The organism is Streptomyces sp. NPDC016459 (assembly GCF_040632845.1).
Classification (GTDB): Bacteria; Actinomycetota; Actinomycetes; order Streptomycetales; family Streptomycetaceae; genus Streptomyces.
Genome location: NZ_JBEYCR010000001.1, coordinates 1,085,346 through 1,141,720, shown reverse-complemented (window position 1 = coordinate 1,141,720; position 56,375 = coordinate 1,085,346). Strand labels below are relative to the sequence as shown.

At 71.7% G+C, this 56,375-nt stretch carries 52 protein-coding genes, 1 tRNA gene and 1 riboswitch (2 of these 54 cut by a window edge); of the genes, 38 read left to right on the top strand and 15 right to left on the bottom strand.

Translation table 11 applies throughout. From position 1 onward, the window contains the following. The 7 genes from ABZ567_RS05225 to mycP form a co-directional block, all read left to right on the top strand. Positions 1 to 1,417, top strand: partial view of a beta-N-acetylhexosaminidase gene (locus tag ABZ567_RS05225; protein WP_360784876.1) — the 3' portion only. 218 nt of this gene lie to the left of the window's left edge; only the last 1,417 of its 1,635 coding nucleotides appear in the window; the start codon falls outside the window, past its left edge; it ends in the stop codon at positions 1,415 to 1,417. Positions 1,418 to 1,643: 226 nt separating this feature from the next. Further along, positions 1,644 to 2,519 carry an FAD binding domain-containing protein gene (locus ABZ567_RS05220; RefSeq protein WP_250766367.1) on the top strand — a complete coding sequence of 292 codons (876 nt, stop codon included), beginning with the start codon at positions 1,644 to 1,646 and terminating at the stop codon, positions 2,517 to 2,519. Continuing rightward, complete coding sequence (locus ABZ567_RS05215; protein WP_360784874.1) at positions 2,516 to 4,366, top strand: 2Fe-2S iron-sulfur cluster-binding protein; 1,851 nt, start codon at positions 2,516 to 2,518, stop codon at positions 4,364 to 4,366. The genes ABZ567_RS05220 and ABZ567_RS05215 overlap by 4 nt, the downstream gene beginning before the upstream one ends. After that, a complete protein-coding gene (locus tag ABZ567_RS05210) occupies positions 4,363 to 6,684 on the top strand; it encodes a molybdopterin cofactor-binding domain-containing protein (RefSeq protein WP_360784872.1) in 2,322 nt (773 codons plus the stop codon). The genes ABZ567_RS05215 and ABZ567_RS05210 overlap by 4 nt, the downstream gene beginning before the upstream one ends. A 122-nt stretch (positions 6,685 to 6,806) precedes the next feature. Next, positions 6,807 to 7,277 (top strand): hypothetical protein, encoded by a 471-nt coding sequence (locus ABZ567_RS05205; RefSeq protein WP_360784870.1) that lies wholly within the window; start codon positions 6,807 to 6,809, stop codon positions 7,275 to 7,277. 107 nt (positions 7,278 to 7,384) lie between these two features. Beyond that, the gene (locus tag ABZ567_RS05200) at positions 7,385 to 8,848 is read left to right on the top strand and encodes a hypothetical protein (RefSeq protein WP_360784869.1); all 1,464 of its coding nucleotides are present in this window, start codon (positions 7,385 to 7,387) and stop codon (positions 8,846 to 8,848) included. 77 nt (positions 8,849 to 8,925) lie between these two features. Continuing rightward, the gene (mycP, locus tag ABZ567_RS05195) at positions 8,926 to 10,107 is read left to right on the top strand and encodes a type VII secretion-associated serine protease mycosin (protein ID WP_360785059.1); all 1,182 of its coding nucleotides are present in this window, start codon (positions 8,926 to 8,928) and stop codon (positions 10,105 to 10,107) included. A 100-nt stretch (positions 10,108 to 10,207) separates the two neighbouring features. Here the strand turns inward: mycP and ABZ567_RS05190 are convergent, their stop codons facing one another. From ABZ567_RS05190 to ABZ567_RS05180, 3 genes are all read right to left on the bottom strand, one after another. Next, positions 10,208 to 12,310, bottom strand: a complete 2,103-nt coding sequence (locus ABZ567_RS05190) for a protein kinase (protein ID WP_360784867.1) — start codon at positions 12,308 to 12,310, stop codon at positions 10,208 to 10,210. A 64-nt stretch (positions 12,311 to 12,374) separates the two neighbouring features. Further along, positions 12,375 to 14,561 (bottom strand): protein kinase, encoded by a 2,187-nt coding sequence (locus ABZ567_RS05185; RefSeq protein ID WP_360784865.1) that lies wholly within the window; start codon positions 14,559 to 14,561, stop codon positions 12,375 to 12,377. 76 nt (positions 14,562 to 14,637) lie between these two features. Beyond that, positions 14,638 to 15,489, bottom strand: coding sequence for a serine/threonine protein kinase (locus tag ABZ567_RS05180; protein ID WP_360785057.1), 852 nt, complete (start codon positions 15,487 to 15,489; stop codon positions 14,638 to 14,640). Positions 15,490 to 16,069: 580 nt separating this feature from the next. Between ABZ567_RS05180 and ABZ567_RS05175 the strand changes: the two genes are divergently transcribed. From ABZ567_RS05175 to ABZ567_RS05165, 3 genes are read left to right on the top strand one after another with little or no spacing between them, the layout of a single operon-like run. Continuing rightward, a complete protein-coding gene (locus ABZ567_RS05175; protein WP_360784863.1) occupies positions 16,070 to 16,510 on the top strand; it encodes a hypothetical protein in 441 nt (146 codons plus the stop codon). Between the two features lie 14 nt (positions 16,511 to 16,524). Further along, entirely contained in the window at positions 16,525 to 18,864 is a 2,340-nt protein-coding gene (locus ABZ567_RS05170) for a hypothetical protein (RefSeq protein WP_360784861.1), read from the top strand. A 25-nt stretch (positions 18,865 to 18,889) separates the two neighbouring features. After that, on the top strand, positions 18,890 to 19,546 hold the full coding sequence (locus tag ABZ567_RS05165; RefSeq protein ID WP_360784859.1) for a hypothetical protein: 657 nt from the start codon (positions 18,890 to 18,892) through the stop codon (positions 19,544 to 19,546). Positions 19,547 to 19,576: 30 nt separating this feature from the next. On the opposite strand, the gene ABZ567_RS05160 is transcribed toward ABZ567_RS05165, so the two are convergent. Both ABZ567_RS05160 and ABZ567_RS05155 read right to left on the bottom strand, forming a co-directional pair. Beyond that, positions 19,577 to 19,963 (bottom strand): hypothetical protein, encoded by a 387-nt coding sequence (locus ABZ567_RS05160; protein WP_360784857.1) that lies wholly within the window; start codon positions 19,961 to 19,963, stop codon positions 19,577 to 19,579. Positions 19,964 to 20,023: 60 nt separating this feature from the next. Continuing rightward, positions 20,024 to 20,095, bottom strand: a tRNA-Cys gene (locus ABZ567_RS05155). Between the two features lie 190 nt (positions 20,096 to 20,285). Here ABZ567_RS05155 and ABZ567_RS05150 point away from each other — a divergent pair. The 6 genes from ABZ567_RS05150 to ABZ567_RS05125 all read left to right on the top strand — a co-directional run bounded on the left by ABZ567_RS05150 (position 20,286) and on the right by ABZ567_RS05125 (position 26,388). Next, the gene (locus tag ABZ567_RS05150) at positions 20,286 to 21,824 is read left to right on the top strand and encodes an MFS transporter (protein WP_360784855.1); all 1,539 of its coding nucleotides are present in this window, start codon (positions 20,286 to 20,288) and stop codon (positions 21,822 to 21,824) included. A gap of 32 nt (positions 21,825 to 21,856) precedes the next feature. Further along, positions 21,857 to 22,054, top strand: a complete 198-nt coding sequence (locus ABZ567_RS05145; RefSeq protein WP_360784853.1) for an Arc family DNA-binding protein — start codon at positions 21,857 to 21,859, stop codon at positions 22,052 to 22,054. After that, positions 22,051 to 22,422, top strand: a complete 372-nt coding sequence (locus ABZ567_RS05140; protein WP_360784851.1) for a Fic family protein — start codon at positions 22,051 to 22,053, stop codon at positions 22,420 to 22,422. Before ABZ567_RS05145 ends, ABZ567_RS05140 begins: the two co-directional genes overlap by 4 nt. A gap of 120 nt (positions 22,423 to 22,542) precedes the next feature. Further along, the gene (locus ABZ567_RS05135; protein WP_360785055.1) at positions 22,543 to 24,336 is read left to right on the top strand and encodes a DEAD/DEAH box helicase; all 1,794 of its coding nucleotides are present in this window, start codon (positions 22,543 to 22,545) and stop codon (positions 24,334 to 24,336) included. 479 nt (positions 24,337 to 24,815) lie between these two features. Continuing rightward, a complete protein-coding gene (locus ABZ567_RS05130; RefSeq protein WP_015033894.1) occupies positions 24,816 to 25,457 on the top strand; it encodes a helix-turn-helix domain-containing protein in 642 nt (213 codons plus the stop codon). A gap of 136 nt (positions 25,458 to 25,593) precedes the next feature. Continuing rightward, the gene (locus ABZ567_RS05125) at positions 25,594 to 26,388 is read left to right on the top strand and encodes a S16 family serine protease (RefSeq protein WP_360784849.1); all 795 of its coding nucleotides are present in this window, start codon (positions 25,594 to 25,596) and stop codon (positions 26,386 to 26,388) included. A 42-nt stretch (positions 26,389 to 26,430) separates the two neighbouring features. On the opposite strand, the gene ABZ567_RS05120 is transcribed toward ABZ567_RS05125, so the two are convergent. Then, entirely contained in the window at positions 26,431 to 26,904 is a 474-nt protein-coding gene (locus ABZ567_RS05120) for an Lrp/AsnC family transcriptional regulator (RefSeq protein ID WP_360784847.1), read from the bottom strand. 121 nt (positions 26,905 to 27,025) lie between these two features. Here ABZ567_RS05120 and hppD point away from each other — a divergent pair, with 121 nt between their 5' ends. Continuing rightward, positions 27,026 to 28,171, top strand: a complete 1,146-nt coding sequence (gene hppD / locus ABZ567_RS05115; protein WP_360784845.1) for a 4-hydroxyphenylpyruvate dioxygenase — start codon at positions 27,026 to 27,028, stop codon at positions 28,169 to 28,171. Between the two features lie 97 nt (positions 28,172 to 28,268). Here hppD and ABZ567_RS05110 read toward each other — a convergent pair whose 3' ends face one another. Next, positions 28,269 to 29,702 (bottom strand): tetratricopeptide repeat protein, encoded by a 1,434-nt coding sequence (locus ABZ567_RS05110; protein WP_360784843.1) that lies wholly within the window; start codon positions 29,700 to 29,702, stop codon positions 28,269 to 28,271. A gap of 98 nt (positions 29,703 to 29,800) precedes the next feature. On the opposite strand from ABZ567_RS05110, the gene ABZ567_RS05105 reads away from it, so the two are divergent. Then, positions 29,801 to 31,168: an FAD-linked oxidase C-terminal domain-containing protein gene (locus tag ABZ567_RS05105; RefSeq protein WP_360784842.1), complete on the top strand. Its 1,368-nt coding sequence runs from the start codon at positions 29,801 to 29,803 to the stop codon at positions 31,166 to 31,168. Positions 31,169 to 31,271: 103 nt separating this feature from the next. Here ABZ567_RS05105 and ABZ567_RS05100 read toward each other — a convergent pair whose 3' ends face one another. Continuing rightward, positions 31,272 to 31,763: an SsgA family sporulation/cell division regulator gene (locus ABZ567_RS05100; RefSeq protein ID WP_360784840.1), complete on the bottom strand. Its 492-nt coding sequence runs from the start codon at positions 31,761 to 31,763 to the stop codon at positions 31,272 to 31,274. A gap of 335 nt (positions 31,764 to 32,098) precedes the next feature. Between ABZ567_RS05100 and ABZ567_RS05095 the strand changes: the two genes are divergently transcribed. Both ABZ567_RS05095 and ABZ567_RS05090 read left to right on the top strand, forming a co-directional pair. Further along, positions 32,099 to 33,559: an RDD family protein gene (locus ABZ567_RS05095; protein WP_360784838.1), complete on the top strand. Its 1,461-nt coding sequence runs from the start codon at positions 32,099 to 32,101 to the stop codon at positions 33,557 to 33,559. Between the two features lie 75 nt (positions 33,560 to 33,634). Further along, entirely contained in the window at positions 33,635 to 34,387 is a 753-nt protein-coding gene (locus tag ABZ567_RS05090; protein WP_360784836.1) for an RDD family protein, read from the top strand. Positions 34,388 to 34,405: 18 nt separating this feature from the next. On the opposite strand, the gene ABZ567_RS05085 is transcribed toward ABZ567_RS05090, so the two are convergent. Further along, on the bottom strand, positions 34,406 to 34,684 hold the full coding sequence (locus ABZ567_RS05085; RefSeq protein WP_360784834.1) for a hypothetical protein: 279 nt from the start codon (positions 34,682 to 34,684) through the stop codon (positions 34,406 to 34,408). A 327-nt stretch (positions 34,685 to 35,011) separates the two neighbouring features. Between ABZ567_RS05085 and ABZ567_RS05080 the strand changes: the two genes are divergently transcribed. Both ABZ567_RS05080 and ABZ567_RS05075 read left to right on the top strand, forming a co-directional pair. Next, positions 35,012 to 37,468, top strand: coding sequence for an immune inhibitor A domain-containing protein (locus ABZ567_RS05080; RefSeq protein ID WP_360784833.1), 2,457 nt, complete (start codon positions 35,012 to 35,014; stop codon positions 37,466 to 37,468). 123 nt (positions 37,469 to 37,591) lie between these two features. Further along, positions 37,592 to 37,903 carry a hypothetical protein gene (locus tag ABZ567_RS05075; protein WP_360784831.1) on the top strand — a complete coding sequence of 104 codons (312 nt, stop codon included), beginning with the start codon at positions 37,592 to 37,594 and terminating at the stop codon, positions 37,901 to 37,903. Here the strand turns inward: ABZ567_RS05075 and ABZ567_RS05070 are convergent. Beyond that, positions 37,900 to 38,499, bottom strand: a complete 600-nt coding sequence (locus tag ABZ567_RS05070) for a nicotinamidase (RefSeq protein WP_360784829.1) — start codon at positions 38,497 to 38,499, stop codon at positions 37,900 to 37,902. The two genes, ABZ567_RS05075 and ABZ567_RS05070, sit on opposite strands and share 4 nt — an antisense overlap. A 118-nt stretch (positions 38,500 to 38,617) precedes the next feature. After that, positions 38,618 to 39,946 (bottom strand): nicotinate phosphoribosyltransferase, encoded by a 1,329-nt coding sequence (locus tag ABZ567_RS05065; RefSeq protein WP_360784827.1) that lies wholly within the window; start codon positions 39,944 to 39,946, stop codon positions 38,618 to 38,620. Positions 39,947 to 40,057: 111 nt separating this feature from the next. On the opposite strand from ABZ567_RS05065, the gene clpS reads away from it, so the two are divergent. The 4 genes from clpS (at position 40,058) to ABZ567_RS05045 (ending at position 43,212) form a co-directional block, all read left to right on the top strand. Beyond that, entirely contained in the window at positions 40,058 to 40,363 is a 306-nt protein-coding gene (gene clpS / locus ABZ567_RS05060) for an ATP-dependent Clp protease adapter ClpS (RefSeq protein ID WP_073807902.1), read from the top strand. After that, positions 40,363 to 40,947, top strand: coding sequence for a DUF2017 domain-containing protein (locus ABZ567_RS05055; protein ID WP_360784825.1), 585 nt, complete (start codon positions 40,363 to 40,365; stop codon positions 40,945 to 40,947). The genes clpS and ABZ567_RS05055 overlap by 1 nt, the downstream gene beginning before the upstream one ends. Positions 40,948 to 41,279: 332 nt before the next feature. Continuing rightward, positions 41,280 to 42,707, top strand: a complete 1,428-nt coding sequence (locus tag ABZ567_RS05050) for an amino acid permease (RefSeq protein ID WP_360784823.1) — start codon at positions 41,280 to 41,282, stop codon at positions 42,705 to 42,707. 76 nt (positions 42,708 to 42,783) lie between these two features. Continuing rightward, complete coding sequence (locus ABZ567_RS05045) at positions 42,784 to 43,212, top strand: M67 family metallopeptidase (RefSeq protein WP_360784821.1); 429 nt, start codon at positions 42,784 to 42,786, stop codon at positions 43,210 to 43,212. On the opposite strand, the gene ABZ567_RS05040 is transcribed toward ABZ567_RS05045, so the two are convergent. Then, positions 43,200 to 44,153 (bottom strand): DJ-1/PfpI family protein, encoded by a 954-nt coding sequence (locus tag ABZ567_RS05040; RefSeq protein ID WP_360784819.1) that lies wholly within the window; start codon positions 44,151 to 44,153, stop codon positions 43,200 to 43,202. The two genes, ABZ567_RS05045 and ABZ567_RS05040, sit on opposite strands and share 13 nt — an antisense overlap. Before the next feature lie 72 nt (positions 44,154 to 44,225). On the opposite strand from ABZ567_RS05040, the gene ABZ567_RS05035 reads away from it, so the two are divergent. From ABZ567_RS05035 to ABZ567_RS05005, 7 genes are all read left to right on the top strand, one after another. Next, positions 44,226 to 44,879: an HD domain-containing protein gene (locus ABZ567_RS05035; RefSeq protein ID WP_360784817.1), complete on the top strand. Its 654-nt coding sequence runs from the start codon at positions 44,226 to 44,228 to the stop codon at positions 44,877 to 44,879. Positions 44,880 to 44,911: 32 nt separating this feature from the next. Then, a riboswitch (cobalamin riboswitch) is annotated at positions 44,912 to 44,985 on the top strand. Between the two features lie 59 nt (positions 44,986 to 45,044). Further along, positions 45,045 to 46,013, top strand: a complete 969-nt coding sequence (locus tag ABZ567_RS05030; RefSeq protein ID WP_360784815.1) for an ABC transporter substrate-binding protein — start codon at positions 45,045 to 45,047, stop codon at positions 46,011 to 46,013. After that, positions 46,010 to 47,221 carry an iron ABC transporter permease gene (locus ABZ567_RS05025; protein WP_360784813.1) on the top strand — a complete coding sequence of 404 codons (1,212 nt, stop codon included), beginning with the start codon at positions 46,010 to 46,012 and terminating at the stop codon, positions 47,219 to 47,221. The genes ABZ567_RS05030 and ABZ567_RS05025 overlap by 4 nt, the downstream gene beginning before the upstream one ends. Beyond that, on the top strand, positions 47,218 to 48,003 hold the full coding sequence (locus ABZ567_RS05020; RefSeq protein WP_360784811.1) for an ABC transporter ATP-binding protein: 786 nt from the start codon (positions 47,218 to 47,220) through the stop codon (positions 48,001 to 48,003). Before ABZ567_RS05025 ends, ABZ567_RS05020 begins: the two co-directional genes overlap by 4 nt. Positions 48,004 to 48,047: 44 nt before the next feature. Next, entirely contained in the window at positions 48,048 to 48,164 is a 117-nt protein-coding gene (locus ABZ567_RS05015; protein WP_360784809.1) for a putative leader peptide, read from the top strand. 92 nt (positions 48,165 to 48,256) lie between these two features. Next, positions 48,257 to 48,535 (top strand): MoaD/ThiS family protein, encoded by a 279-nt coding sequence (locus tag ABZ567_RS05010; protein ID WP_360784807.1) that lies wholly within the window; start codon positions 48,257 to 48,259, stop codon positions 48,533 to 48,535. A 5-nt stretch (positions 48,536 to 48,540) separates the two neighbouring features. Next, positions 48,541 to 49,491: a cysteine synthase gene (locus ABZ567_RS05005; protein WP_360784805.1), complete on the top strand. Its 951-nt coding sequence runs from the start codon at positions 48,541 to 48,543 to the stop codon at positions 49,489 to 49,491. A 132-nt stretch (positions 49,492 to 49,623) separates the two neighbouring features. Here ABZ567_RS05005 and ABZ567_RS05000 read toward each other — a convergent pair whose 3' ends face one another. Next, positions 49,624 to 50,100, bottom strand: coding sequence for a type II toxin-antitoxin system PemK/MazF family toxin (locus ABZ567_RS05000; RefSeq protein ID WP_360784803.1), 477 nt, complete (start codon positions 50,098 to 50,100; stop codon positions 49,624 to 49,626). Between the two features lie 200 nt (positions 50,101 to 50,300). Here ABZ567_RS05000 and ABZ567_RS04995 point away from each other — a divergent pair, with 200 nt between their 5' ends. Continuing rightward, positions 50,301 to 51,053 (top strand): MBL fold metallo-hydrolase, encoded by a 753-nt coding sequence (locus ABZ567_RS04995; RefSeq protein ID WP_360784802.1) that lies wholly within the window; start codon positions 50,301 to 50,303, stop codon positions 51,051 to 51,053. Between the two features lie 62 nt (positions 51,054 to 51,115). On the opposite strand, the gene ABZ567_RS04990 is transcribed toward ABZ567_RS04995, so the two are convergent. Then, positions 51,116 to 52,381 carry a PTS transporter subunit EIIC gene (locus tag ABZ567_RS04990; RefSeq protein WP_360784801.1) on the bottom strand — a complete coding sequence of 422 codons (1,266 nt, stop codon included), beginning with the start codon at positions 52,379 to 52,381 and terminating at the stop codon, positions 51,116 to 51,118. 264 nt (positions 52,382 to 52,645) lie between these two features. Continuing rightward, entirely contained in the window at positions 52,646 to 53,947 is a 1,302-nt protein-coding gene (locus ABZ567_RS04985) for a PTS transporter subunit EIIC (RefSeq protein WP_360784799.1), read from the bottom strand. A 235-nt stretch (positions 53,948 to 54,182) separates the two neighbouring features. Here ABZ567_RS04985 and ABZ567_RS04980 point away from each other — a divergent pair, with 235 nt between their 5' ends. The 4 genes from ABZ567_RS04980 to rdgB all read left to right on the top strand — a co-directional run. Continuing rightward, complete coding sequence (locus ABZ567_RS04980; protein ID WP_345487976.1) at positions 54,183 to 54,416, top strand: PTS glucose/sucrose transporter subunit IIB; 234 nt, start codon at positions 54,183 to 54,185, stop codon at positions 54,414 to 54,416. Positions 54,417 to 54,507: 91 nt separating this feature from the next. After that, entirely contained in the window at positions 54,508 to 55,239 is a 732-nt protein-coding gene (rph, locus tag ABZ567_RS04975; RefSeq protein ID WP_360784796.1) for a ribonuclease PH, read from the top strand. 131 nt (positions 55,240 to 55,370) lie between these two features. Then, on the top strand, positions 55,371 to 55,751 hold the full coding sequence (locus tag ABZ567_RS04970) for a hypothetical protein (protein WP_360784794.1): 381 nt from the start codon (positions 55,371 to 55,373) through the stop codon (positions 55,749 to 55,751). Positions 55,752 to 55,778: 27 nt separating this feature from the next. Beyond that, positions 55,779 to 56,375, top strand: partial view of an RdgB/HAM1 family non-canonical purine NTP pyrophosphatase gene (gene rdgB, locus ABZ567_RS04965; RefSeq protein WP_360784793.1) — the 5' portion only. The gene runs 6 nt beyond the window's last position; only the first 597 of its 603 coding nucleotides appear in the window; it begins with the start codon at positions 55,779 to 55,781; its stop codon lies off the right edge, out of view.

Here is a 56,375-nt window from a genome sequence, read left to right as displayed (position 1 = left end):
CACCCTCGCCCCGGAGGCGTACCGGCTCCACGTGGTGGTGAACCGGGTCGTCGAGATCGTCGGCGGCGGACCGGCGGGCGTCTTCTGGGGCGCCCAGACCCTCCGTCAGCTCCTCGGTCCGGAGGCGTACCGCAAGGCGCCCCCGGGCACCGCGCCCACCGCGGCCCTCACGACGCAGACCATCGAGGACACCCCCCGCTTCGCCTGGCGCGGCCTCCTCCTCGACGTCTCCCGGCACTTCCTGCCCAAGGACGACGTCCTGCGTTACGTGGACCTCCTCGCCGCCCACAAGCTGAACGTCCTCCACCTCCACCTCACCGACGACCAGGGCTGGCGCATCGAGATCAAGCGCCATCCCCGGCTCACCGGGACAGGCTCCTGGCGGGCCCGCAGCAAGTGGGGCCACCGGGCCTCGCCCCTCTGGGACGACACCCCGCACGGCGGGTTCTACACCCAGGACGACATCCGCGAGATCGTCGCGTACGCCGCCGAACGGCACATCACCGTCGTCCCCGAGATCGACCTCCCCGGCCACTCGCAGGCCGCCATCGCCGCGTACCCCGAACTCGGCAACACCGACGTCGTCGACACCACGGCCCTCACCGTCTGGGACACCTGGGGCGTCAACCCGAACGTCCTCGCCCCCACCGAGGACGTCCTGCGCTTCTACGAGGGCGTCTTCGAAGAGGTCCTCGACCTCTTCCCCTCCACCTTCGTCCACGTCGGCGGCGACGAGTGCCCCAAGGACCAGTGGAAGGCGTCCCCGGCCGCCCAGGCCCGCATCCGGGAACTCGGGCTCTCCGGCGAGGACGAGCTCCAGTCCTGGTTCATCCGCCACTTCGACCGCTGGCTCACCGCCCGGGGCCGCCGCCTCATCGGCTGGGACGAGATCCTGGAGGGCGGCCTCGCCGAGGGCGCGGCCGTCTCCTCCTGGCGCGGGTACGGGGGCGGGATCGCCGCCGCCGAGGCCGGCCACGACGTCGTCATGTGCCCGGAACAGCAGGTGTACCTGGACCACCGTCAGGCCCCGGGCGAGGACGAGCCGATGCCGCTGGGATACGTCCGCACCCTGGAGGACGTCTACCGCTTCGAGCCCGTCCCGCCGGGACTCGCCCCCGAGGCCGCAGCCCACATCCTGGGCACCCAGGCCAACGTCTGGACCGAGGTCATGCAGAACCGCGCCCGGATCGACTACCAGGTCTTCCCGCGCCTCGCCGCCTTCGCGGAGGTCGCCTGGTCCGCGCTGCCCGCGCCGCAGGCGCGCGACTACCCGGCCTTCGAGCGCCGGATGAACACCCACTACCGGCGCCTCGACGCCCTCGGCGTCGACTACCGCCCGCCCACCGGACCCCACCCCCGGCAGCGGCGCCCCGGGGTCCTCGGCCGCCCCCTGGAGGGCACGCCCCCGAACGTGTGAGAGACCCGACGCCCCCCTGTCACCCAAGAGCGGCGAAACGGAAGTTACCGTCGCTCCTCGGGGCGTCCCGGACGGAACAGTCCTTCGCGGACCCTCGCGCCGGACCGCTCGGAAGATGTGCCAGAGTTGCCACGTCCGGCGTGTGAGCACGTACGGTACGCCCACACGCAGGCGCGACCGCCGGGCACAGTCGGGGACCACCGGGACACCGGGAAGGGGCAGCGGGTTGACCACGCACGCACCACAGACGGCGCAGTCCGTGACGCTGCCCGCCTCGCTCGACGAGGCCGTGGCGGCGCTCACGGCCATGCCGGCCGCCGTCCCCGTCGCCGGTGGAACCGACCTCATGGCCGCCGTCAACAAGGGCCAGCTCCGCCCCGCCGGACTCGTCGGCCTCAGCCGCATCAACGAGATCCGCGGCTGGCAGTACCAGGACGGACACGCCCTCCTCGGCGCCGGCCTCACCCACGCCCGGATGGGTCGCCCCGACTTCGCCGCCCTCATCCCGGCCCTCGCCGCCGCCTCCCGCGCCGCCGGACCGCCCCAGATCCGCAACGCGGGCACCCTCGGCGGCAACGTCGTCACCGCCGCGCCCACCGGCGACTCGCTGCCCGTCCTCGCCGCCCTCGAAGCCGACCTGGTCGTCCTCGGCCCGCTCGGCAGCCGCGAGATCCCCGTCTCCCACCTGCTCGCGGGCCGCGACCTGCTCGCCCCCGGCGAACTCGTCGCCTTCGTCCGCGTCCCCCTGCTCCACGCCCCCCAGGTCTTCCTCAAGGCCACCGGCCGCACCGGCCCCGCCCGCGCCACCGCCTCCGTCGCCGTCGTCCTCGACCCGGCCCGGCGCGGAGTGCGCTGCGCGGTCGGCGCCGTCGCCCCGATGCCGCTGCGCCCGCTGGAGGCGGAGCGCTGGATCGCCTCGCTCGTGGACTGGGACAACGACCGGGGCCTGGCGCCGGAGGCACTCGCGGCGTTCGGCGAGTACGTCGCCGCCGCCTGCATCCCGGACCCGCAGGGCGACGACGTGTTGCCCCCTGCCGTACTGCACCTGCGGCGCACCGTCGCCGCACTCGCCCGACGGGCACTGGGGAGGGCACTGTCATGAGCAGCGACGAACACGAGAACCAGGGCGGGAGCCCGGGCGGCTGGGAGCCGATCCCGCAGAGCGAGGGGTACGACGGGGACGCGACCGCGTTCGTCCAGCTGCCACCGGACTTCATGCTGGACGGCGTCCCCCTGGAGGCCCCCGGCCACGGCTACGTACCGCCGATGATCACCCCGCTCCAGCCGCTCACCCCGATGCCGACGGCAGACCCGGCGGCGACGGGCACGTGGACGGTGCACCCGCCGGCTCAGGCGGAGCGGACGACGCAGTACTTCGACGGGAACGAGTACGCGGAGCGGCCCGAATCGTACGGGCGGACCGAGTACGCGGAGCAGCCCCAGGAGTACGGGCGGACCGAGTACGCGGAGCAGCCCGAGGAGTTCGGGCGGGCCGAGTACGCGGAGCAGCCCCGCGAGTTCGGGCGGACCGAGTACGTCGAGCAGCCCCAGGAGCTCGGGCAGACGCCGTACTTCGGACAGGCCGTACAGACCGGACAGGGCGGGCACTTCGGTCAGGCTGGGCATGCCGGTCAGGGTGAGCAGGCCGGGCACGTCGAGCACGCCGGTCAGGGTGAGCAGGCCGGGCACGTCGAGCACGCGGGTCAGGGTGAGCAGGCCGGGCACGTCGAGCACGCGGGTCAGGGTGAGCAGGCCGGGCACGTCGAGCACTTCGCGTACGCCGAGCAGGACCCGCACGGGACGGCCGAGTGGCGTTTCACGGAGACAGCGCCGTCGGCCGGCCCCGGTGGTACGGGCCAGTGGGCGATTCCGGACGCGCCGGACACGGCGGGCGGGTCTGGTGCGGCCGAGGCCGTCCCGGACGAGTTCGCCGCGTCGGCCGTCCGGCGGTACGCCGAGGCGCCGGCGACGTTGCCGGGCGGCGCGCCCGCACCGTGGGCTCTGCCGGAGGAGCCGGTCGCGCAGGCCGAAGGCCGACCGGCCGACGCCGACGCCGACGTCGCGGAGCAGGGCGCGGGCCCGGAGGCGGAGACCGCCGAGACGGAGACCGAGGCGGCGGCGGGCGCGCCGGCGGAGGTCCCCGCGGAACCGACCGACGACGAGACGGGCGCGCCCGACGCGAGGGCGACCGCCCCGGTGCCGGCCCCCGCGGCGGAACCCGATTCCACCCCGGCCCCGGGATCCGACCCCGCCCAGGCGTCCCTGCCCACCCCGGGATCCGACCCCGCCCCGGTCTCCATCCCGGCCCAGGTCTCCGCCTCCTCCGCCCCCGCCACCCCCGACGTCACGCTCAGCGCGAGCGTCCACGCGTCCACGGACAGCGACGAGCACCCCCACACCTCGTACACCCTCCGGGTCAACGGCGCCGACCGGCCCGTGACCGGGTCCTGGATCGGGGAGTCGCTGCTGTACGTCCTGCGGGAGCGTCTCGGTCTCGCCGGGGCCAAGGACGGCTGCTCGCAGGGCGAGTGCGGCGCGTGCAACGTGCAGGTCGACGGCCGCCTCGTCGCCTCCTGCCTCGTCCCCGCGGCGACCGCCGCCGGGAGCGAGGTGCGGACCGTCGAGGGCCTCGCGGTCGACGGGGAGCCCTCGGACGTGCAGCGGGCCATGGCCAAGTGCGGCACCGTCCAGTGCGGCTTCTGCATCCCCGGCATGTGCATGACCGTGCACGACCTGCTGGAGGGCAACCACGCCCCCACGGAGCTCGAGACCCGCCAGGCGCTGGCCGGCAACCTGTGCCGCTGTTCCGGCTACCGGGGCGTGCTCGAAGCCGTGCGGGACGTCGTCGACGAGCGCGAGGCGACCGCGGCGGCCACCGCGGCCGAGAGCGCCGACGAGCCCCGTGTCCCGCACCAGATCCCGCACCCGCACGACGGAGGCATGGCGTGAGCAGCGACGCGACCACCGCCGTACCCACGGCACCGGACCTCCCCGGGCCGCTGGGCCAGGAACCGGCCGCGCACGGCCTCGGCACCTCGCTCCCGCAGGCCGAGGCGCGGGCGAAGACCGAGGGCACCTTCCCGTACGCCGCCGATCTGTGGGCCGAGGGGCTGCTGTGGGCCGCGATCCTGCGCTCCCCGCACCCCCACGCCCGCATCGTGTCCGTGGACACCAGCGCCGCGGCCGCCATGCCGGGCGTACGGGCCGTGGTGACGGCCGCCGACGTGCCGGGCGCGGCGACGTACGGCCGCCGGGTCGCGGACCGGCCCGTCTTCGCGTCGGACCTGGTCCGGCACCACGGCGAGGCCCTCGCGGCGGTCGCCGCCGACCACCCGGACACGGCCCGGCTCGCCGCGGCGGCGATCAGCGTCGAGTACGAGGTGCTCGACCCGGTGACCGACCCGGAGAAGGCGTTCGCGGCGGAGGCGCTGCACCCTGACGGCAACCTGATCCGGCACATCCCGCTGCGCTTCGGCGACCCGGACGCGACGGGCGAGGTCGTGGTTGAGGGCCTGTACCGGATCGGGCGCCAGGACCCGGCGCCGATCGGCGCGGAGGCGGGACTCGCCGTACCGCGCCCGGACGGCGGGGTGGAGCTCTACACCGCGTCCACCGACCCGCACACCGACCGGGACCTGGCCGCCGCCTGCTTCGGACTGCCGCCCGAGCAGGTCAAGCTGGTCGTCACCGGTGTCCCCGGTGCCACGGGTGACCGTGAGGACCCGGGCTTCCAGATCCCGCTGGGCCTGCTCGCGCTGCGTACCGGCTGCCCGGTCAAGCTCACCGCCACGCGCGAGGAGTCCTTCCTCGGTCACGCCCACCGTCACCCCACCCTGCTGCGCTACCGGCACCACGCGGACGCGGAGGGACGCCTGGTGAAGGTGGAGGCGCAGATCCTGCTGGACGCGGGCGCGTACGCCGACTCGTCGTCCGAGTCCCTGGCGGCGGCCGTGGCCTTCGCCTGCGGGCCGTACGTCGTCCCGCACGCCTTCGTCGAAGGCTGGGCCGTCCGTACGAACAACCCCCCGTCCGGCCATGTGCGGGGCGAGGGCGCGATGCAGGTGTGCGCGGCGTACGAGGCGCAGATGGACAGACTCGCGGCGAAACTGGGCGTGGACCCGGCCGAGCTGCGCATGCGGAACGTCATGGCGACGGGTGACATCCTGCCCACCGGCCAGACGGTGACCTGCCCGGCGCCGGTGGCCGAACTCCTCGCCGCCGTACGGGACTTCCCTCTCCCACCGCTCCCGAAGGACACCCCGGAGGGCGACTGGCTGCTGCCCGGCGGCCCGGAGGGGGCGGGCGAACCCGGCGCGGTGCGGCGGGGCGTGGGGTACGCGCTCGGCATGGTGCACATGCTGGGCGCGGAGGGCACCGACGAGGTCTCGACGGCGACGGTACGGGTCCAGGACGGGGTGGCGACGGTCATCTGCTCGGCGGTGGACACCGGTTCGGGCTTCTCGACCCTCGCCCGCCAGATCGTGCAGGACACGCTCGGCATCGACGAGGTGCACGTCGCCCCCGTCGACACCGACCAGCCGCCGGCGGGCCCGGCCGCCCACGGCCGCCACACATGGGTCTCCGGCGGAGCGGTGGAACGGGCCGCGAAAATGGTCCGTACGCAGCTTCTGCAGCCGCTGGCCCACCAGTTCGGCATGTCGACGGAGCTCCTCCAGATCACCGACGGCAAGATCACCTCGTACGACGGGGTCCTCTCGACGACGGTCACGGAGGCGATGGACGGCAAGGAACTCTGGGCCACCGCCCAGTGCCGCCCCCACCCCACGGAGCCGCTCGACGACTCGGGCCAGGGCGACGCGTTCGTCGGCCTCGCGTTCTGCGCCATCCGCGCGGTGGTCGACGTGGAGATCGAACTCGGCGCCGTACGCGTCGTGGAGATGGCCGTCGCCCAGGACGTCGGCCGCGTCCTCAACCCCGCCCAGCTCGCCACCCGCATCGAGGCGGGCGTCACCCAGGGCGTCGGCGCGGCCCTCACGGAGAACCTCCGCACCGCCCGCGGCCTGGTCCGGCACCCCGACTTCACGGGCTACGCACTCCCGACATCCCTGGATGCCCCGGACATTCGCATCGTGAAACTGGTCGAGGAACGCGACGTGGTGGCCCCCTTCGGCGCCAAGGCCGCGAGCGCGATCCCCGTCGTGACCTCACCCGCCGCAGTGGCCTCAGCGGTGCGCGCGGCGACCGGACGCCCGGTCAACCGCCTCCCGATCAGGCCCCAGGCGGCCGTCGCCGTGCCCAATTCGTAACCGTGTGATGTCCGTTGCTTGTGCAACCCCGGGGTGCGCACTGTCGTCGTTCCCAACTACAGTGAACTCCTAGACTTGTGTGCGGTACACGGCATGGTGGTTCACGGGGGAGGAGCGCGAGCATGTTGCCTGAGGTGGGTGGTCTGACGTCCGGGATGCGGGCGCAGGCCGTGAAGTACAGCGCCGACTCCATGGAGACGTTCCGGAAGGGCGTCGAGGGCCTCATCGAGCAGCTCCAGGGATCGGAGGCCGGTCCCGGGAAGCTGAAGGACCAGCCGGTGTCCCGACCCCAGTTCGGCGGCGGCGGCGCCGCCTGGGGCGAGGCCCAGGGCGCCTACGCGGCGTACGACGGGACTCTCTCCCGCCTGGTGGAGCTCTCCGGCCTGCTCAAGGACTGCCTGGAGGGCCTCGGGATCGCGGTCGTCGCCTCGAAGAACGGCTTCGAGGAGATGGACGACGACATCAAGCGCAAGATGATCCAGATCCACCAGCGGACCTACGAGGCCAAGCAGAAGGCCGAGAAGGAAGCGGGCAACGGGGCGCAGGCCAGCGAAGGCGGCGAGACCACCGAGGGTGGCGGCGACTACAAGTAGCCCGGAGCGGACGGAATTTCGGGGACACGGGGAAGAGGCGAGGCATGAGGCCTGCAGAGGGCGGCGGAGGCGGCGGAACCAATTTCCGTGCCATGTCGCATCAGCAGATGTTGACATGGCTGGACGAGGCCAGTAGCTACTACGTGGGCGATGCGGCGAGTCGGCTGAAGTCGGTCGCGGCACAGCTGGAGAAGATCGCCGCCGAGCTGAAGTCCAGCATGGAGCGCATGGACTGGGAGGGCGAGGCCGAGAAGGCCTTCGCCGAGTGGGCCACCAACGTGGCCAATTCGACGAAGGCGCTCGCGGACTACAGCGAGGGCGGCGGGAAGTGGATGGAGGAGAACTCCATCGCCATCGCCTCGGCGCAGAGCGCCATGCCCCGGTACACGTCCCACGCCTCCGCCAAGGAGAACCTCGAAGCGGCGCTGAAGTACCGCAACGACCCCGACTCCCGGACGATCGCCGGCAACGCCCGTTCCTCGATGGCCGCGAGCGAGGAGCTCGCGGCCATCGAGGCCAAGGAAGCGGCGAACAAGGAGGCGGCGGCGAAGGAGATGGACCGCCTCTCGGAGGCGTACAAGTGGTCCACCTTCCACATGGACAACAACAAGCCGCCGACGTTCCCGCCGCCGCCGGGGGCGTTCGTGCCGCCGGACACCAGCCGTGGCCGGCAGGGCGAGACCGAGCGCGTCCAGTACCCGACGAGCGACAGCCGGACCACGGGCACGGACACCACCACCGGCACGAACACCACGCGCTCGCAGTCGGACACGCGGTCCACGCCCGACACGATCACACTCCCGTCGACGAGTGACCCGACCGGGCCGACGCACACCATCCGTCCGGAGGTACGTCCCGACGCGCCCGTGGACCTCGGCATCGACAGCGTGGACACCCTGCCGCCGACCACGACAGGTCCGACGACGCAGACGCCCGGCGGTCCGCCCCCGGTCACCAAGCCGGACGGCGGTACGCCTCCGTTCGTGACGACCACCGGTATCCCGCCCTTCACGGGGAAGGGCGGCCCGAAGCCGGTGGGCCCCACCGGCCCCGTCACCGGCGGCACGCGCAACCCGATGACCACCGGCCCGCGTGGACTCCCGGGCATGCCCGGCCCCATGGGCGGCCCCCGTGAGGGCATCAGCGGCGGCCGTCAGGTGCCCCAGACGGGCCGTCCCTCGACGGGCATCCCGCGCAGCACCGTCATCGGCACCGAGACCGGCGGCCGCAACGGAACGGCCATGGGCCGCGGCCCGATGGGCGGCGGCATGTCCGGCGCGATGGGCGGAGGCATGGGCGCCGGACAGAACGGCATCAGCGGCGGACGTCGCCTCGCAGGCGAGACCGGCGGAGTCGTCGGCGGCAAGGCGCAGCGCGCCGGTGCCGCAGGTGCCGTAGGCGGCGGCGCGCGTCCCTTCACGCCCGGTGGCTCCGGCCTCGTGCGCGGAGGCTCCACGCCGGCCGGCCGCGACCGCGAGGAGCAGAACGGAGAGCGTCCCGACTACCTTGTCGAGGACGAGGAGACCTGGCAGCAGGGCAACCGCCGCGCGGCGCCGCCCGTCATCGACTGATCAGCGCGAGGAAGCAGATGTCTACCAGCAGTACGCGACGGAGTCGCGCCCGAGTCACCGCCTCGGCCGCCTTGGGGATGCTGCTGGTGGGCATCGCTTCCGTCCCCGCCCACGCGGCGGGTGTCAGAGACCGGCAGTGGCACCTCGACGCCATGGGAGCCGAGGAGATCTGGCAGCTCAGCACGGGCAAGGGCGTCACGGTCGCGGTGATCGACAGTGGCGTGGAGGACACCCACCCCGACCTCAGAGGCCAGGTCCTGGACGGAAAGGACCTGGCACCCGAGGCGGAAGGGGACGAGCACACCGACGTCGAGGGCCACGGCACGGGCATGGCGGGCGTCATCGCCGGCACGGGCAAGGCCAACGGAGGAGCGGGGGCCTTCGGCCTCGCCCCCGGAGTGAAGATCCTGCCCGTCCGGCTGCCCGCCCCGGACCAGGACCGCAGCTCGGCCGACGCGGACAAGCAGTTCAACAAGCTGGCCCCCGAGGCCATCAGGTTCGCGGTCGACGCCGGCGCGAAGGTCATCAACATCTCGCAGGGCGCCCGGTCGGGTTCCCAGGAGCTCACGGACGCCGTGAAGTACGCCCTCGACAAGGGCGCCCTCGTCTTCGCCTCCGTCGGCAACACCGGCGACAAGGGCAACGTCGTGGAGTATCCGGGGGCGACTCCCGGCGTCGTCGGTGTAGGTGCCTCCGACAACAAGGGGAAGCGCGTCCCGATGTCCCAGCACGGCGACCAGGTCGACATCGTGGCCCCGGGCAAGGACATCGTCGCCGCCTGCGACGACGGCGGAGTCTGCAAGTCCACCGGTACCAGTGACGCCACCGCCCTCGCCTCCGCCGCCGCCGCGCTCCTCTGGTCGAAGCACCCCGACTGGACCAACAACCAGGTCCTCAAGGTCATGCTCAACACCATCGCCAAGCCCTCCGGGGGCGAGAAGCGCAGCGACTTCGTCGGGTACGGCGCCATCCGCCCGCTCCGTACGCTGAAGACGCCCGGTGACCCCGGCCCGGCCGACGTCCGGCCCATCGACGACCTCACCGAGGCGGCGACCGCCACGCCTTCCGGTCCCGCCAACCCGCCCTCGGCCGACCCGGGGCCGGTGGATCCCTCCTCCGCGGCGCCCGCGCCCGCGCCCGGATCCGTCGCGAGCGACGAGGGCGGCGACACCGGGCTGTGGATCGGGCTCGGCATCGGCGCGGCCGTCCTGATCGGCGCCGCCGTCGCCGTATCCGTACTCCGTTCACGTCGGGGCTGAACCCACGCCCTGCCGCTGGACGTCCGTAACTCACGCGTGGCCCGGCTCACCGGTCGTCGACCGGTGAGCCGGTTCACTGGCCGTCGACCGGTGAGCCGGTTCACTGGCCGTATACCGGCACGGCGTAGACCCGGCCGCCGCGGGCGATGAAGACGCGGTTGCCGGCGGCCGCCAGCTGGTAGGCGCCCTCGCGCGGGACCGTCACGGTGAAGAGGCTCTCCTCGGTGGTCTTGTGGAAGACCTCGACCTGGCTGTTGTCGGGCGAGCTGGCCCAGACGGTCGAGCCCGCCACGGCAGGGGGGTTGCGGGGACCCGCGCTCCCGCCCAGACCGTCCATGACCACCATCCAGTCGGAGAGCGGGTGGTGGGTGTCTCGCATCGTGCTGTAGCGGTAGACCTGGTGGTCCCTGACGGCGATGAGGTAGTCGCCGTCCGTGGCCAACGCCTCCCAGGGCTCCTCGCCCGTGGACTCCTCGTCCCACAGATAGTCGCCGCGGTCGAGCCGGCGGGCCATGAGCACACGGCCGCCCAAGTAGGCGATGTTGTCGCCGAGGACGGGGGTCTCGCCGTCGGTGCCCTGGTTCCTGACGTACCAGTCCGTCTCGCCCGTCTCCGTGAAGAGCGCGGTCACGAGGCCGTCCCTGCCGTGGATCACCAGCCGCTTCCTGCCCACCGCGGCCTTCGCGGGACCCGTCGGGAAGCGGGGGGACGGCATCGGGCGCGTCCACGTGGTGGCGAGGGTCCAGGCGTCGAGCGCGCGGAGTTCGTTCTTCCGGGTCACCAGGAAGACGTGGGTGCCGTCGGCGGCCAGGAGGTGGTCGACGTCGTTCTGGCTCTGCCAGACGGGCTTTCCGGTGGAGGCGACGAAGGCGTGCGCGACGCCGTTCTTGTCCACGCCCACGACGAGCCGGTCGGCGACGGAGACGAAACCGGCGGCGGCGTCGATCTCCTTGGCCCGCCAGCGTTCCTTGCCGTCCGTCACGGAGAGCGCGAGCAGCCCGCCCTCGGCCGCCTCCATGATCACCACATCCCTTACGGGAAACGGCACGGGGCCGTTCGGTGCGGCGACCTGCCGGGGCCCCCACAGGGGATCGGGGACCTTGCCGTACGGGGTGTCGATGATCGACACGAAGGCCGCCTCGGGGGTCGGCACGGCGGGCGGCACGTCGGCGGTCGGTGACTTCTCCCCACCCTCCCGGTCCAGCCACCAGGCCCCCGCCCCGCCGCCCGCGCCCAGGACCGCCACGCCCACGGCCGCGCCGGTGAGGAAGCGCCGCCGGGTCGGCGAGGAGGAGGGGACGGCGGTGTCCGCGGGTGCCGCCAGGCGCTTCGTGGCCGTCTCGCGCCGCGTGATGTCCTCGGCGAGTGGCCCCTTGCGCCAGGCGCGGTCGGCGCCCTTCGGCGGGGCGAAGGCCTCGGCCACCTGCGGCGGCGACGGACGGAACGCCGGGTCCTTCGCCAGGCACGGGCCGATGAGGCCCTGGAGTTCCGGCGGCACCAGGCTCAGGTCCGGGGCGCCGTGCACGACCTCGTACTGGACCGCCGCCACGTGCGCGCCGTCGAAGGTGCGCCGGCCGCTCGCCGCGTACGCGAGGACCGCGCCGAGGGAGAAGACGTCCGACGCCGGGCCGACGCGCTGCCCGAGGACCTGCTCCGGCGCCCCGTACCCCGGGGTGACCGGGATCTGGCCGGTCGTCGTGAGGGTGAGCCCGTGCTCGGGGCGGGCGATGCCGAAGTCGATGATCCGCGGGCCCGTCGAGGTGAGCACGATGTTCGCGGGTTTGAGGTCGCGGTGGACGAGCCCGGCGGCATGGATGTCGTGCAGGGTGCGGGCGAGGCGGGCGGCGAGGGCGCGGACCGTCGGCACGTCCATCGGCCCGTGGTCGCGGACGGCGATGTCCAGCGTCGGTCCCGCGAGGAACTCGGCGGCGATCCACGGCCGTCCCCCCTCCGTCTGCGCGTCGAGGACCCGGGCCACGCCACGGCTCGTCACGGCCCGCGCCATGTCGGCCTCGCGGACGAAGCGCTGGGCGAGGTGCTGGTCGTGGGCGAGCTCGGGGCGGAGGACCTTGACGGCGGCGGGTGTTCCGGAGCCGTCACGGCCGACGTACACCTTGCCCATGCCGCCCTCGCCGAGGACGCCGAGCAGGCGGTACGGGCCGAGCCGGAGCGGATCGCCGACGGCGAGGGGCTGCGTGGTCACGAGGAGATGCTTTCCGGTTCGGTGGCTGGGGGTCGAGACAGGAGACGGGGCAGGGGGCGGGGGCTCACTCGAACGGGATCGCTACCACGGACGACGTCCCGGCCCCGATGATGCGGCTCCGCTCCTGGTCGACGACGTAGCGCGTGGCGTCCGTGGGGAAGACCCAGGCCGAGGTGCGGGTCGTCAGGTCGACCGCGCTCAGACCGCCCCGTACAGGGGCGTAGGCGTACTTCGTGCCGATCACCGGCTTGACGAGAGCGCGCGGGGTCAGCGGACGACTCCCGGGTTCCTCCTTCCAGCGCTCGATGCCGAAGGTGGTCTCGACGGCCACGAGACCCTGCCCGCTCACGTTCGTGTAGGCGAGACCGCCCGCGACGACGGGGACCCCGTAGCCCAGCGGGTCGGTGCCGGTGCCGTACTCCCAGGCGATCGCCCCGTCCGTCAGGCGCACCGCCCGGAGACGGTCGCCGCCCGTGTAGACGTGCCGGTCGTCGAAGGTGAGATGGCCGGGGATGAACCCGTCGGACTCCGCCAGTGGGAGCCGTCGCTTCCACAGCTGCCGGCCCGTGCGCGCGTCCCGCGCCTGGAGGAGGAAGGTCTCGAGGTCGCCGCTGTTCTTGCCGAGGAACAGCTGGTCTCCGACGACCTGGGCGAGCCAGGGCCGGACGCCGTCCCACTCGTAGGGCTGCCGCCACGCCTCCTTGCCCGTCCGCAGGTCGACGGCGAGCAGGTGCCAACCGACGTTGTCCGCGTCCGGGTCGGTCTCCCGCTTGCCCAGACGCGAAGCGGTGAAGAGGATTCCGCCGGACGCGGTGATGAGCTCCGTGGTCGTTCCGTCGATCCCCTTCAGCACGATCGTCCGGGCCGCTTCCTTCCCGGTGCGCGGCGCCAGCGTACGGATCTTGAGGGCGCCGGGGCCCTCGTAGTTTCCGTCGGACAGGTAGTAGTTCGTGCCGTCGGTGGTGACCTGGTGCGGTTCCATGACGGTCGACTCCTCCCAGAGCTTGCTGCCGGTCCTCGTGTCGACGGCGCGGAACGAGACGGTCTCGGCGAAGCCCACGACGTCGTCACCGGCGAGCAGCTGCGTGGTCTTCTCCTCGCGGTCGAGGACCGAGCCCTGCCACAGCGGCGCGGGGGAGCCGTCGGCAGAGGTCGGGGTGGGGACGGCGTTGGGGCCCTTCGGGGCCGGGGCACCGCCGGTGGGCCGGCCCGTGTCCCGCGACCCCAGCCACGCCCACACCCCCGCCCCGGTTCCCGCCAGGCCCAGCAGGGAGCCGCCGCCCAGGGTGAGGGCGCGGCGGCGGGAGAGGGGGGTGTTCGGGGTGGTCTCCGCGACCGCCGACTCCGCCGGCGCCGGGAGGCGGTGTGGGGCGTGCAGCCAGACGTCCGTCGCGCGGCGGGCGATGTCGGTGAGCAGCAGGCGCGGGAGGTGGTCCGCGAACTCGCCGTGGCCGTCGTGGAGGTGGTCGGTCAGGGCGCCGGTGCTGGGGCGGGCCGCAGGGTCCTTGGCGAGACAGGCGGTCAGGAGCGGCAGCAGGGCTTCCGGTACGCCGGTGAGGTCGGGGTCGGCGTACCGGACGCGGTAGAGGAGGTCGGCGGCGGAGCCCGTACCGAAGGGCCCGTGGCCCGTGGCGGCGAAGACGAGGACGCCGGCGAGCGCGAACACGTCGCCCGCGGGCGGGTGTTCCTGCCCGCTCGCCTGCTCGGGCGACATGAACGCGGGCGTGCCGGCCGCCGCCCCCGTACGGGTCAGGTGCTCGTCGCCGGCCGCGCGGGCGATGCCGAAGTCGATGATCTTCGGGCCGTACGCGGTGACGAGGACGTTCGACGGCTTCAGGTCGCGGTGCACCACGTCCGAGGAGTGCAGCTGCGCCAGGGCCCCCGCGAGCGCGGCGCCGAGAGCGCGGACGGTGGGCTCGGGGAGCGGGCCGCCGAGGGCGACGGCGTCGTCGAGCGGCGGACCGAGGACGTACTCGGTGGCCAGCCACGGGGTCTCGGCCAGCGGGTCGGCGTCGACGACGGCCGCGCCGTGCCGAGCGCCGATGATCCGCGCCGCGTCCGTCTCCAGACGGAACCGGGCGCGGAAGGCCGGGTCGGACGCGAGCCGCGCGTGCACGGTCTTCAGGGCGACGGTACGGCCGCCGGGGGTGCGCGCCAGGTAGACCGTGCCCATGCCGCCGGAGCCGAGGCGGGCGAGGAGACGGTACGAGGCGACGGCGGTGGGGTCGTCGTGGGTCAGGGGCGACAGCATGAGGTCAGGTCCGTCAGATCCGGGGAGGGGGAGGGAGGCGTGTGCGGGGGGCCGGTCGGCGTGGGGAGGGGGTGTTTCAGGACCCTGCCGGCACCGGCAGTTCGGCGGCGAGGAGTTCGGAGGACTGGCGGGCGAGCGCGGCGACCACCCGGCCCGGCAGCCAGCCGGGGGCCAGGAGGGAACCGGCCGAGTTCAGCACCGTCTCGTGCGCGGTCGGCGGCGCGAGCGACGCCGTCAGGACGGCGGCCGTGGGCCGGTCGGCGGGGTCGCGGGCCAGACACGAGGCGATCGGCGCGCGCAGGGCGGGCGGGATCTCGTCCCGCTCGGGGACGGTGTGCCCGGTGGCGGCGTACGCGAGGACGGCACCGAGCGCGAAGACGTCACCCGGCGGGCGCGGGCGGCCCCCGGAGGCCTGCTCGGGAGCGAGCGCTCCCGGGTCGAGGCCCGGCAGACCGGTGCGCGGTTCGCCGTCGGCCGCGGCGGCCCGTACCGCGCCGTAACAGGTCAGCCGGGGGCCGTCGGCGGTCAGCAGGACGGCGGCCGGGGACACCCCGGCGTGCGTGAGGCCCTGGCCGTGCGCGGCGACCAGCGCCTCGGCGAGGGTGGCGCCGACGGCCCGGACGGTCGCCTCGGGCAGCGGGCCGCCGTGGACGGCGAGGGCCACGGGCAACGGGAGCGCCGGGACGTACGGGCTCGCGTACCAGGGCGCCTCGCCGGGTCCCGCCAGGCTCGTCACCGGGGCGATCCAGGGGCCGAGGAGGTACCGGGCGGCCTCGGCCTCGGCGGCGAACCGGGCGGGGTCGGTACCCGGCAGCGGGGCGCTGAGGAGCACGGTGTGTTCGCCGTCCTCGCTGCGGGCCACGAACCGGCGGCACGGCGGAGCGGCGTGGGCCGGGTCGAGCCGGGTGATCAGCCGGAACGGGCCGATGCGGCGGCTCGCGTCTTGAGGAGCGGGGGCGGCCCGCTGGACAGGTTCTTGTACGGACGGGCCGGTCCGCTGGACGGGTTCCCCGGCCGGCGGGGTGATCGGCCGTGCGGGCTCCTGCGGCGGCCGGCTGACGGGCCGTGCGGGCTCCTGCGGCGGCCGGCTGACGGGCCGTGCGGGCTCCTGCGGCGGCCGGCTGACGGGCCGTGCGGATTCCTTCGGGGACGGTACGGCCCGCCGCGCGAAGTCCTCTCCCCTGCGCGACTGTTCCACCGGTCCTGCCCCCCGTCGTCCGTGCGCCCCGTGGTGACGGGGGCCGGTCGAGCCTATCGAGGCGTGGGTGGGAGGCCGTGCCCGGGAGGGGCGGTGGGGCGGGGTCGCCGCGTGGGCGTCCGGGAAAGTCCGGGCTGTCCGGGTTGCGAAGGTGAAGTGGCCGCGGGTACGCAGTGAAGATCTCGCGGACGGTGCTGATTGCCGATGAGTGACGCTCGAACGGGTGCGCAGGGGACTACGATCGCCATGTTTCCGTGGGCACGGAACTTGCTGAGGCGAAGCCGGAACGATCACCGTCGCGGGGGAGAGCATGTCGTTCGATCAGGAGTGGGCGTCGGCCCGGTCCACGTCCACGTCAGGGTCCACGGACACGGTGGGCATGCGGCTCAACCAGGTCGCCCCCGACCCCGGCGGCGGGGGCGGCGGGAGCGCCGACCTCAGCGTCGACCAGGACAAGCTCGGAGCCATCGGCAGCGCCGCCTACGCGCTGCACGGCCGCCTGGTCAAGGACGGGAACCACGCGCGTACGAACACCACGGAAGCGGCGTCGGGCCTGTCCAGCCACGGCTTCCTGACCGGTTCCGCGATGTCGACCGTGCAGGAGACGTGGAGCTCGCAGCTGAACACGCTGCTCGACGCCTGCGCCAACATCTCCAACCACCTCGACTACAGCGCGGCCTCGCACGCCAAGGAAGAGGCGGACATCAAGGCGGCCTTCTCGGCCTCCAAGATCAACGAGTACCTCAAGTAGGCGGGGGACCTGCTGTGCTGACCTTTGACAACGTGTACCAGGCCCCGCTCGACAAGATGAAGGCCTCGGCCGACGACTGGTCGGCGATGAAGGGCAAGCTGGACCAGCTCGCCGACGACGCGCGTACGACGATGGCGGCGAAGGCCAAGGACGACTACTGGCGCGGGGTGAACGCCGAGGTCACGAAGCCCTTCGTGGACAAGACCGCGAAGGAGTTCGACGACGCGGCGAAGGCGGCCGACGGCATCCACAAGGTCCTGCTGGACGGCTACAACGCCTTCAAGAAGGCGAAGGACGACCTCAAGAAGATCGTCGACACGGAGGCCCCCGCCAAGGGCTTCAAGGTGAACGCCGACGGCAGGGTCGTGGCGGCCGAGCCGCTGTCCGGAACCAAGGACCAGGGGATGCGGCACGACCCCGACTTCCAGGACATGGTCCGCAAGGAGCAGGCGGACATCGAGGCGATGCAGCGGCGGATCGACGTGATCGTGGAGGCCTGTGACGACGCCGACGTGTCCTGCTCGAACGCGCTCAAGGCCAACATCACCGGGGACAAGCACAACTTCAGCGCCCCCAGGTACACCAGCCTCGACGCCGAGGAGGCGCAGCGCGCCGTCGACCTGGCGAAGAAGGGCCGGGACATCTCCCACGAGGAGCTGGAGCGCCTCAACGAGCTGCTGAAGGACAACAGCGGCTCGAAGGAGTTCTCCCGGACCTTCTACGACGGCATGGGGCCGAAGGGCGCGCTCGAGTTCTTCGGCCAGCTGTCGACGGACACCTACGACTACTCGAAGGTCGACAAGCAGCGCCTCGCCGACGTCCAGGACCTCCAGCGGAACCTGGGCATGAACCTGGCGACGGCGACGCAGGGCGGCGACGCGTGGACCGACAAGTGGTCGACGGAGATGCGCAAGCTGGGCACGGAGCGCATCCCGCTCGTCAAGTACGACAACAACCCGGCGTTCGGGTACCAGTTGCTCGGCGGCATCATGCGCTACGGCGACTACGACAAGAAGTTCCTCGTCCCGATCGCCGAGCACGTCACCCAGCTCCACGCGAAGGACCCGTACCTCTTCGCCAACAGCAAGCCGATGGGCGGCGGCTGGCTCCAGAACCAGTACAACCCGTCGGGCGTAAACGGCTCCGGCTTCGACCCGATGGTCTCGATGCTGGAGGCGCTGGGCCACAGCCCGGAGGCGGCGAAGGAGTTCTTCTCGAAGGAGCCGCTGACCTCGTACAACAAGGACGGCAGCGTCGGCGGGGAGCTGAACCTCGGCAACGACAAGGACGGCAAGAAGATCGAGAACTATCTCGACTTCTTCGGCAACGAGAAGTACGAGTTCTTCCCCGACATCGACGGGCACGACCCCGACGAGGCCAAGAAGTCGGCCGCGTACATGCCGGACGCGCTGGGCCATGCCTTGGAGGCGGCGACGCTCGGCCACGCCTGGGACGACACGACGCCGGAACTCAAGCGCGACGAGACCACGGCCGGGATCATGAAGAGCGTCGTAGAGACGTACGGCGGCGACCCCGAGCTGCTCAAGAAGTGGCAGCCCACGCTGGCGGACAGCCTCGGCAACATGGGCGCCGGCTACATCGACGACCTCAACTGGGCGCTGGACAAGAACACTTCGGACAGCGTTTTCAGCCCGACGAAGGACCCGTCGGCCCACCCCCAGTTCGGGCGTGAGGACGCGGTCAAGTTCCTGAGCACCCTCGGCCAGCATCCGGACGCCTACGCCACGGTCTCCACGGCGGAGCGCCTCTACACCACCAGCGTCCTTGAAGCTCAGGTCGGCCCGGACGGCAAGATCGACGAGGGACGCGCGCGGGGCGCCGCGTTCACGGGGGCCACTTTCCAGGGTCTCCTCGACCAGTCCCGCGGCGACCAGGTCGAGGCCGAGGGTGTGAAGAAGCACGAGGAGTACGAGAAGGCGCAGGCCGCCAAGGCCGGCTGGGTGCAGCTCGGCGCCACGGTCGGCATCGCGGCGGGTGTCGCCTTTCTGCCCGCCACCGCGGCGGTCGGTGCCGCCGCCGTCCTCGTACCGCTCGCGGTCGACACCGGCTCGGGCGTCATGGAGCAGTTGGCCGGGCAGGTCGTGGGCGACTGGTCGGACAAGTCGGTCGAGGACCACAAGGACAAGACCGAGGACCAGATCCACGAGGACAACGCGGCCATGTACACGGCCGGCCGGTACAGTGCCGAGTCGCCGATGGAGCGGTTCCTGGCCGAGCACCGCGGCCAGGTGAGCAGCGACTTCCGCCAGGACATGATCGAGTCGGTGAGCAACGGCTACGGAGCGGGTAACGACCACGCGAAGCAGACCGGCAATGCCCCCGAGACAGGCTGATCCGCCGATGCCCACGAGGAACGCCATGGGAAGAACGCTTACATCCGTCACCGCCGGCCTGGCCCTCTGCCTCCTCCTCACCGCTTGCGGTGGTGGCGAGGACGAGGAACCCCGGGTCACCGCCGCGCGGCAGTGTGACGACACGCTCTCGCCGGAAGCCGCCAAGGCGCTCGAATCGGTGCTGCGGACCGAGAAGTTCCAGCCGTTGACGACCAGCGGACTCCAGCAGAGCGTGCGGGATCTGATCGGGGACCAGGAGAAGTCCGACAGCTGGGCGTCGCACCCGGCGATGTGCAAGATCGCGCCCGTCGAGGGGAAGACCGACCTCGCGATCGAGTTCAACCTGTACCACGGCGACGAGGACCTCTACGCCGGGAAGAAGCTTCCCGGCAGGCACTTCTACGGGATGGGGCGGGAGGCGAGCACGGACAACAAGGCGGCGTACCTGTTCCTCGAGTGCTCCAGCCCGCAGCTGAAGGACTCCGGAGAGGTGCCCGCCCGCATCAAGGGCATGCTTCAGGCGCGCGCGAGTCGCGACGACTCCCTCCCGCCGAACAACGCCGCGACCCGGGAGGCGTACATCACGATCCTGCACTCCGTCAGCCTGGCGGTGGTGAAGCAGCTGGGCTGCGAGAACAACGCGGGACTTCCCGAGAAGCCGGTCCTCACTGAGAAGAAGTGACGCAGGCAGCAGGAGCCGCAGCCCACCCCCTCAGCCCTCCTTGGCGATCTCCACCGTCGAGGTCAGCTGCGACATGAGCAGGACCGTCGTGCGGGTGATCAGGGCCGCCAGGAGGATCGTCGCGAGACCCTCGACCCGTAGGTCCGACGTCTTCGGGCCCAGCCAGGACAGCAGCCACCAGATGAGGGCGTCCTGGACGAAGCCGGCGAGGCCGAAGGCGGCGAGGGCGGGGAGCGGGACGCGGCCTGAGGGGCCGATGTGGATCAGTTGGGTGAGAACCACGATCACCAGCGTGGCGATGAGGACGGAGAGGACGGCGTCGACCGTCTCCGTGCCCAGGGTGATGCCGGGCAGCAGTACTCCGGCCAGGCCCACCCCGACGAGGACGGCCACTTTGCGAGTGCCTTGATCGCTCATGGGCGGACTGTGGCACACCCGACGGGCAGCTGTGAAGATCCTGTAAGGGCGATCGTTCGGAGACCGTGGCGGGGATCGAACCCGCGTAACTCGCTTTGCAGGCGAGCCCCTCAACCACTCGGGCACACGGTCGTGTGGTGCGACAAGTACGACGGTAGGGCGGGGTCGGGAGGGGCTCAAGGGTTCCGGGGGCCGTGCCATGCGACTGCCATGCCGCTGCCACACGGCGTTCACAGTCGCCGAAGGTCCCCCGTCCATGGGCTGAGCGGGACCGGGACTTCTGACAGGGGTCATTCAACGCTTCACCTCTTACTCTGGGGGGATGAGCGCCCTCGAACCCCGCGACGCCGACACCGGCGCCGAACCCGACGCCGACGCCGAACCCGACGCCGGCGTCGATGTCGTCGCCGACACCTCCGGACCCCGTGCCGCCGACGACGACACCAAGGGGTCCGTTCTCGACCCCGGCCATCGGGCGCTCAGCATCGGCATCGTCTCCGTCGTCCTGCTCATCGCCTTCGAGGCGACCGCCGTCGGTACCGCCATGCCCGTCGCCGCCCGCGAGCTGAACGGCGTGTCCCTCTACGCCTTCGCCTTCTCCGCGTACTTCACCACCAGCCTCTTCGGCATGGTCCTCGCCGGCCAGTGGTCCGACCGGCTCGGGCCACTCGCCCCCCTGACCGCCGGCATCAGCGCCTTCGCCGCCGGGCTGCTGCTCTCCGGGACCGCCGGCGTCATGTGGCTGTTCATCCTCGGCCGGGCCGTCCAGGGCCTCGGCGGCGGGCTCGTCATCGTCGCCCTGTACGTGGTCGTCGGCCGCGCCTACGCGGAGCACCTCAGGCCCGCGATCATGGCCGCGTTCGCCGCGAGCTGGGTCGTCCCCTCCGTTGTCGGACCCCTCGCCTCCGGCACGGTCACCGAGCACCTCGGCTGGCGCTGGGTCTTCCTCGGCATCCCCGCCCTCGTCGTCTTCCCGCTGGCCCTCGCCCTCCCCGCGATACGCCGCACCGCCTCCGGCCCCGCCGACCCGGACGCGCCCGTCGCCCCCTGGGACCGGCGCCGGATCCGGCTGGCGCTCGGCATTTCGGCGGGCGCGGCGCTCCTCCAGTACGGGGGGCAGGAGCTGCGCTGGTTCTCCCTCCTCCCGGCCGTCGTGGGCGTCGCCCTCCTCGTGCCCACCGTCCGTGGCCTGCTGCCGCACGGCACCTGGCGGGCGGCCCGGGGCCTGCCGTCCGTCGTCCTGCTGCGCGGCATCGCCGCCGGCGCGTTCATCGCGGCCGAGTCCTTCGTGCCGCTGATGCTGGTCACCCAGCGGGGCCTCAGCCCCACCCTGGCCGGTCTGTCCCTGGCCCTGGGCGGCCTCACCTGGGCACTCGGCTCGTACGTCCAGGCCCGGCCGTGGACGGAGCCGTACCGGGAGCGGCTCGTCGTCCTCGGCATGGTCCTGGTGGCGCTCGCGATCGCGGTGGCGCCGAGCGTGCTGATCACGGCGGTGCCGGTATGGGTGCTCGCGGCCGCCTGGGGCGTCGGCTGCCTCGGTATGGGAGCGGTGATCTCCTCGACGAGCGTGCTGCTCATGAAGCTCTCCGCGCCCGACGAGGTGGGCGCGAACTCGGCCGCCCTGCAGATCTCCGACGGTCTCTCCAACGTACTCCTCCTCGCCGCGGGCGGCGCTGCCTTCGCGGCCCTGGGCGGCGGCGCGGTCGGCCACGCGGTCACCTCCCACGCGGCCACCGGCTCCCATCCGGCGGCCTTCGCGGCGGTCTTCCTGCCGATGGCGGGGGTGGCGGCGGTGGGGGCGTGGGTGGCTACGCGGCTGGGGGCGGGGGCGGGACGGGCCGGCGCCCCGGAAAGCCCCTGACACCAGGTGGTACCACGCGGTACCGTGTCGTCATGGCTGCTCTGAACGTCAGGTTCACCGAAGAAGAGCTGGACGCGCTGCGCGAGCGTGCCGAGGCGGAGGGGCGCAGTATGCAGTCCTTCGCGCACGCCGCCGTGATGAGGGCGATCGACGAGCACTCCCGCCTGTTCGAGGAGGCGGCCGAGCACGTGCTGAAGGCCAGCGCGGAGCTCAACCGGAGGCTTGCGTGACGCATTTCCTCACGCTCCCCCAGCTCCTGAACCTCGCGGAGCGTCTCGGGGCGAGTGAGGTCCGTGACTACGGCCTGCTCGACTCCGCCCTGCTGCGCCCGCAGTCGAGCGTCTTCGGCCAGGACGCCTATCCCACTGTCTGGGAGAAGGCGGCGGCACTGATGGAGTCACTGGCCCGCAACTACGGCCTCGTCGACGGCAACAAGCGCATCGCCTGGCACGCGACCTGGGTCTTCCTGCATCTGAACGGACACCCGCTCGACCCCGCGTTCGACGTCGACGAAGCCGAGGCGTTCGTCCTGGACGTCTGCCAGGGGGCCCTCGACGTCCCCAAGATCGCAGCGTCGCTGCCGAGGTTCGCACGCTGATCCGGCATGTGTGAGACGCGCCGCACCGGCCGAGGTCACGGCCTCGTCCCGCCCGCGCCGAGGCGACCGCACCGGTAAGGTGGCCCGGTTGTCATATCTGGACGAGCGTCGAACCCGGAGATCGTGACTACTACCACCACCTCCTCCCATCACCTCTCTCCCGCCTTCCCAGGACGGGCCCCTTGGGGTACCGCCGGCAAGCTGCGCGCCTGGCAGCAGGGCGCCATGGAGAAGTACATCCAGGAGCAGCCCCGTGACTTCCTCGCCGTCGCCACCCCCGGCGCCGGCAAGACCACCTTCGCGCTGACCCTCGCCTCGTGGCTGCTGCACCACCACGTCGTGCAGCAGATCACCGTCATCGCGCCGACCGAGCACCTCAAGAAGCAGTGGGCCGCCGCCGCCGCGCGGATAGGCATCAAGCTGGACCCGGAGTACAGCGCGGGGCCGCTGAGCAAGGAGTACGACGGGGTCGCCATCACCTACGCGGGTGTCGGCGTCCGGCCCATGCTCCACCGCAACCGCTGCGAACAGCGCAAGACCCTCGTCATCCTGGACGAGATCCACCACGCCGGAGACTCCAAGTCCTGGGGCGAGGCGTGCCTGGAGGCCTTCGAGCCCGCCACGCGGCGGCTCGCGCTCACCGGCACCCCGTTCCGTTCCGACACCAACCCGATCCCGTTCGTCACGTATGAGGAGGGCAACGACGGGATCCGGCGGTCCGCCGCCGACTACACCTACGGGTACGGCAACGCCCTCGGCGACGGCGTCGTGCGGCCCGTCATCTTCCTCTCCTACAGCGGCAACATGCGCTGGCGCACCAAGGCCGGTGACGAGATCGCCGCCCGCCTCGGCGAGCCGATGACCAAGGACGCGATCTCGCAGGCCTGGCGCACGGCTCTCGACCCGCGCGGCAACTGGATGCCGAACGTCCTGCGGGCCGCCGACCAGCGGCTGACCGAGGTCCGCAAGTCCATCCCGGACGCGGGCGGCCTCGTCATCGCGTCCGACCAGGACTCGGCCCGCTCGTACGCCAAGCTGATCCGCGAGATCACCGGCACCAGGCCCACGGTCGTCCTCTCCGACGACACCGGCGCCTCGAACCGCATCGACGAGTTCAGCGAGAGCACCGACCGCTGGATGGTCGCCGTCCGCATGGTGTCCGAGGGCGTCGACGTGCCCCGCCTGTCCGTCGGCGTGTACGCGACGACGATTTCGACGCCGCTGTTCTTCGCGCAGGCCGTGGGACGTTTCGTACGTTCCCGCAGGCGCGGCGAGACCGCCTCCGTGTTCCTTCCCACGATCCCCAGCCTCCTCGGTTTCGCCAACGAGATGGAGGTCGAGCGCGACCACGTCCTCGACAAGCCCAAGAAGCAGGGCGAGGAGGACCCGTACGCCGAGTCCGAGAAGGAGATGGCGGAGGCGGAGAGACAGCAGGACGAGGACACCGGTGAGCAGGACATGCTGCCCTTCGAGGCCCTGGAGTCCGACGCCGTCTTCGACCGCGTGCTGTACAACAGCGCCGAGTTCGGCATGCAGGCCCACCCCGGCAGCGCCGAGGAACAGGACTACCTCGGCATCCCGGGCCTCCTCGAACCCGACCAGGTCCAGCTCCTGTTGCAGAAGCGGCAGGCCCGGCAGATCGCGCACAGCCGCAAGAAGCCGGACACCGAGGCGGACCTGCTGGAGCTTCCCGCCGAGCGGCGTCCCGTCGTTTCCCACAAGGAACTGCTCGAACTGCGCAAGCAGCTCAACACGATGGTCGGCGCGTACGTCCACCAGACCGGCAAGCCCCACGGCGTGATCCACACCGAGCTGCGGAGGGTGTGCGGCGGGCCGCCGAGCGCGGAGGCGACCGCCGGCCAGATCCGGGAACGGATCAAGAAGGTGCAGGAGTGGGCGACCCGGATGCGGTGACGCCCGCCCTGTCCCGATGAGCGGCCGAGGCCCGTACGACGACGTTCGTACGGGCCTCGGCCGTGTCCCGCCGCACCGGCACCGGCCGAAGCGGCACCCCGGCGGGTCAGGACCGGCCGAAGCGGCACCCCGCCGGGCCGGCCCAGGCACCGGCGAACGGGCCCCACGGCCCCCCCGCGCGGTCCCCACCAGGGCACGACAAAGCCGATCTTGTCCGTCGAAGTCCCTCAGGTGACCGACGAAGGTCCCGAACCGTCTCGATCCGGCCGCCGACGCCCGGATTCTGGACGAGGTCTTCCGCTGAGCGGAGCGGGTCGCTACTGTCCCGGCTCAAAAGCAAACGCCCCGTGGCAGCGCCGCCGCGGAGCGCAGCCGGTGTACCCCTTCCTGCCGGCGGCCTCTGACGTGCGTCGCCGACGGGACCGGCGTCGTAACCCCGTGGGAGCCCGCCACCACTCACTTTCGAAGGAGAGGGCGTCGTGACCGCGGAGACCTCCCAGACGCTCGACCGGGGACTCAGAGTCCTCAAACTGCTCGCCGACACCGACCACGGCCTGACGGTCACCGAGTTGTCCAACAAACTCGGTGTCAACCGGACCGTGGTCTACCGGTTGCTCGCCACCCTCGAACAGCACGCCCTCGTCCGCCGCGACCTCGGCGGACGCGCCCGCGTCGGCCTCGGCGTGCTGCGGCTCGGCCGCCAGGTCCACCCCCTGGTGCGGGAGGCCGCGCTGCCCGCGCTGCGCTCGCTCGCCGAGGACATAGGGGCGACGGCCCACCTCACGCTGGTCGACGGGGCGGAGGCGCTCGCGGTCGCGGTCGTCGAACCGACCTGGACCGACTACCACGTGGCCTACCGGGCCGGCTTCCGCCACCCGCTGGACCGGGGCGCGGCCGGCCGGGCGATCCTCGCCGCCCGGCAGGGCGGCCTGATCGAACCCGGCTTCACCCTCACCCACGGCGAACTGGAGGCCGGCGCGAGCGGCGCCGCCGCACCCCTCGTCGGCGTCACCGGCGTCGAGGGCAGCGTCGGCGTCGTGATGCTGGCGGACGCCGTGCCGGAACGCGTGGGACCGAGGGTGGTGGACGCGGCGAGAGAGGTCGCGGACGCGCTGCGCTAGGGCGCGGCCGCCAGGTGTGTGCGGGGTCGGGCTCCCGTTGTGGGCGCCCCGCGTCCCTGGGGACGATGGCCCGGACAGGAGCGCGGCTCCGTCGCCCCCGGGGCGGCCACCCCTCGCGTCCCAGTAGATTGGGGCCGTGCTCTCCAGTCTCTCCCGGCCCCGCGCGCTCGCTCTCTGCGCCCTGCCCGTCGCCGCGCTCTTCGCCGTCGTCGGGTTCGCGCCGCTGCCGTACGCGATCGCGCAGCCCGGCTCCACCGCCGACGTGCTCGGCAAGGACAAGGGGCGTGAGGTCATCACGATCGCCGGCGCGCCCGTCCGCGCCACCGACGGCCAGCTGCGGATGACGACGATCGTGGCGACCGGGCCGTCCACGGACGTCGGCCTCGGGGACGTGGCCGACGCCTGGTTCCGTACCGACCGGGCCGTGTTGCCGCACGACTCCGTCTACCCGTCGGGGAAGTCCGACGCCGAGATCGAGAAGCACAACCTCGGGCAGATGAAGGAGTCGCAGGACGCGGCCGCCCTCGCCGCCCTGGGGTACCTGAAGAAGGACCCCGACGAGGTGAAGGTGACCCTGCACCTCGCCGACATCGGCGGGCCGAGCGCCGGGCTGCTCTTCTCCCTCGGCATCGTCGACAAGCTCGCCGGCGACGGTGACGGCGGCGACCTCACGGCCGGCCGGATCGTCGCCGGTACGGGCACGATCGAGGCGGACGGCACCGTCGGCGCGGTCGGCGGGGTGTCCCTCAAGACCCAGGCCGCGGCGCGGGACGGGGCGACCGTGTTCCTCGTACCGAAGGCCGAGTGCTCGGAGGCCGAGTCCGAACTGCCGAAGGGGCTGCGGCTCGTCCCCGTCACCGCGCTCGACGACGCGGTGGAGTCCCTCCGGTCCCTGGGCCAGGGCCAGGAGTCGAAGGTCCCGACCTGCTGACGGTGCCGTCGCGGTGCTGAAGGAGCCTGGCTCCACCGGACCTCAGTCCGCGTCCCCCGCCGCCTGCTCCACCAGCGGGATCACGCGCAGGGGGACCGGGTTCTCCATCACGATCGCCGTCGACGCCCGGACGATCCCCTCGAAGGCCACCACCTTGTCGATCACCCGCTGGAGGTCGGCGTTCGAGCGGGCGACGAGCCGGCAGAGCATGTCGCCGTGGCCCGTCGTCGTGTGGAGCTCCAGCACCTCCGGCACCGTCGCCAGATGGCCCCGTACGTCCGCGCCCTGGCCCTGTTTGATCTCCAGCGTCGCGAAGGCCGTCACCGGGTAGCCCAGCGCCGCCGGATCCACCTGCGGTCCGAACCCCCGGATCACCCCGCTCGCCTGGAGCCGGTCCAGCCGTGCCTGCACCGTGCCCCGCGCCACCCCGAGGCGCCGGGACGCCTCCAGGACGCCGATGCGCGGTTCCCGTGCCAGCAGCACGATCAGCCGGCCGTCCAGATGATCGATCGCCACGACCGCCTCCTGATGGTCACCATGTACAAGTAGCCCGCCGACGCTGCCCGATCGCTGTACATGTTGACCAGCCTCTCAGCGAACTATTGCGCATCTTGCCGGACGGCGCGACGCTGCTCCCATGACTGAGACCATCGATCACACCCCTTCCACGGCGCGGCAGGCCGATCCCTTCCCCGTGAAGGGCATGGACGCGGTCGTCTTCGCCGTCGGCAACGCCAAGCAGGCCGCCCACTACTACTCCACGGCCTTCGGCATGAAGCTCGTCGCCTACTCCGGACCGGAGAACGGCAGCCGCGAGACCGCCAGTTACGTGCTCACCAACGGCGCCGCCCGTTTCGTGTTCACCTCCGTCATCAAGGTCTCCACCGACCGGGGCCGCTTCCTCGCCGACCACGTCGCCGAGCACGGCGACGGCGTCGTCGACCTGGCGATCGAGGTGCCGGACGCCCGAGCCGCGTACGCGTACGCCGTCGAGCACGGCGCCACCGGTCTCACCGAGCCGTACGAGGTCAAGGACGAGCACGGGGTCGTCGTCCTCGCCGCCATCGCGACGTACGGCAAGACCCGCCACACCCTCGTCGAGCGCTCCGGCTACACCGGCCCCTACCTGCCGGGCTTCGTCTCCGCGAACCCGATCGTCGAGCCGCCGGCCAAGCGCACCTTCCAGGCCATCGACCACTGCGTCGGCAACGTCGAGCTCGGCCGGATGAACGACTGGGTCGGCTTCTACAACAAGGTCATGGGCTTCACGAACATGAAGGAGTTCGTGGGCGACGACATCGCGACCGAGTACTCGGCGCTGATGTCCAAGGTCGTCGCGGACGGCACCCTCAAGGTGAAGTTCCCGATCAACGAGCCGGCGATCGCGAAGAAGAAGTCGCAGATCGACGAGTACCTGGAGTTCTACGGCGGCGCGGGCGTCCAGCACATCGCCCTCGCCACCAACGACATCGTGGCGACGGTGCGGTCCATGCGCGCCGCCGGTGTCCAGTTCCTCGACACCCCCGACTCGTACTACGACACCCTCGGCGAGTGGGCCGGCGAGACCCGGGTGCCCGTCGAGACCCTGCGCGAGCTGAAGATCCTCGTCGACCGCGACGAGGACGGCTACCTGCTGCAGATCTTCACGAAGCCGGTCCAGGACCGTCCGACCGTGTTCTTCGAGATGATCGAGCGCCACGGCTCGATGGGCTTCGGCAAGGGCAACTTCAAGGCCCTGTTCGAGGCGATCGAGCGCGAGCAGGAGAAGCGCGGCAACCTGTAACCCCCGCCGCCGCAACCGCCGAGGGCCCGGAGCACACGCTCCGGGCCCTCGGGCGTTCACCGCGCCGCTCGGGCGCCCGCCCCACAGCCCGCCTTCCTCAGGCCTGTCCCGCCTTCGGCGCATCCGTCGCCTTCGCCGGTTTCGGACCGATCTCCTTCGGGAGCCCGTCCGGACGCAGCTCCCCCGGGAGTTCGTTCGGTGGTTCGCCCACCGCCGCCAGCGACTCCGTCGCCTCCCGCCCGAGCAGCGGTGAGAAGTACGGGTTGATCCGCAGCGCCTCCGCCAGGTGGCGCCGCGCCGGCCCGTGCTGCTCCAGCGCCCGTTCGATCTCGCCCCGGTGGTACGTGAACAGCGCGCTCCGCAGTCCCTCGTCCGTGGCCCGTTTCGCGTACTCCAGCGCCTCCTTCGGCTCCCCCGCCCGGTACAGCGCCCAGCCCAGCGCGTCCGCGTCCCGCACCGAGCGGTGCCCGCGCGCCCATTCCGCCCGCATCCGGGTCACCGCGGCCGCCGGGTCGCCGTGGTCCGCGTCGAGCAGCGCAAGCGGCACCTCGCCCCGGGCCCAGGTGCCGGTCCGCAGCCGCTCGTAGAGGGCCTGCGCGTCACCGTCCAGGTCCAGCGACTCGTACAGCTCGCCGGCCTCCAGGACGTACTCCGGCAGCGGCAGCCTCGCCAGGGCGGCCCGCCAGTCCCGCAGCGCCTCGTCGGTGCGGCCCAGCGCCGCCAGCGCCCTCGCCCGGCCCGCGAGCGAGGGCCCGTGGTCCCGTACGAGCCGCAGCGCCGCCCCGTACCGCGCCAGCGCCTCGTCCGCCTCGCCCCGCTCCCACGCCAGGTCCCCGAGGCGCGTGAGGGCCGCCGCCTTGTCCGCGTCCGTCTCGGCGAGCGCCGCCGCGTCGAGGGCCGCCGCGTCCGCGTCCTCCCGCCAGCCCCGGTCGCGGTAGGTCCCGGACGCCCGGGTGCGCACCACCGCGCCCGCGTGGAGCCCCTCCAGGGTCTCCATCGCCTTCCGGGCCGCGGGATAGTCCCCGAGGCCGTTGTAGGCATCCATCAGGACCGGGTACACGGGCCAGCGCCGCGGGTCCGCCTTGCGTACCCGCTCGCCCCACTCCTTGGCCGTCTTCCAGTCGCCGCGCGCCCCCGCGAGCGCCCCCAGGCCCAGCTGCGCGGTCAGGTTGCCGCGCGCCGCGGGCCGTTCGGCGAGGGAGCGGCGCAGGGCCTGCTCGGCCCGCGGATAGTCCCGTACGTCGCCGAGCCGGCTGCCCCGTTCGGTGTACGCCGCTCCGAGCTCCGCCCACGACGCGTCGTCGTCCGGGTGGCCGCGCAGCCACTTCTCCCGGTCCGTGATCAGCGCCGCCAGGTCCGGCAGCGCGGCCTGCGCGCCCGCGTGGGCCGCGATCGTGGCCCGCTCCGCCGGACCGGGCGGGGGCGGCGGGCCCTGGCCGACGAGCTCGGGGACGTAAAGGAGTGCCGTCGCCGCGAGCACCGCGCCCGCTCCGGCCGCGAGGACCGTCCTCGACACGTTCTGCGTCTTCATGGCGCTCACTGTGCGCCCGCACGTGCCTGTACGAAGAGCACACGAAGCGCCTGCCCCGGCGGGTTCACACCGATGGCCCCGGGTGCCACGCTGGACGCATGGACGATCTTCTGACGCGGCTGCGCGCCGGGCTCCCCGCCGAGGCGCTGCTCACCGACCCGGACGTGACCGCCTCCTACGCGAACGACATGGCGAGCTTCTGCACGGCCGGCACCCCCGCGGTCGTCGTGCTGCCGCGCACCGTCGAACAGGTCCAGCACGTCATGCGGACCGCGACGGAACTCCGCGTGCCCGTCGTCCCCCAGGGGGCCCGTACCGGCCTCTCCGGGGGCGCCAACGCCTCCGAGGGCTGCATCGTGCTCTCCCTGGTCAGGATGGACCGGATCCTGGAGATCAACCCGGTCGACCGGATCGCCGTCGTCGAACCGGGCGTGGTCAACGCCGTGCTGTCACGGGCCGTCGCCGAACACGGCCTGTACTACCCGCCGGACCCGTCCAGCTGGGAGACGTGCACCATCGGCGGGAACATCGGCACGGCCTCCGGCGGCCTGTGCTGCGTGAAGTACGGGGTGACCGCCGAGTACGTCCTCGGTCTCGACGTCGTCCTCGCCGACGGCCGGCTCCTGACCACCGGCCGCCGCACCGCCAAGGGCGTCGCCGGTTATGACCTGACCAGGCTCTTCGTCGGTTCCGAGGGCAGCCTCGGCATCGTCGTGCGGGCCGTGCTCGCCCTCAGGCCGCAGCCCCCGGTCCAGCTCGCGCTCGCCGCCGAGTTCCCCTCCGCGGCCGCCGCCTGCGCGGCCGTCTGCACGATCATGGAGGCGGGCCACACCCCGTCGCTCCTCGAACTCATGGACCGCACCACGGTCCAGGCCGTCAACAAGCTGGCGCGCATGGGTCTGCCCGACACCACGGAGGCGCTGCTCCTGTGCGCGTTCGACACCCCGGACCCGGCAGCCGATCTGGCCGCCGTCGGGGAGCTGTGCGCGGCGGCGGGCGCCACCGAGGTCGTCCCGGCCGCGGACGCCGCCGAGTCCGCACTCCTCCTCCAGGCGCGCCGGCTCTCCCTCACCGCCCTGGAGACCATCAAGTCCGCGACGATGATCGACGACGTGTGCGTGCCGAGGACACGGCTCGCGGAGATGCTCGCGGGCACGGCGGCCGTCGCCGAGAAGTACGGGCTCACCATCGGCGTCTGCGCGCACGCCGGGGACGGCAACACCCATCCCGTCGTCTGCTTCGACCACACCGACGAGGACGAGTCGCGGCGCGCGCGGGAGTCCTTCGACGAGATCATGGCCCTCGGGCTCGCGCTCGGCGGCACGATCACCGGCGAGCACGGCGTGGGCGTCCTCAAGAAGGAGTGGCTGGCACGGGAGCTGGGACCGGTCGGCCTCGAACTCCAGCGTGGCATCAAGGCCACGTTCGACCCGCTGGGCCTGCTCAACCCCGGAAAGCTGTTCTGACGACCCCGGTACGGGCGTCAGGGCCACGGGCATCGCGGCTGCGGACAGCACCACGGGCATCAGCACCACGGGCATCAGGGCCACGGGCAGCACGGCTTCGGCGTCACAGCTCGCCGTCCTGGGACTCGTCCGACGGCCAGGGGTCGCACAGCCACAGCTCGTCGGTCAGCACGGTGGTCGCCAGGAGCTCGGCGAGGCCGTCGTCGATGCCGAGCCGCGCGGACTCGGTGCCCGGCGGCACCGCGTGCAGGGTCCGCTCCAGCCAGGCGGACACCTGCCCGGACGGGGCTTCGAGCAGGGCGTCGCCGTCGGGGGAGGAGAGCGCCATCAGGACGACGCCACGGCCGTCGACCTTGGTGGGCCAGATGCGCACGTCCCCGTGGCCGCACGCCCGGAAGACGCCCTCGACGAGCAGTTCGCGCGCGAACGTCCACGTGACGGGGTGGTCCGTGCCGACGTGGAAGGTGATGTGGACGGCGTACGGGTCGTCGGTGCGGTAGGCGAGCCGGGCGGGGACGGGGACCGCGCGCTCGGGCGAGAGCACCAGCTTCAGCTCCAGCTCGCGCTCGACCGTGGTGTTGTCGGTGTTCTGCATGGCCGTACTTCCCTTCGCGGACCGGCCCCGGGCGGGCCTTCACCAGGAGAGAGCGCGGTGCCCACGGCTCATTACGCGACTTCGGGAAGTTTTTTCCGGGGAAGTTCGTCCTGGCGTTCCTTCCCGGGTCTTCCGGGGATCCCCCCGGGGCGGAGGCACCGGCCCGAACATCACCATGAGTGACTGATTCCGGTACGTGTCGCCCGAAGGCGGGGCTTTCTCGCGGGCTCCTCGTCCCCTCGGGGACGTTCTTCGTTACTGTCCTCCTTGGGCGCGGCACGCCCGGCACGCGGCCGCGAGGATCAAAGGCGTTGTGACTGAACGGAGTCGGGGCAGTGGCTACTCCTCCTGGAGGCGGCGAAGAGGTACCGCAGGCGGGGTACTACCCGGACCCGTCCATTCCCGGGTACATCCGGTACTGGAACGGGGGCGCCTGGGTTCCCGGTACGAGTCGGCCCGCGCCCTCGGAGGGCGAGGTCCCGGCGCAGCCGCCCGCCTCGGCGGTCCCGGCCGGCCCCCTCCTGGCCTCGGGCCCGGCACCCGCGCCGGGCCGGCCCCGGCCCGCCCCCGCCCACCCGGAGCCCGAGCCCGTACGGGAGGCCCGCCCCGAGCGGTCGTTCCCGGCGGCCGCGCACGTCCCCGCCCGGGCCTCCGCGCCCGCGCCCGTTCCGGTGGTGGAGGAGACCGGGCCCGTCTTCTTCGACGAGGAGCCGGCCCCCCAGGAGCCCGCCTCCGCGTGGCAGGCGGACACCTCGCGCCAGACCGGCTTCGGCGGCGACCGTGACCAGAAGGTCTCGTGGGGCGCGCCCAGGTCCCCCGATCCGCGGACTCCGGCGGACTGGCCGGTCGCCGGTACGAGTGAACCCGCCGAGGCGCCGGCCGAAGCCGCCGAGCGGGCGGGCGACCCGCGGGCGACCGGGGGAGCCGCGCGACTCGGCGGGATGCCGGTCACACGGATCCCCGCACCGGCCCCGACGCCCGCACCGGCCCCGGCCCCCGATCCCCGCCCCCGTCAGCAGCCGACGCCCCGACCGCAGCCGCAGCCGCAGCCGCAGGCGCAGCCCGCTCCCGAGCCCGTGGCGACGGCCCCGGCCCCCGCGCCCGCCCCGGCCCCCGCGCCCGCCCCGGCCCCCGCACCCGTACAGCAGCAGCCGCCCACCCCCGTACAGCACGCGCAGGCCGCCGCCCCCGCCACGCCCTCCTGGGCACAGCAGGCACAGCAGCCGGTCCAGCCTCAGGAGCAGCAGCAGCCCGTCGTCCCCTGGAAGCCACCCGTCGACGACCTGTTCGTGCGGGCGGCCCGCGAGCAGGCCTCGGCGCGTCCCGCCGGGCTGGGCAGGCGGCTGCTCGCCCGGCTGATCGACACGGTGGTCCTGGGCGCGCTGGTCGGCGGCGCGTCCTTCCCGTTCGTGACCGCCGCCCTCGACCACATCGAGGGCAAGATCGAGGCGGCCAGGCAGTCCGGCGTCACCGTCCAGGTGTGGCTGCTCGACGGGACCACCTCCGTCCAGTTCGGCATCGCGCTGGCCTCCCTGTTCGTCATCGGTGTCCTGTACGAGGCGCTGCCCACCGCCAAGTGGGGCCGCACCCTCGGCAAGAAGCTGTGCGGGATCGAGGTGCGGGACATCGAGGCGCACCAGCCGCCGCGGTTCGGGGCGTCCCTGCGCCGCTGGCTCGTCTACAGCGTCCTGGGCCTGTTGGTCATCGGGGTCCTCAACGTCCTGTGGTGCCTGTTCGACCGTCCCTGGCGCCAGTGCTGGCACGACAAGGCGGCCCGTACCTTCGTGGCGCGCTGAGCCCCGGGACGCCCGGGTCCCCCGAACGGGCGGCGATTCCTTGCGGGGGCGCCGTGCCCGGGATGCACTGCCCCCATGAGCAACGATCAGCCGCCGCCCGGCCAGCCGCCCGAGGAGGACCCGTTCCTCAAGAGGCCCCAGGAGCCCCCGCCGCCCCCGTCCGGTGGCCAGCCGCCCCCGGGAGGCCCCCCGCCGGGGAGCCCCTACGGCCCCTCGGACGGGAGTCCCTACGGCCCCTCGGGTGGTGACCCCTACGGCTCGTCGGGCGGCTCCCCGTACGACAAGGGCCCGCCGCCGCCCCCGTACGGAGGCGGGTACGGCGCCGGTTACGGCGGGACGGATCCGCTCTCCGGGATGCCGCCGCTCGCCGAGTCCGGCAAGCGCATCGTCGCCAGGATCATCGACTGGCTGATCATCGCGATCCCGCTGGCGATCATCGGCATCCCGTTCGACATCTACAGTCGGGCGACCGAGAACGGCAACGACTTCGGCGACACCGTCAACAGCCTGAACGGCGGCAGTCAGCTGGTCTTCCAGCTCATCACGATCGTGGCGTACGTCGCCTACGACACGGTGATGACGGCGAGGAACGGGCAGACCATCGGCAAGAAGCTGATGAAGCTGCGGGTCGCGATGCTCAACGACGGCTCGACGCCCCCGATGAGCCAGTCGCTGCTGCGCGCGGTCGTCCTGTGGCTGCCCGCGCTGATCTGCTGCGCGTGTCTGTGGCCGCTGCTGATCCTCATCCTGATCCTGGTCGACAAGCCCTACAAGCAGGGTCTGCACGACAAGGCGGCGAAGACGGTGGTGGTCTCCGTACCGCGCTGAGCCCTGACGGACGAGGGATCACGAACCGGTCCGGGTATCGGCCCCCGCGCCCACGGGTGCGGTCGGTATCCGGGCCTCTTCGTTCCCCGGGGGCGCCGTAACCCTTCCCGTGACCTTGACGCCCGTCGTCCGCACCGGCATCGTCACCGTCACGAGCAGTCCGAGCAGCAGGCCGGCGAGGCTGATCACCGTGATGCCCGGCGTGGTCGTCGTACGGGTCAGCAGCAGGAGGGTGACGGTCGCGAGCACGACGGTGGCCGAACCGTAGGCGAGCTGCGCGGCGTTCGGACGCTGCATGACGGATACCGTCCCTCCGGACATCGGATCGACTCTACGAGGCTCGATGCCCGGGGCGGATGCCGGGTAAGCGTGAGCTTACCCACGGTGCTGTCGCACGGGGGGCGCACGGGGGCACGAATGTCCCAACTGTCGCCGCGTGTGCGCCGTTCTTTCGTCCGATAATCGGAATTCCGCTCCCACATAGTGCAGTTGGTATGTGCAAGTCAAGATCTGTCTTTTCTTGTCTCCCTCCGGTCGAATGTCGTCACTTGTGACGCGCGACCCCGCCGGACGGACACCCCACCTTCGGTCCGAGAGCGCGGGCGCCGGGGAGGACTACATCAAGTGACCAACAGACGACGGGCGATCAGAACGTCCGCAGTCGTCGTGGCGCTCGCGGCTACCGCCGCCACCGCCTCGACCTTCACCACCGCCTGGGCCGACAATCACGGCAGCGTGACGCCGGCCGACGTCCGTCACGACCCGGCGCCCGGCGCCGGTGACGGACACGGGCACGGAGCCGACAAGACGGCGGTCGACCACGACCTCGACGGTCCGTTCAGCAAGCAGCAGGAGCAGCAGCGCAAGGCTGCCCTGGAGCAGGTGCTGAGCGGCGAGGCCAAGGTCGAGCGCCGTGGCGGCTCGCAGGTCGTGAAGCTCGACAGCAAGAAGTACGTCGAGCTCGGCCGCGAGAAGACCGACAAGATCTTCACGATCCTCGTCGAGTTCGGCGACAAGGTGGACAACACCACCCTGGTGAACCGCGCCGACGACGACACGGACGAGCTGAAGCCGAAGTTCGGCGGCACGCCCGGCCCGCTGCACAACCAGATAGCCAAGCCGGACCGCACCAAGGACAACTCCACGGCCTGGCAGGCGGACTACGACCAGCAGCACTTCCAGGACCTGTACTTCGGCACCGGCAAGGACGCCAAGGGACAGCCCAAGGAGTCGCTGAAGACCTACTACGAGAAGACCTCGTCCGGCCGTTACTCGGTCGAGGGCGGCGTCTCCGACTGGGTCAAGGTCGAGTACAACGAGGCCCGTTACGGCTCGAACTACTGCGGCAGCAGCAACTGCGCCAACGTCTGGGACGCGGTCCGCGACGGCGTCACCGCCTTCGTCGCCGACCAGAAGGCCAAGGGCCGCACCGACGCCCAGATCAAGGCCGACATGGCCCAGTACGACCTCTGGGACCGGTACGACTTCGACGCCGACGGCAACTTCAACGAGTCCGACGGCTACATCGACCACTTCCAGATCGTCCACGCGGGTGAGGACGAGTCGGCGGGCGGCGGCGCCCAGGGCGGCGACGCCCTGTGGGCCCACCGCTGGTACGCGTACGGCACCAACGCCGGCAAGACCGGCCCGGCGCACAACAAGGCCGGCGGTACGCAGATCGGCGACTCGGGCATCTGGGTCGGCGACTACACGATGCAGCCCGAGAACGGCGGCCTCGGCGTCTTCGCGCACGAGTACGGCCACGACCTCGGCCTGCCGGACCTGTACGACACCTCGGGCCTTCCCGGTGCCGAGAACTCGACCGGCTTCTGGTCGCTGATGTCGTCCGGTTCCTGGCTCGGCCGCGGCAAGGACGCCATCGGCGACCTGCCCGGCGACATGAACGCCTGGGACAAGCTCCAGCTGGGCTGGCTCAACTACACCAAGGTGGCCGACGAGGCCCGTGCGTGGAACTCCACGCACAAGCTGGGTGTGGCGGAGTACAACACCAAGAACCCGCAGGCGCTCATCGTCGAGCTGCCGAAGAAGGCCGTCACCACCGATGTCGTCGCGCCCGCAGAGGGCGCGTCGCAGTGGTGGAGCAACATGGGTGACGACCTCAAGAACACCCTGACCCGCTCCGTCGACCTGACGGGCAGGACGTCGGCCTCCCTGGAGCTCCAGGGCTGGTACGACATCGAGCTCGACTACGACTACCTCTACACCGAGGTGTCGACCGACGGTGGCGCCAGCTGGACGGCCCTCGACGGCACCGCCGACGGCAAGCCGCTCCCGCGCGACGCCAGCGGCGCCCCGGCGCTGACCGACGTCTCCGGCACCCACAAGAAGCTCGTCTACGGCCTCGACGCCTACGCGGGCAAGAAGTTCGACCTCCGCTTCCGCTACCAGACGGACGGCGGTGCGGGCGGCAAGGGCTTCACGGCCGACGCCATCACCCTGACCGCGGACGGTGCCACCGTCTTCGCGGACAACGCCGAGAACGGTGACAACGGCTGGACCGCGAAGGGCTTCTCGCGGGTCGGCAAGGGCTTCACCAAGGAGTACGAGCAGTACTACATCGCGGAGAACCGCCAGTACGTCTCGTACGACGCGACCCTCAAGGTCGGCCCGTACAACTTCGGGTTCGCCGGTGACAAGTCCAGCTGGGTCGAGCACTACCCGTACCAGAACGGTCTGCTCATCTGGAAGTGGGACCTCTCCCAGAAGGACAACAACACCGCGGTCCACCCGGGCCAGGGTCTGATCCTTCCGGTCGACGCCCACCCGACCCCGCTGAAGTGGTCCGACGGCAAGCTGATGCGCAACCGCGTCCAGGCGTACGACTCCACCTTCGGCACCTACCGCACGGACTCCCTCCTGCTCCACAAGGCGGACGTCCCGACGTGGGTGAACTCGCAGCGCGGCAACCCGGTCTTCGATGACCGCAAGGGCACCTACTGGTTCCCGGAGACGGCGCGCGCCGGTGTCCAGGTAACTGACACCAACACCAAGATCCAGGTCGTCAAGGAGCCGTCGAACGGCCAGACGATCACGGTCCGCGTGGGTCCCTCCACCAAGTAACCGATAAAACCGCAGGTCAAAGCATGATCGGCCGTCGCCCCACTAGCGGGCGACGGCCGATCGTGTTTAGGTGCGTCTGACGCTTTTCTTATTGACAGTCGATCCACGGGGGAGTGGTTCCGCATGCCCAACGGAGGGTTCTGCAAGTTGCCCGGAGGCAGCGTGGTCGTCGCGATAGGGCTGCCGAGCCCCGCCCGCGACGGCGTCACCGTCCGCTTCCTGGTACACGCCGCGAACCGCGCCCGCGCCCTGACCCGGCTGCGGAACCTGGGGCTGCGGGCGGTCTACCTCCGCGGCAACAGCGAGCCCCCCACCCCGGACGAGGTCACCGCCGTCCTGCACCACCCGGACGGCCTGCTGTGGAGATCCACCCCGGGCACCGCCCAGGAGCTCTGGCACCCCGTACGGTCCCTCCCGAGGGAACCCGTGGCCTAGGGCACCACGGGCTTGCCGGTCAGCTCCACGCCCGCCGTCCGCAGCTCCTCCAGGGCCCGGTCCGTCGTCTCCTTCGCGACGCCCGCCGTCAGGTCGAGCAGCACATGGGTCCGGAAGCCCTCACGGGCCGCGTCCAGAGCCGTCGCCCGGACGCAGTGGTCCGTCGCGATGCCCACCACGTCGACCTCGGTGACGTCCCGCTCGCGCAGCCACTCCGCGAGCGTCCGCCCGTTCTCGTCGCGCCCCTCGAAGCCGCTGTACGCCGCGTCGTACGCGCCCTTGTCGAAGACCGCGTCGATCGCCCCGCTGGCGACGGCCGGCGCGAAGTTCGGGTGGAAGCCGACCCCCTCCGTACCGGCCACGCAGTGCACCGGCCAGGACGTGACGTAGTCCGGCTCCTCGCCCGCGGCGGCGAAGTGCGCGCCCGGGTCGACGTGGTGGTCGCGGGTGGCGACCACGTGCCGGTAGGAGGTGCCCGCCGTCTGGCCGACCAGGTCGGTGATGGCGGCGGCGACGTCCGCGCCGCCGGTCACCGCGAGGCTGCCGCCCTCGCAGAAGTCGTTCTGAACGTCCACAACGATCAATGCGCGGTGCATGGCGGGTGTCCTTAGCGGGTCGGGGAGGGGTGGCTTCGAGCCTAGAGACTTCCCCCTCCCACCGGGAGGGGGCGTCCCGATCCTCCGTTCGGGGCTTCCTACACGCACTCCGTCGGCGTCACACGTACTCCGTCGGGAGCACCGGCTCGCCCCGGGAGAGCTGCATCGCCGACATCGGCAGCCCCGCGCGAGCCGCGATGTGCCGGGACCTGGCGGCCTCCAGCGGCTCCCTGGCCACCACGTCGCCGCCCTTGACCAACTCGACCAGGAGCTGGTGGTCCGCGAGCTCCGGCGGCACAGGACCCGTGCCGACGACCTCCGCCTCGGCGACCCCGTACGCGTCGGGCCGCCGCGCCGCCCACTTGCGGCCGCCGACCGAGGCCTTGCCGCCCAGGGACTTCTTGGCGACCGGCACGAGGGGCGCCTTCAGGTCGGCCGACGCCGCCCGCGCCACCAGCTTGTAGACCATGGAGCAGGTCGGGTGACCGCTGCCGGTGACCAGCTGTGTGCCCACCCCGTACGCGTCGACCGGGGCCGCCGCCAGCGAGGCGATGGCGTACTCGTCGAGGTCCGAGGTGACGACGATCCTCGTGTCCCGCGCGCCCAGCTCGTCGAGCTGCGCCCGCACCCGGTGCGCGACGAGCAGCAGGTCGCCCGAGTCGATCCGGACGGCCCCGAGCCCGGGGCCCGCCACCTCCACGGCGGTCCGGACGGCCTCGGTCACGTCGTAGGTGTCGACGAGCAGGCTCGTACCGTGCCCGAGGCTGTCGACCTGTGCCTGGAAGGCGTCCCGCTCGCTGTCGTGGAGGAGGGTGAAGGCGTGGGCGGAGGTGCCGACGGTGGGGATGCCGTAGCGGAAGCCCGCCGCGAGGTCCGAGGTCGAGTCGAAGCCGCCGACGTACGCGGCGCGGGAGGCGGCGACGGCCGCCAGCTCGTGGGTGCGCCGGGCGCCCATCTCGATCAGGCGGCGCCCGCCGGCGGCGGCCGACATGCGGGAGGCGGCGGCGGCGATGGCGGAGTCGTGGTTGAGGATCGAGAGGATCACGGTCTCCAGGAGCACGCACTCGGCGAAGGAGCCCTCGACGCGCAGCAGGGGCGAGCCGGGGAAGTACACCTCGCCCTCGGGGTAGCCCCAGATGTCGCCGGAGAAGCGGTAGCGGGCCAGCCATTCCAGGGTCGGCTCGTCGACGATGCCGTGTTCGCGCAGGAAGCCCAGGACGGCGGGGTCGAAGCGGAAGTTCTCGACGGCGTCCAGGACCCGGCCGACGCCCGCGAGGACGCCGTAGCGCCGTCCCTCGGGCAGTCGCCGGGTGAAGACCTCGAAGACGGAGCGCCGGTCGGCGGTGCCGGCGGCGAGGGCCGCCTGGAGCATGGTCAGCTCGTACTGATCGGTGAAGAGCGCGGTCGACGGCACGTCCACCGGCAGCCCAAGGTCCGCAGCGTTCATGTCAGCGATGCTAGCGCAGAAATCGTCAGAGTGACGATTTCTAGGCCGTCCGTGTGCGGGCGGCCCGACCCGTTTGTGCGACGGGCCCCCCGGGGTGGCAGCATGGGGTGAGTGAGCGTCGCGCCTATTGAGATCGAACGTACGGAATCGGCCGAGGAGGTCTCCGCCGTCGTCGAGCCGGATGTGCCCTGGGTGACCCTCGTGCACAACGATCCGGTCAACCTGATGAGCTACGTGACCTACGTCTTCCAGTCGTACTTCGGTTACTCCAAGGACAAGGCGCACAAGCTGATGCTCGACGTGCACCACAAGGGCCGCGCGGTGGTCTCCAGCGGCACCCGCGAGGAGATGGAGCGCGACGTGCAGGCGATGCACGGCTACGGCCTGTGGGCGACGCTCTCCCAGGACCGCTTCTGATGTCCGGCCACTTCGAGCCCCTGCCCGGCGGTGGCGCCGCCGTCGCCCTCGACGACGTCGAGATCTCCATCCTCCGCTCCCTCGCCGTCCAGCTCATGGAGCTGATCGGACCGGGCGACGAGCCCGCCAAGAACGAGGACCCGCTGGCCGCGCTCTTCGCCGAGGGCCCCAGCAAGCCGCCGTCCGACCCGGCGCTCAAGCGCCTCTTCCCCGACGCGTACGGGAACGACAGCGAGGAGCTGCGGGCGGCGGCGTCCGACTTCCGCCGCTACACGGAGAACGACCTGCGCGCCCGCAAGCGCGAGGACGCCCTCGTCGTGGTGCGCGCCCTCGACGCGCTCTCCGCCGACGCGGCCGGTGAGGGCGGCGCGGTCCTGAAGCTGAGCGCGGACGAGGCGCGGGCCTGGCTCGGGGCGCTCAACGACCTCCGGCTGACCATCGGGACGCGGCTCGAGGTGACCGACGACGACGAGAGCGAGCAGCTGTACCGGCTGCCGGACTCCGACCCGCGCAAGCCGATGGTGATGGCGTACCTCTGGCTGGGGGCGCTCCAGGAGTCCCTCATCGAGACGCTGATGTCGTAACGCGTCTGGCGGCGACGCCGGAAGTCACCTCCTGTTCGCTCAGCGGACGCTCAAATCCGGATAACGAATGCGTTATCAGAGCGTCCACTTTGCCGTATTGAGTGCCTTTCGCCCGCCGTTTTCCGTGGCCTGCGCCACGTGCGACTCCCTCGATCACGTCCCCACCCGTGATAGATCTTCACGACCGCTCGGGGACGCCACCCCTGTCCCCGAGGGCGCTCCGACCGGCTGACCGCCGGTGGCACTCCATTCACATCCGGGGGGATCAGGATCTGATCCGCGGCAGACGCACTCGCAGTCGCGCGGATCGGCATGGAGAAAGGCGCATCACCATGACCTCTGTGCAGGTCGACAAGCAGCACGACGGCACCGACGGGGCCGTGGAGGGCGGCGAGGGCTACCAGCGAGGCCTCGGCGCCCGGCAGATCCAGATGATCGCGATCGGCGGTGCCATCGGCACCGGCCTCTTCCTCGGCGCCGGCAAGGCCATCGCCAAGGCGGGCCCCAGCCTCATCCTCGCGTACGCCATCGCGGGCCTGGTCATCTTCTTCATCATGCGGGCCCTGGGCGAGCTGCTCATGTACCGCCCCGTGTCCGGCTCCTTCGCGGAGTACGCACGCGAGTTCGTCGGCCCGTTCTGGGGCTTCGTGACCGGCTGGACGTACTGGCTCTTCTGGGTCGTCACCGGCATCACCGAGGTCACCGCCGCGGCCACCTACATGACGTACTGGTGGAACATCCCGCAGTGGATCTCCGCACTGGTCTTCACGGTCATCCTCTACGGCGCCAACCTGATCTCCGTGAAGCTCTTCGGTGAGCTGGAGTTCTGGTTCTCCATGGTCAAGGTCACCGCCATCATCGGCATGATCCTGATCTGCGCCGGCATCCTCACCGTCGGCTTCTCCGACGCCGGCGACACCGCCACCGTCGCGCACCTGTGGAACCAGGGCGGCTTCTTCCCCAACGGCGTCGGCAGCACGCTGATGACCCTGCAGATCGTGATGTTCGCCTTCCTCGCCGTCGAGCTCGTCGGCGTCACCGCGGGCGAGTCCAAGGACCCGAAGACCGTCCTGCCCAAGGCCATCAACACCGTGCCGTGGCGCATCGCCGTCTTCTACGTCGGCGCGCTCATCATGATCCTGTCGGTCGTCCCGTGGACCGAGTTCCAGCCGGGCGTCTCCCCGTTCGTCGCCGCCTTCGAGAAGATGGGCCTCGGCGTCGGCGCCGCCATCGTCAACTTCGTGGTGCTGACGGCGGCCCTCTCCTCCTGCAACTCGGGCATGTACTCCACCGGCCGCATGCTGCGCGACCTCGCGCTCAACGGCCAGGGCCCGAAGGTCTTCACCCGCCTCACCAAGAGCGGCACCCCGCTGCTCGGCCTGACCTTCTCGGCCTCGCTCATGCTCGTCGGCGTCTGGATCAACTACGTCGCCCCCGGCAAGGCCTTCGAGTACGTCGTCTCCTTCGCCACCATCTCCGGCATGTGGGCCTGGATCATGATCCTGGTCTCCCAGCTCCGCTACCGCGCCAAGGCGAACCGCGGCGAGCTCCCCGAGTCCACCTTCAAGGCCCCGGGAGCCCCGTACACCAGCTGGTTCGCGCTCCTGTTCATCGGCATGGTCATCGTGATGATGGGCATCGACGAGGGCGCACGTACCGCCCTGTACGCCGCGCCGGTCTGGGGCCTCATCCTGGGTGTGTCCTACCTGGTCCTGAAGTCCCGCAACCCCGAGGGTGCGGCGTTCGTCAAGCGCTCCTGAACCACCACGTCCCAGCATCCGGGCCGTTCCGTACCACTCCTCGGTACGGGGCGGCCCGTCTGTCTATCCTGTCGGCATGCTGACCATCACCCGGGCCCTGTACGACCAGATCGTGGAACACTCCCGCGCGGACCACCCCGACGAGGCCTGCGGGGTCGTCGCGGGCCCGGCCGGCACCGGTCGCCCCGAGCGGTTCATCCCCATGCTGAACGCCGCCCGCTCGCCCACGTTCTACGAGTTCGACTCCGCGGACCTCCTCAAGCTCTACCGCGAGATGGACGACCGGGACGAGGAGCCGGTCGTCGTCTACCACTCGCACACTGCGACCGAGGCCTACCCGTCCCGCACGGACATCTCGTACGCCAACGAGCCCCACGCCCACTACGTCCTCGTCTCCACCGCCGACAGCGACGGCGCGGGCCCCTTCCAGTTCCGCTCCTTCACCATCGTCGAAGGCGTCGTGACCGAGGAGGACGTCAAGGTCGTCGAGGCCTACGACGCGTAGGACCCGCCCGACGTCGTGCGGAACCGGGCCAGATGGGCGGAGGGCGTCACCCCGAAATGCCGGGCGAACGCCCTCCGCAGGCTCTCGTCGCTCCCCAGCCCGCTCCGCGCCGCCGCCCCCGTCACGCTCGCACCGCCCTCCAGGAGCATCCGCGCCGCCTCCACGCGTACGCGCTCCACGTACGCCGCCGGGGTCGCCCCGACCTGCTCCCGGAACAGCCGCGCCAGATGCCGGACGCTGACCCCCGCCCGCCGAGCGAGCGCCGACGCGCTGTGGTCCGCCGCCGGATCCGCCGCCACCACGTCCAGGAGCGGCCGGACCACCGGATGCCCGGTCGGGGGAGTGCGCGAGGCGACCGAGAACTGCGACTGCCCGCCCGGCCGCTGGAGGAACACCACCAGGTCCCGCGCCACCGCGCGCGCCGCCGCCGCCCCCCGGTCCTCCTCCACCAGGGCCAGACACAGATCGATCCCGGCCGTCACCCCCGCCGAGGTCCACACCCTCCCGTCCCGTACGTGGATCGCGTCCGCCGTCACCTCGACCCCCGGGAACCGCCGGCCCAACTCCGCCGCGTGCTCCCAGTGCGTCGTCGCCCGCCGCCCGTCCAGCAGCCCCGCCGCCGCCAGCGCGAACGCCCCCGTGCACACGGACGCCACCCGCCGCGAGCGCGCCGCGAGCCCCGAGACCGCCGGTGCCGCCGCCACGCACCGCGCCACGTCCACCGCCCCCGGCACGACCAGCGTGTCCACGGCCGTCACCGCGTCCGGCGCGCAGTCGGCCCCGATCCGCAGCCCCGTCGAGGTGCGGACGTCCCGCCCGTCGGGCGTGCACACCCGTACCCCGTAGGCCGCCCCCGCCGTCGCGAACACCTCCAGCGGGGCGGACACGTCGAGCAGCCGGACACCGTCGAAGGCGAACACCACCACCGAGTGCACTGTCATGTGTCCGATTCTGTGGGATGCCCGTCCGTGAGGACATGGCGGGCCCGCGGCCCCCACGGCAAGGCTTGCCCCATGAACGCACCCGCGACGAACGCCCTCGCCCTGATCCCCGACAGCAGGCTCGCCACCGCCGCCACCGAACTCGTCCGTGACACGACGAGCGACCTGATCTACGACCACTCCCGGCGCGTCTACCTCTTCGGCGCCCTCCAGGGCCGCGCCCGGGGCCTCGCCTTCGACCCCGAACTCCTCTACGTCGGCGCCATGTTCCACGACCTCGGCCTGGGGGAGCGGCACCGCGGCAGCGGCCGCCGCTTCGAGGTCGACGGCGCCGAGGCGGCCGCCGCCTTCCTCCGCGCCCAGGGCGCCGACGAGGACGCCGTCCGCCGCGTCTGGACCGCCATAGCCCTCCACACCACCCCCGGCATCCCCGAGTTCATGGAGCCCGAGGTCGCGCTCGTCACCGCCGGCGTCGAGTACGACGTCCTCGGCATCGGCTACGACGACCCCACCGCCGTCACCCCCGAGGACCGCGCCGCGATCCTCGCCGCCCACCCCCGCCCCGACTTCAAGAAGCGCATCCTCGCCGCGTTCACCGAGGGCATCGCCCCCAAGCCCGGCACCACCTTCGGCAACGTGAAGGCCGACGTCCTGCGCCACTTCGAACCCGGCTTCGTCCCCGGCGACTTCGTGACCACCATCGAGGACTCCGGCTGGCCCGAATGAGACACTGACCGGGACCAACGGGCGGCAGGACCCAGGAAGCCGGTGTGAATCCGGCACGGTCCCGCCACTGTGACCGGCGCCCCCGGGCGCTGGGAGCCAGGAACTGACCTGCCGCCTCTCACCACCGACTGGGGACGTGGAAATCCCCGGAGGAGGCATTCCGTCATGACCTGGCCCCGCCGCGCCCTGCTGCCCGCCGCCCTCGTCTCCCTGCTCGCCGGCTGCGCGGCCCCCGGGGAACAGGCCCCCGCGGCGAAGGCCGCACCCGGATTCCCCTACACCGTCACCAACTGCGGTGTGAAGACGACGTACCAGGCCCCGCCGAAGCGCGCGGTCACCATGAACCAGCACGTCACCGAGATCATGCTCGCCCTCGGCCTGGAGAAGTCGCTCGTCGGCACCGCCTACCTCGACGACGCGGTCCTCCCCGCCTACGAGAAGGCCTACGCCACCGTCCCGGTCCTCGCGAAGGAGTACCCCTCCAAGGAGGCCCTGCTCTCCGTGAACCCCGACTTCGTGTACGGCGGGTACACCTCCGCCTTCACCGCCAAGGACGGCCGGAGCCGCGACGACCTGAAGCGCGCGGGCATCGACACCCGCCTCAACACCGAGTACTGCCCGACCGGCGCGCCCTCCGTCGACGACCTCTACCGCGAGGTCCGCGAGATCGGCGGGACCTTCGGCGTCCCCGACCGGGCCGAGACCTGGGTCCGGCAGGCGCGCGACACCGTCACCGCCACCGGCAAGCGCCTGCGGGGCGTCGAGCCCGTCTCCGTCTTCGTGTACGACAGCGGCGACAAGACCGCCTTCACCGCGGGCGGCAAGGGCATCGGCAACGAGCTCATCACCCGCGCCGGCGGCCGCAACGTCTTCGCCGACCTCGACAAGCCCTTCGGCGACGCCACCTGGGAACAGGTCGTCGCCCGTGCGCCCGAGGTCGTCGTCATCTACGACTACGGCTCCACCACCGCCGAACAGAAGAAGAAGCGGCTCCTCGACGACCCCGCCCTCAAGGACGTCCCCGCGATCAGGAACCGCCGCTTCGCCGTTCTGCCCCTGTCCGACACCGTCCTCGGCGTCCGCGTCCCCGCCGCCGTCGGCAAACTGGCCGCCCAGCTCCACCCGGCGCGATGAGCTCGGGGACCCGCGCCACGGGCACGCCGGGGGAGCCCGCCGCCCCGTCGGGGACCCCGCCGCGCCCCGCATCGCCGGGCGGCCCTGACACCGAGGGCGTCCGGTCCGCCCGGTCCGGCGCGCCCCACCGGGCCGGGCGGGCCGGTGCCGGGCGCTCGGGCCGGCCCGTGCGGGCGGCCGGCGGGCCACTGCGGTACGCGGCCGTCGTCGCCGGACTCCTCCTCGCCCTGGCCGTCGCCGTGACCGCCTCGCTCGCCCTCGGCTCCGTGCGGATCCCGCCCGGCCAGGTGCTCGACGCCCTCACCGGGCGGGCCGGACCCTCCCCGTACCGGACGATCGTCCTCGACGTCCGGCTGCCCCGGGTCCTGCTCGGCGTCGTCGTCGGCGCCGGACTCGCCGTCGTCGGCGCCGTCCTCCAGGCCCTCGTCCGCAACCGGCTCGCCGACCCCTTCCTCCTGGGGATCTCCTCCGGCGCCTCCGCCGGAGCCGTCCTCGTGCTCGTCGCGGGCGGCGGCATCGGCCTGCTCGGCGGCGTCACCACCACGGTCGCCCTGCCCGCCGGGGCCTTCGCCGGCGCGCTCCTCGCCCTCGTCCTCGTCTACGGGCTCGCGCGCCGCGGCGGCACCATGACCGGCACCCGGCTCGTCCTCGCCGGGGTCGCCGTCTCGTACATCCTCTCCGCCCTCGCCACCCTCCTCCTGGTCCTCGCCGGACGCCCCGAACAGTTCCAGGAGGCCATGTACTGGTCCCTCGGCGGCCTCGGCAGCGCCCGCTGGGACACCCTCGCCCTGCCCGCCACCGTCCTCGTCCTCGGCACCGGCGTCCTCCTCGCCCTCGCCCGCCCCCTCGACCTGCTCCTCGCCGGAGAGGAGGGCGCCACCGTCCTCGGCCTGGACACCGCCCGCTTCCGCGCCGCCATCTTCGTCCTCGCCTCCCTCGTCACCGCCGTCATGGTCGCGGCCAGCGGAGCCGTCGGCTTCGTCGGCCTCATGGCCCCGCACGCCGCCCGGCTCGCCGTCGGCGCCCCGCACCGCCGGCTCCTCCCGGTCGCCGCGCTCGGCGGGGCGCTCGCCCTGGTCCTCGCCGACCTCGCCGCCCGGACCGTCGCCGCACCCCAGGACATCCCCGTCGGGGTGCTGACCGCGCTCACCGGCGGCCCGTTCTTCCTCTGGCTGCTGCGCCGCCGCCCCGAAGGACCAGCCCTGTGACCGAACTGCGCCTGCACGGACTGTCGTACGGCGATCGCCTCCACGCCGTCGACCTCACCGTCCGCCCCGGTGAGACCGTCGGTCTCATCGGCCCCAACGGCAGCGGCAAGACCACCCTGCTGCGCTGCGTCTACGGCACCCTCGTCCCCACCGCAGGACACGCCACCCTCGACGGCGACGACCTCCACGCCCTCGGCCCCAAGGCCCGCGCCCGCAGGGTCGCCACCGTCCCCCAGGACAGCGCTACCGAATTCGAGCTGACCGTCCGCGAACTGGTCACCCTCGGCCGTTCCCCGCACAAACGGTTCTGGGAGGGCGACACGGGCGCCGACCGGGAGCGCGCCGGGGCCGCCCTCGCCCGCGTCGGCCTCACGGACCTCGCCGACCGCCCGTACCCCACCCTCTCGGGCGGTGAACGCCAACGCGCCCTGGTCGCCCGCGCCCTCGTCCAGGACCCCGCGCTCCTCGTCCTCGACGAACCCACCAACCACCTGGACATCCGCCACCAGCTGGACGTCCTCGCCCTCGTCCGCACCCTGGGCACCACCAACCTCCTCGCCCTCCACGACCTCAACCTGGCGGGGGCGTACTGCGACCGGCTCTACGTCCTGGAACGCGGCCGGGTCGTCACCGGCGGCACCCCCGCCGAGGTCCTCACCCCCGCCCTGCTCGCCGCCGTCTACGGGGTGGACGCCGAGGTCATCCCGCATCCCAGGACCGGCAGCCCGACCGTCGTCTACCTGCACGGTCCGACAGGCGGGCAGGAATCATCCATCATGTGAGATCACATTCCGAAACCCGGACCGGGAATCGATACGATGAGCCCATGGTTTCCCACGACGTGAGCGAAGAGACTCCGAGCACAGTCATGCTCGTAGGCCGCCTGCACGTCGACCTGTGCCGCCTCGCCAGCGCGATGTGTCCGCGCCGCGCTGCGCTCTGAGCGACCGGCCGAGCGCACCCCCGCACGACCCCCCTCCGCGCGGGGGCCCCAGCAGCGCGCCCATCACGCCACTTCCGACAGGAGCCCACGCCATGGCCATCGAGGTCCGCATCCCGACCATCCTCCGCACCTACACCGACGGCGAGAAGGCCGTCGAGGGCAGCGGCGGGACCCTCGCCGAGCTCTTCGCCGACCTGGAGTCCCGCCACACCGGGATCGAGGCCCGCATCGTCGAGGGCGGCAAGCTCCGCCGCTTCGTCAACGTCTACCTCAACGACGAGGACGTCCGCTTCCTCGACGGCATCGACACCAAGCTCACCGACGGCGACAACGTCACGATCCTGCCGGCCGTCGCCGGTGGCATGGTCTGATCCACATGCGCTACGACTCCTCGCTGGCCGCAGTCGGCAACACGCCGCTGGTCCGCCTCCCCCGGCTCTCGCCCTCGGACGACGTCCGCATCTGGGCGAAGCTGGAGGACCGCAACCCGACCGGCTCGGTCAAGGACCGCCCCGCGCTCCACATGATCGAGCAGGCCGAGAAGGACGGCCGCCTCACCCCCGGCTGCACCATCCTGGAGCCGACCAGCGGCAACACCGGCATCTCCCTCGCCATGGCCGCCAAGCTCAAGGGCTACCGCATCGTCTGCGTCATGCCCGAGAACACCAGCGAGGAGCGGCGCCAGCTGCTCACCATGTGGGGCGCGGAGATCATCTCGTCCCCCGCGGCGGGCGGATCCAACACGGCCGTGCGGGTCGCCAAGGAACTCGCCGCCGAGAACCCGTCCTGGGTGATGCTCTACCAGTACGGGAACCCGCACAACGCGGGCGCCCACTACGCCACCACCGGCCCCGAGATCCTCGCCGACCTGCCCTCGATCACCCACTTCGTCGCCGGCCTCGGCACGACGGGAACGCTGATGGGCGTCGGCCGCTACCTGCGCGAACACAAGCCCGACGTCAAGATCGTCGCCGCCGAGCCGCGCTACGACGACCTCGTCTACGGCCTCAGGAACCTCGACGAGGGCTTCGTCCCCGAGCTGTACGACGCCTCGGTCCTCACCACCCGCTTCTCCGTGGGCTCCGCCGACGCGGTCACCCGCACCCGCGAACTCCTCCAGGAGGAGGGCATCTTCGCGGGCGTCTCCACCGGCGCGGCCCTGCACGCGGCCATCGGCATGGGCAACAAGGCGGTCAAGGCCGGCGAGAGCGCGGACATCGCCTTCGTCGTCGCCGACGGCGGCTGGAAGTACCTGTCGACCGGGCTCTACACGGCGGCGACGACGGAAGAGGCGATCGCCGCGGTCCAGGGCCAGCTCTGGGCGTAGCCCTCCGGGGCGGCCGGCTCCGGGCGTAGCCCCTGGCGGGGGCGCAGGCCCCGAACCTGCCTACCTACCCCCCGGGCGTAACCCCTGGCGGGGGCGCAGGCCCCGAACCCGGCCTACCTACCCCCGTACCCGCTAACGCGCGAGATGGCGGACCCGGTCCCACACGACCGGGTCCGCCGTCCCCGCTCTCCTGCGGAAGTCCCTCACCGGCACGTCCCGCAGCTCGTCCGTCTCCAGGAAGCTCGGCCTGCCCTGCGCGTCGCCCACCGCCCCCGGCGGCAGCGCGATCACCCCCGGCCGCTCGTCGTGGTACTTGCTGGTGATCTTGGCGACCAGCGCACTGTCCCCGCGCCGCGACAGCACCAGACACGGCCGGTCCTTCGAACCGGGACCGTCCTCGAACGGCACGTCCGCCCACCAGATCTCCCCCGGTCTCGGCCCCCGCCCCTTCCGAGGCGGAGCCTTCCGCGGCGGACGGCCGGGCGGCCGCGTCCTGCCCGAGGGCCGACGCGAGGGACGGCGTACGGAACGCCTCCATCCGTCGGCGAGCGCCACGACCAATGCGATCACCACGACCGCGACCAGCGCGGGCCACCACGACGTGTCCATACCTCAAGACGGTACCGGCGCGCGCCTCGCTCCGCCGCAGCGGCCCACCATCCATCCGAACCGGTGACAGAGCCCGTGAGTTCGCCCACAACGGGCCACCGCGAAGGAGCGACAGGCCCGGGTGCGCCTTACGCTCGACAGACCGCACAGCCCCCCTCCTCAGCGCGCTTTCCGTATCCGTCCACGGAGGTCCCCGCTCCATGAAGCTCACCGTCGTCGGCTGCTCCGGGTCGTTCCCGTCCGCGGATTCGGCCTGTTCGAGCTACCTCGTCGAGGCCGACGGCTTCCGGCTGCTCCTCGACATGGGCAACGGCGCCCTGGGCGAGCTGCAGCGACACATCGGTCTGTACGACCTCGACGCGATCTTCCTCAGCCATCTGCACGCGGACCACTGCATCGACATGTGCGGGTACTTCGTGGCCCGCTACTACCGGCACGAGGGCGGCCGCTGCGACGCGCTCCCCGTCTACGCCCCGGAGGGCGCCGAGCAGCGCCTGACCACGGCGTACGCGGACACCCCCTCCGCCACCTCGATGAGCGAGGTCTTCGACTTCCGCACCCTGAAGCCGGGCGCCTTCGAGATCGGCCCGTTCTCCGTCCGTACGGAGAAGGTGTGCCACCCCGTCGAGGCGTACGGCATCCGGATCGAGCACGGCGGCCGTTCGCTCACGTACTCCGGTGACACCGGGGTGTGCGCGTCGCTGCACCAGCTCGCCCAGGGCACGGACCTCTTCCTCTGCGAGGCCTCCTTCACCCACGGCAAGGAGGACATCCCGGCGCTCCACCTCAACGGCCGGGAGGCCGGGGCGGAGGCCGCCCGCTCGTCGGTGGGCCGGCTGGTCCTCACCCACATCCCGCCGTGGACCGACGGCGAACGGAACCTGGCGGACGCGCGGGCGGTGTACGCGGGGCCCGCGGAGCTGGCGAGACCGGGTGCGGTCTACGAGGTCTGAACGACGAGAGGGGCCCCGGAACCGTACGGTTCCGGGGCCCCTCTCGTCGGTACGGGCGAGGCTCACGCCTTGGTGAGGTCCTCGATCTCCTCGTCGGGCTCACGGCCCGGGGTGGGGAGGTTGAACTTGGTGATCGCGAAGCGGAAGACCACGTAGTAGATCGCCGCGAAGACGAGACCGATCGGGATGATCAGCCAGGGCTTGGTCGCGAGGTTCCAGTTCAGGCCGTAGTCGATGAGGCCGGCGGAGAAGGTGAAGCCCGCGTGGACGCCGAGGGCCCAGGTGACGGCCATGGATATGGCGGTCAGGACGGCGTGGATCGCGTACAGGACCGGCGCGATGAACATGAAGGTGAACTCGATCGGCTCCGTGATTCCGGTGACGAAGGAGGTCAGCGCGAGGGAGACCATCATGCCCATCACGGCCTTGCGGCGCTCGGGGCGAGCGGCGTGGGCGATGGCGATCGCGGCGGCCGGGAGGCCGAACATCATGATCGGGAAGAAGCCCGACATGAAGATTCCGGCGCTCGGGTCACCGGCGAAGAAGCGGTTGAGGTCACCGTGGACGACCTCGCCTGCGGCGTTGGTGAAGTCACCGATCTGGAACCAGGAGACGGTGTTCACGAACTGGTGCATGCCGACGGGGATCAGCGCGCGGTTGATGAGGCCGAAGAGGCCGGCGCCACCGGCGCCGAGGCCGGTCATCCACTCGCCGAAGTTGGAGATGCCCGCGCCGATCGGCTCCCAGACCAGGCCGAAGACGACGCCGACCGCGGTGCCGACGAAGGCCATGATGATCGGGACGAGACGGCGGCCGTTGAAGAAGCCGAGCCAGTCCACCAGCTTGGTGCGGTGGAACTTCTGCCACAGGACGGCCGAGATCAGGCCCATAAGGATGCCGCCGAGCACGCCCGGGTTGTTGTACGTCGCGGCGACGTCGACACCCTTGTTGGCGGTCGTGTTGACGACGGCGTCGGTGATGGGGAAGGCCTTCAGCACGTTGCTGTAGACCAGGAAGCCGACGAGCGCGGCCAGGGCGGTGGAGCCGTCCGCCTTCTTGGCGAAGCCGATGGCGACGCCGATGCAGAAGAGGAGGGGCAGGTTGTCGAAGACCGCGCCACCAGCGGTGGCGAAGACCGTGGCGACCTTGCCCCAGCCGAGGCCGTCGGCGCCGAAGACGTCGGGCTGGCCGAGACGGAGCAAGATACCCGCGGCCGGCAGTACGGCGATCGGCAGCTGCAGGCTGCGACCGACCTTCTGCAGGCCCTGGAACAGGCCGGATCCGCGCTTCTTCGCGGGAGCGGCGGCCTGGGCGGTGGCCGTACTCATCAACTTCCTCCAGTAGGCAAGGCGCCGCCAGAGGACAGTGAAAGGGGGGACGGCGACGTCTCGTGGAACGCGGTGGTCTGGACCGCGTGGTCTACACCATTGAGTGGTGTAGACCAGTTTTAGCACGTGAGACTTAGATAAGGAACCTACGAATTCTCTGTACTCGGCCATGGCCGGAAAGTGACGACGAAAGGACCCCTGGACGGTGAGGTCCAGGGGCCCTTGGGGTCCTGCGATCGGGACGGAAGTCCCGAAGCGGTCAGGTCATTTGGTGTTGTCCCGCTCCATCTCCTCCTCGACCTCCTCCGGCTCGCGGCCGGGGGTCGGAAGGTCGAACCTGGTGATCGCGAACCTGAAGATCGCGTAGTACACGACCGCGAACGCGAGACCGATCGGAATGATCAGCCACGGCTTCGTCGCCAGGTTCCAGTTGATCACGTAGTCGATCAGACCGGCCGAGAAGCTGAACCCGTCCTTCACCCCGAGCGCCCACGTCACCGCCATCGAGACACCCGTGAGCACCGCGTGGATCGCGTACAGCGCCGGCGCGATGAAGAGGAACGAGTACTCCAGCGGCTCGGTGATGCCGGTGACGAACGAGGTCAGCGCCACCGAGAGCATCAGACCACCGACCTCCTTGCGGCGGTGCGGCTTCGCGCAGTGGGTGATCGCCAGCGCCGCCGCGGGCAGCGCGAACATCATGATCGGGAAGAAGCCGGTCAGGAACTGACCGGCGTTCGGGTCGCCCGCCAGGAACATCGGGATGTCGCCGTTGACCGTCGTGCCGTCCGGCTTCTCGTACGTGCCGAACTGGAACCAGATGGGCACGTTGAGGAACTGGTGCAGCCCGATGACCAGCAGCGCGCGGTTCGCGACACCGAAGATGCCCGAACCCCAGGCGCCGAGCCCGACCAGCCAGTCGCTGAAGCTCTCCAGGGCGTCGCCGATGGGCGGCCAGACCCACAGGCACAGGGACGCGAAGGCGATCGCGACGAAGGTCATGATGATCGGCACGAGTCGGCGGCCGTTGAAGAAGCCCAGCCAGTCCACCAGCTTCGTCCGGTGGTAGCGCTGCCAGAACCAGGCCGTGAGCAGACCGATGACGATGCCGCCGAAGACACCCGGGTTCTGGTATGTGTACCCGCTGAACGCCTGCTCGGGTGCGAGGCACCCGCCCGCGATGTCCGCCGTTCCGGGCGGACAGTCCTCGGGGAACTGGCGCAGCACGTTGTAGTAGACGAGGAAGCCCACCGTGGCGGCCAGTGCGGTCGAACCGTCCGACTTCTTCGCCATACCGATCGCGACACCGATGCAGAACAGCAGGGGCAGGCCGAGGTTGCCGTCGAGCAGCGCGCCGCCGGCGCCCTTCATGACCTTCGCGACGTTGTCCCAGCCGAGCCCTTCCGGCCCGAAGACATCGTCCTGCCCGAGCCGGTTGATGATGCCCGCCGCCGGCAGGACGGCGATGGGGAGCTGGAGGCTCCGGCCCATCTTCTGGAGGCCCTGGAAGAGGCCGCCGCCCAGGGACTTCTTCCTCGGCGCGGCCGCGGCGCTGTCCGTACTCATCGGCGTCCTCCCTGTCCGGAACAACCCGGGTCCGCGTCTCGTTGCACACTGGTGTAGACCAGTTGCGATAGGCTCCGGGAGCCCGCTGAGGACAGGCTGCCGGTGATCGTCATCATTCGACAGAACAGCGGCACTCGCTCGCGAAGTTGAGCCAACCGTGGGTTACCGTGACAAAGCGGACCACAGGTGCGCCGAGATTCGCGTTCACGCGAACAGAACGGACAGGGAGAGACACATGGCCAGCAAGGCTGAGAAGATCGTCGCCGGGCTCGGCGGCATCGACAACATCGAAGAAGTCGAAGGCTGCATCACCCGCCTGCGCACCGAGGTCGTGGACCCCGCCCTGGTCGACGAAGCCGCACTCAAGGCCGCCGGCGCCCACGGCGTCGTCAAGATGGGCACCGCGATCCAGGTCGTCATCGGCACCGACGCCGACCCGATCGCCGCCGACATCGAGGACATGATGTGAGCAGCTGACCCCAGGTCAGCCCACCACCGTCGACGAGGGCCCGTCCCGGCAGGGGAACGGGCCCTCCGTCATGTCCCGCTACGCTCGACCCATGTCTCGTATCGACGGCCGTACCCCCGAACAGCTCCGCCCCGTCACCATCGACCGCGGATGGAGCAAGCACGCCGAGGGCTCCGTCCTCGTCTCCTTCGGCGACACCAAGGTCTTCTGCACCGCCTCCGTCACCGAGGGCGTCCCGCGCTGGCGCAAGGGCAGCGGAGAAGGCTGGGTCACCGGCGAGTACTCCATGCTGCCCCGCGCCACCAACACCCGCGGCGACCGCGAATCCGTCCGCGGCAAGATCGGCGGCCGCACCCACGAGATCTCCCGCCTCATCGGGCGCTCCCTGCGCGCCGTCATCGACTACAAGGCCCTCGGCGAGAACACCATCGTCCTCGACTGCGACGTCCTCCAGGCCGACGGCGGCACCCGCACCGCCGCCATCACCGGCGCGTACGTCGCCCTCGCCGACGCCGTCGCCTGGGCCCAGGGCAAGAAGCTCGTCAAGGCCGGCCGCAAGCCCCTCACCGGCACCGTCGCCGCCGTCTCCGTCGGCATCGTCGACGGCGTCCCCCTCCTCGACCTCTGCTACGAGGAGGACGTCCGCGCCGACACCGACATGAACGTCGTCTGCACCGGCGACGGCCGCTTCGTCGAGGTCCAGGGCACCGCCGAGGCCGAGCCCTTCGACCGCAAGGAGCTCAACGCCCTCCTCGACCTCGCGTCCGGCGGCTGCGCCGACCTCGCCGAGATCCAGCGCAAGGCCCTCGAAGGCACGCTCTAGGACACACCGGGCGCCGGGGTCGCAACCCGGTCGCAACCCCACGCCCCCTGGACGCGTCCTGACGGACACACGGGCGCACGGATACGATCCGTGCGCCCGCACGAACGTCATGTACAGGGGGAGGACCCGCCTTGAAGCGCCGTCTCGCACTCGCGGTGGCCACGGCCGCCGCACTCACGACCGTCCTCAGCGGTTGTGGAGCTCTCGACACCGCCATGGACTGCGTCAAGACCGCCGACGCGATAGCCACGTCCGTCACGAAGCTGGAGCAGGCCGTCTCCAACGCGTCGAACGACCCGACGCAGATCGAGGAGTCCCTGAACTCGATCTCCACGGAGCTCGGCAACCTCAAGAACACGACGGGCAACGCCGACCTCGCGAAGGCCGTCGACGACCTCAGCAAGGGTGTCGAGACCGTCCGTACCGCGGTCAAGAACGGTGACGCGACCCCGGACATCCAGCCGATCACGGACGCGGCGGGCGAGGTGGCGAAGGTCTGCACGCCGGGCTGACCCGGCCGACCCCGGATAATCGACGACATGACGCGCCTCATCCTCGCCACCCGCAACGCGGGCAAGATCACCGAACTCCACGCGATCCTCGCCGACGCAGGTCTCGACCTGGAACTCGTCGGCGCGGACGCGTACCCGGAGATCCCCGACGTCAAGGAAACCGGCGTCACCTTCGCCGAGAACGCCCTCCTCAAGGCCCACGCCCTGGCCCGGGCCACCGGCCTGCCCGCCGTCGCCGACGACTCTGGCCTCTGCGTCGACGTCCTCAACGGCGCCCCCGGCATCTTCTCCGCCCGCTGGTCCGGCACCCATGGCGACGACCGCGCCAACCTGAACCTGCTCCTGGCCCAGCTCTCCGACATCGCGGACGAACACCGCGCGGCCCACTTCGCCTGCGCGGCGGCCCTCGCGCTCCCGGACGGCACGGAACGCGTGGTCGAAGGCCGTATGGAAGGCACCCTCCGCCACACCCCGAAGGGCACGAACGGCTTCGGCTACGACCCGATCCTCCAGCCGGAGGGGTACGACGTGACCTGCGCGGAACTGACTCCGGCGGAGAAGAACGCGATCAGCCACCGGGGGAAGGCGTTCAGGGCGCTGGTGCCGGTGGTGAGGGAACTGCTG

Coding starts and splice junctions, on each gene's coding strand:
- ABZ567_RS05100 (WP_360784840.1), bottom strand. CDS start 31,763: ATGCAGAACACCGACAACACCACGGTCGAGCGCGAGCTGGAGCTGAAG.
- ABZ567_RS04985 (WP_360784799.1), bottom strand. CDS start 53,947: ATGAGTACGGACAGCGCCGCGGCCGCGCCGAGGAAGAAGTCCCTGGGC.
- ABZ567_RS05205 (WP_360784870.1), top strand. CDS start 6,807: ATGTTGCCTGAGGTGGGTGGTCTGACGTCCGGGATGCGGGCGCAGGCC.
- ABZ567_RS05110 (WP_360784843.1), bottom strand. CDS start 29,702: ATGAAGACGCAGAACGTGTCGAGGACGGTCCTCGCGGCCGGAGCGGGC.
- ABZ567_RS05160 (WP_360784857.1), bottom strand. CDS start 19,963: ATGAGCGATCAAGGCACTCGCAAAGTGGCCGTCCTCGTCGGGGTGGGC.
- ABZ567_RS05090 (WP_360784836.1), top strand. CDS start 33,635: ATGAGCAACGATCAGCCGCCGCCCGGCCAGCCGCCCGAGGAGGACCCG.
- ABZ567_RS05025 (WP_360784813.1), top strand. CDS start 46,010: ATGAGCTCGGGGACCCGCGCCACGGGCACGCCGGGGGAGCCCGCCGCC.
- ABZ567_RS05150 (WP_360784855.1), top strand. CDS start 20,286: ATGAGCGCCCTCGAACCCCGCGACGCCGACACCGGCGCCGAACCCGAC.
- ABZ567_RS05105 (WP_360784842.1), top strand. CDS start 29,801: ATGGACGATCTTCTGACGCGGCTGCGCGCCGGGCTCCCCGCCGAGGCG.
- rph (WP_360784796.1), top strand. CDS start 54,508: ATGTCTCGTATCGACGGCCGTACCCCCGAACAGCTCCGCCCCGTCACC.
- ABZ567_RS05015 (WP_360784809.1), top strand. CDS start 48,048: ATGGTTTCCCACGACGTGAGCGAAGAGACTCCGAGCACAGTCATGCTC.
- ABZ567_RS05165 (WP_360784859.1), top strand. CDS start 18,890: ATGGGAAGAACGCTTACATCCGTCACCGCCGGCCTGGCCCTCTGCCTC.
- ABZ567_RS05045 (WP_360784821.1), top strand. CDS start 42,784: ATGCTGACCATCACCCGGGCCCTGTACGACCAGATCGTGGAACACTCC.
- ABZ567_RS05050 (WP_360784823.1), top strand. CDS start 41,280: ATGACCTCTGTGCAGGTCGACAAGCAGCACGACGGCACCGACGGGGCC.
- ABZ567_RS05145 (WP_360784853.1), top strand. CDS start 21,857: ATGGCTGCTCTGAACGTCAGGTTCACCGAAGAAGAGCTGGACGCGCTG.
- ABZ567_RS04980 (WP_345487976.1), top strand. CDS start 54,183: ATGGCCAGCAAGGCTGAGAAGATCGTCGCCGGGCTCGGCGGCATCGAC.
- ABZ567_RS05000 (WP_360784803.1), bottom strand. CDS start 50,100: ATGGACACGTCGTGGTGGCCCGCGCTGGTCGCGGTCGTGGTGATCGCA.
- ABZ567_RS05055 (WP_360784825.1), top strand. CDS start 40,363: ATGTCCGGCCACTTCGAGCCCCTGCCCGGCGGTGGCGCCGCCGTCGCC.
- mycP (WP_360785059.1), top strand. CDS start 8,926: ATGCTGCTGGTGGGCATCGCTTCCGTCCCCGCCCACGCGGCGGGTGTC.
- ABZ567_RS05065 (WP_360784827.1), bottom strand. CDS start 39,946: ATGAACGCTGCGGACCTTGGGCTGCCGGTGGACGTGCCGTCGACCGCG.
- ABZ567_RS05010 (WP_360784807.1), top strand. CDS start 48,257: ATGGCCATCGAGGTCCGCATCCCGACCATCCTCCGCACCTACACCGAC.
- ABZ567_RS05175 (WP_360784863.1), top strand. CDS start 16,070: ATGTCGTTCGATCAGGAGTGGGCGTCGGCCCGGTCCACGTCCACGTCA.
- ABZ567_RS05030 (WP_360784815.1), top strand. CDS start 45,045: ATGACCTGGCCCCGCCGCGCCCTGCTGCCCGCCGCCCTCGTCTCCCTG.
- ABZ567_RS04995 (WP_360784802.1), top strand. CDS start 50,301: ATGAAGCTCACCGTCGTCGGCTGCTCCGGGTCGTTCCCGTCCGCGGAT.
- ABZ567_RS05200 (WP_360784869.1), top strand. CDS start 7,385: ATGTTGACATGGCTGGACGAGGCCAGTAGCTACTACGTGGGCGATGCG.
- ABZ567_RS05070 (WP_360784829.1), bottom strand. CDS start 38,499: ATGCACCGCGCATTGATCGTTGTGGACGTTCAGAACGACTTCTGCGAG.
- hppD (WP_360784845.1), top strand. CDS start 27,026: ATGACTGAGACCATCGATCACACCCCTTCCACGGCGCGGCAGGCCGAT.
- ABZ567_RS05185 (WP_360784865.1), bottom strand. CDS start 14,561: ATGCTGTCGCCCCTGACCCACGACGACCCCACCGCCGTCGCCTCGTAC.
- ABZ567_RS04990 (WP_360784801.1), bottom strand. CDS start 52,381: ATGAGTACGGCCACCGCCCAGGCCGCCGCTCCCGCGAAGAAGCGCGGA.
- ABZ567_RS05215 (WP_360784874.1), top strand. CDS start 2,516: ATGAGCAGCGACGAACACGAGAACCAGGGCGGGAGCCCGGGCGGCTGG.
- ABZ567_RS05075 (WP_360784831.1), top strand. CDS start 37,592: ATGCCCAACGGAGGGTTCTGCAAGTTGCCCGGAGGCAGCGTGGTCGTC.
- ABZ567_RS05085 (WP_360784834.1), bottom strand. CDS start 34,684: ATGCAGCGTCCGAACGCCGCGCAGCTCGCCTACGGTTCGGCCACCGTC.
- ABZ567_RS05005 (WP_360784805.1), top strand. CDS start 48,541: ATGCGCTACGACTCCTCGCTGGCCGCAGTCGGCAACACGCCGCTGGTC.
- ABZ567_RS05040 (WP_360784819.1), bottom strand. CDS start 44,153: ATGACAGTGCACTCGGTGGTGGTGTTCGCCTTCGACGGTGTCCGGCTG.
- ABZ567_RS05035 (WP_360784817.1), top strand. CDS start 44,226: ATGAACGCACCCGCGACGAACGCCCTCGCCCTGATCCCCGACAGCAGG.